At 36.7% G+C, this 57,671-nt stretch carries 40 protein-coding genes, 1 tRNA gene and 12 pseudogenes (2 of these 53 cut by a window edge); 30 read left to right on the top strand and 23 right to left on the bottom strand.

Annotation, left to right across the window (positions count from 1 at the left end):
* On the top strand, positions 1–450 hold the end of the coding sequence (locus WG932_RS28185; protein WP_483086117.1) for a YfcC family protein. It extends 1,050 nt beyond the left edge of the window; only the last 450 of its 1,500 coding nucleotides appear in the window; its start codon lies off the left edge, out of view; the stop codon is at positions 448–450.
* Positions 451–638: 188 nt separating this feature from the next.
* Here WG932_RS28185 and WG932_RS28180 read toward each other — a convergent pair whose 3' ends face one another.
* From WG932_RS28180 to WG932_RS28170, 3 genes are all read right to left on the bottom strand, one after another.
* Positions 639–1,841: an amidohydrolase family protein gene (locus tag WG932_RS28180; RefSeq protein WP_483086116.1), complete on the bottom strand. Its 1,203-nt coding sequence runs from the start codon at positions 1,839–1,841 to the stop codon at positions 639–641.
* Between the two features lie 155 nt (positions 1,842–1,996).
* On the bottom strand, positions 1,997–3,238 hold the full coding sequence (locus WG932_RS28175; protein WP_014020967.1) for an Nramp family divalent metal transporter: 1,242 nt from the start codon (positions 3,236–3,238) through the stop codon (positions 1,997–1,999).
* A 66-nt stretch (positions 3,239–3,304) separates the two neighbouring features.
* Positions 3,305–4,594: a dienelactone hydrolase family protein gene (locus WG932_RS28170; protein WP_483086115.1), complete on the bottom strand. Its 1,290-nt coding sequence runs from the start codon at positions 4,592–4,594 to the stop codon at positions 3,305–3,307.
* 720 nt (positions 4,595–5,314) lie between these two features.
* Between WG932_RS28170 and WG932_RS28165 the strand changes: the two genes are divergently transcribed.
* The 6 genes and pseudogenes from WG932_RS28165 (at position 5,315) to WG932_RS28140 (ending at position 9,599) form a co-directional block, all read left to right on the top strand.
* Positions 5,315–5,713 (top strand): GreA/GreB family elongation factor, encoded by a 399-nt coding sequence (locus WG932_RS28165; protein WP_014020965.1) that lies wholly within the window; start codon positions 5,315–5,317, stop codon positions 5,711–5,713.
* Between the two features lie 387 nt (positions 5,714–6,100).
* A pseudogene (gene rplM / locus WG932_RS28160) lies at positions 6,101–6,543 on the top strand (50S ribosomal protein L13).
* Between the two features lie 12 nt (positions 6,544–6,555).
* The gene (rpsI, locus tag WG932_RS28155; protein ID WP_014020963.1) at positions 6,556–6,942 is read left to right on the top strand and encodes a 30S ribosomal protein S9; all 387 of its coding nucleotides are present in this window, start codon (positions 6,556–6,558) and stop codon (positions 6,940–6,942) included.
* 44 nt (positions 6,943–6,986) lie between these two features.
* Positions 6,987–7,747 (top strand): annotated as a pseudogene (gene rpsB, locus WG932_RS28150) (30S ribosomal protein S2).
* 108 nt (positions 7,748–7,855) lie between these two features.
* Positions 7,856–8,685 (top strand): annotated as a pseudogene (gene tsf, locus WG932_RS28145) (translation elongation factor Ts).
* 275 nt (positions 8,686–8,960) lie between these two features.
* Positions 8,961–9,599 carry a hypothetical protein gene (locus WG932_RS28140; protein ID WP_339677768.1) on the top strand — a complete coding sequence of 213 codons (639 nt, stop codon included), beginning with the start codon at positions 8,961–8,963 and terminating at the stop codon, positions 9,597–9,599.
* A gap of 456 nt (positions 9,600–10,055) precedes the next feature.
* On the opposite strand, the gene WG932_RS28135 is transcribed toward WG932_RS28140, so the two are convergent.
* Both WG932_RS28135 and WG932_RS28130 read right to left on the bottom strand, forming a co-directional pair.
* Complete coding sequence (locus tag WG932_RS28135; protein ID WP_483086114.1) at positions 10,056–10,628, bottom strand: lysylphosphatidylglycerol synthase transmembrane domain-containing protein; 573 nt, start codon at positions 10,626–10,628, stop codon at positions 10,056–10,058.
* Positions 10,609–11,561 (bottom strand): annotated as a pseudogene (locus tag WG932_RS28130) (glycosyltransferase family 2 protein). Before WG932_RS28130 ends, WG932_RS28135 begins: the two are co-directional and overlap by 20 nt.
* A 326-nt stretch (positions 11,562–11,887) precedes the next feature.
* On the opposite strand from WG932_RS28130, the gene WG932_RS28125 reads away from it, so the two are divergent.
* From WG932_RS28125 to WG932_RS28115, 3 genes are all read left to right on the top strand, one after another.
* Entirely contained in the window at positions 11,888–12,982 is a 1,095-nt protein-coding gene (locus WG932_RS28125) for a Gfo/Idh/MocA family protein (RefSeq protein ID WP_483086113.1), read from the top strand.
* A 290-nt stretch (positions 12,983–13,272) separates the two neighbouring features.
* Complete coding sequence (locus tag WG932_RS28120; RefSeq protein WP_483086112.1) at positions 13,273–13,794, top strand: ArnT family glycosyltransferase; 522 nt, start codon at positions 13,273–13,275, stop codon at positions 13,792–13,794.
* Positions 13,779–14,924: a hypothetical protein gene (locus tag WG932_RS28115; protein WP_483086111.1), complete on the top strand. Its 1,146-nt coding sequence runs from the start codon at positions 13,779–13,781 to the stop codon at positions 14,922–14,924. Before WG932_RS28120 ends, WG932_RS28115 begins: the two co-directional genes overlap by 16 nt.
* Positions 14,925–14,982: 58 nt before the next feature.
* Here WG932_RS28115 and hpf read toward each other — a convergent pair whose 3' ends face one another.
* From hpf to rpsU, 3 genes are read right to left on the bottom strand one after another with little or no spacing between them, the layout of a single operon-like run.
* The gene (hpf, locus tag WG932_RS28110; protein ID WP_014020955.1) at positions 14,983–15,288 is read right to left on the bottom strand and encodes a ribosome hibernation-promoting factor, HPF/YfiA family; all 306 of its coding nucleotides are present in this window, start codon (positions 15,286–15,288) and stop codon (positions 14,983–14,985) included.
* Positions 15,289–15,319: 31 nt separating this feature from the next.
* Positions 15,320–16,204, bottom strand: coding sequence for a tyrosine-type recombinase/integrase (locus WG932_RS28105; RefSeq protein ID WP_014020954.1), 885 nt, complete (start codon positions 16,202–16,204; stop codon positions 15,320–15,322).
* A 56-nt stretch (positions 16,205–16,260) separates the two neighbouring features.
* Complete coding sequence (gene rpsU / locus WG932_RS28100; RefSeq protein WP_014020953.1) at positions 16,261–16,455, bottom strand: 30S ribosomal protein S21; 195 nt, start codon at positions 16,453–16,455, stop codon at positions 16,261–16,263.
* 403 nt (positions 16,456–16,858) lie between these two features.
* On the opposite strand from rpsU, the pseudogene galE reads away from it, so the two are divergent.
* The 3 genes and pseudogenes from galE (at position 16,859) to WG932_RS28085 (ending at position 20,166) form a co-directional block, all read left to right on the top strand.
* A pseudogene (gene galE, locus WG932_RS28095) lies at positions 16,859–17,877 on the top strand (UDP-glucose 4-epimerase GalE).
* A gap of 8 nt (positions 17,878–17,885) precedes the next feature.
* The gene (locus WG932_RS28090; RefSeq protein WP_483086110.1) at positions 17,886–18,743 is read left to right on the top strand and encodes a hypothetical protein; all 858 of its coding nucleotides are present in this window, start codon (positions 17,886–17,888) and stop codon (positions 18,741–18,743) included.
* Positions 18,689–20,166 (top strand): annotated as a pseudogene (locus WG932_RS28085) (glycoside hydrolase family 92 protein). Before WG932_RS28090 ends, WG932_RS28085 begins: the two are co-directional and overlap by 55 nt.
* Before the next feature lie 40 nt (positions 20,167–20,206).
* Here the strand turns inward: WG932_RS28085 and WG932_RS28080 are convergent.
* The 7 genes and pseudogenes from WG932_RS28080 to WG932_RS28050 form a co-directional block, all read right to left on the bottom strand.
* The gene (locus WG932_RS28080; RefSeq protein WP_483086109.1) at positions 20,207–21,181 is read right to left on the bottom strand and encodes a hypothetical protein; all 975 of its coding nucleotides are present in this window, start codon (positions 21,179–21,181) and stop codon (positions 20,207–20,209) included.
* Positions 21,178–21,498, bottom strand: coding sequence for a hypothetical protein (locus tag WG932_RS28075; RefSeq protein ID WP_483086108.1), 321 nt, complete (start codon positions 21,496–21,498; stop codon positions 21,178–21,180). Before WG932_RS28075 ends, WG932_RS28080 begins: the two co-directional genes overlap by 4 nt.
* 31 nt (positions 21,499–21,529) lie before the next feature.
* Entirely contained in the window at positions 21,530–22,876 is a 1,347-nt protein-coding gene (locus WG932_RS28070; protein WP_339677775.1) for a DegT/DnrJ/EryC1/StrS family aminotransferase, read from the bottom strand.
* Positions 22,877–23,133: 257 nt separating this feature from the next.
* Positions 23,134–23,958: a hypothetical protein gene (locus WG932_RS28065; protein ID WP_483086107.1), complete on the bottom strand. Its 825-nt coding sequence runs from the start codon at positions 23,956–23,958 to the stop codon at positions 23,134–23,136.
* Positions 23,959–24,199: 241 nt separating this feature from the next.
* Positions 24,200–26,724 (bottom strand): annotated as a pseudogene (locus WG932_RS28060) (ATP-dependent Clp protease ATP-binding subunit).
* 90 nt (positions 26,725–26,814) lie between these two features.
* Complete coding sequence (locus WG932_RS28055; RefSeq protein ID WP_483086106.1) at positions 26,815–27,444, bottom strand: WbqC family protein; 630 nt, start codon at positions 27,442–27,444, stop codon at positions 26,815–26,817.
* 63 nt (positions 27,445–27,507) lie between these two features.
* Positions 27,508–28,135 (bottom strand): annotated as a pseudogene (locus WG932_RS28050) (L-threonylcarbamoyladenylate synthase).
* 220 nt (positions 28,136–28,355) lie between these two features.
* Between WG932_RS28050 and mltG the strand changes: the two are divergent.
* The 4 genes and pseudogenes from mltG to WG932_RS28030 all read left to right on the top strand — a co-directional run bounded on the left by mltG (position 28,356) and on the right by WG932_RS28030 (position 31,018).
* Positions 28,356–29,405: an endolytic transglycosylase MltG gene (mltG, locus tag WG932_RS28045; RefSeq protein WP_483086105.1), complete on the top strand. Its 1,050-nt coding sequence runs from the start codon at positions 28,356–28,358 to the stop codon at positions 29,403–29,405.
* Positions 29,406–29,821 (top strand): annotated as a pseudogene (locus WG932_RS28040) (acyl-CoA thioesterase).
* Positions 29,822–29,976: 155 nt separating this feature from the next.
* Positions 29,977–30,812, top strand: a pseudogene (locus tag WG932_RS28035) (YihY/virulence factor BrkB family protein).
* A 122-nt stretch (positions 30,813–30,934) separates the two neighbouring features.
* Positions 30,935–31,018: transfer RNA gene (locus WG932_RS28030), tRNA-Ser, on the top strand.
* Between the two features lie 405 nt (positions 31,019–31,423).
* On the opposite strand, the pseudogene WG932_RS28025 reads toward WG932_RS28030, so the two are convergent.
* A pseudogene (locus tag WG932_RS28025) lies at positions 31,424–31,703 on the bottom strand (IS1634 family transposase); the annotation flags it as partial.
* 182 nt (positions 31,704–31,885) lie between these two features.
* On the bottom strand, positions 31,886–32,053 hold the full coding sequence (locus tag WG932_RS28020; RefSeq protein ID WP_339677780.1) for a hypothetical protein: 168 nt from the start codon (positions 32,051–32,053) through the stop codon (positions 31,886–31,888).
* Between the two features lie 436 nt (positions 32,054–32,489).
* Here WG932_RS28020 and WG932_RS28015 point away from each other — a divergent pair, with 436 nt between their 5' ends.
* From WG932_RS28015 to WG932_RS27960, 12 genes are all read left to right on the top strand, one after another.
* Positions 32,490–32,699, top strand: coding sequence for a hypothetical protein (locus tag WG932_RS28015; protein WP_483086104.1), 210 nt, complete (start codon positions 32,490–32,492; stop codon positions 32,697–32,699).
* A gap of 1,579 nt (positions 32,700–34,278) precedes the next feature.
* Positions 34,279–36,090: a sensor histidine kinase gene (locus tag WG932_RS28010; protein ID WP_483086103.1), complete on the top strand. Its 1,812-nt coding sequence runs from the start codon at positions 34,279–34,281 to the stop codon at positions 36,088–36,090.
* 84 nt (positions 36,091–36,174) lie between these two features.
* Positions 36,175–36,828, top strand: coding sequence for a LuxR C-terminal-related transcriptional regulator (locus tag WG932_RS28005; protein WP_483086102.1), 654 nt, complete (start codon positions 36,175–36,177; stop codon positions 36,826–36,828).
* 554 nt (positions 36,829–37,382) lie between these two features.
* Positions 37,383–38,276 carry a hypothetical protein gene (locus WG932_RS28000; RefSeq protein WP_483086101.1) on the top strand — a complete coding sequence of 298 codons (894 nt, stop codon included), beginning with the start codon at positions 37,383–37,385 and terminating at the stop codon, positions 38,274–38,276.
* Between the two features lie 418 nt (positions 38,277–38,694).
* The gene (locus WG932_RS27995) at positions 38,695–39,864 is read left to right on the top strand and encodes a hypothetical protein (protein WP_483086100.1); all 1,170 of its coding nucleotides are present in this window, start codon (positions 38,695–38,697) and stop codon (positions 39,862–39,864) included.
* 53 nt (positions 39,865–39,917) lie between these two features.
* Positions 39,918–41,021 carry a hypothetical protein gene (locus WG932_RS27990; RefSeq protein ID WP_483086099.1) on the top strand — a complete coding sequence of 368 codons (1,104 nt, stop codon included), beginning with the start codon at positions 39,918–39,920 and terminating at the stop codon, positions 41,019–41,021.
* Positions 41,018–41,848, top strand: a complete 831-nt coding sequence (locus WG932_RS27985; protein WP_483086098.1) for a hypothetical protein — start codon at positions 41,018–41,020, stop codon at positions 41,846–41,848. Before WG932_RS27990 ends, WG932_RS27985 begins: the two co-directional genes overlap by 4 nt.
* Positions 41,849–41,913: 65 nt before the next feature.
* Entirely contained in the window at positions 41,914–43,860 is a 1,947-nt protein-coding gene (locus tag WG932_RS27980; RefSeq protein WP_483086097.1) for a hypothetical protein, read from the top strand.
* Positions 43,861–44,060: 200 nt separating this feature from the next.
* A complete protein-coding gene (locus WG932_RS27975) occupies positions 44,061–48,161 on the top strand; it encodes a hypothetical protein (RefSeq protein WP_483086096.1) in 4,101 nt (1,366 codons plus the stop codon).
* Positions 48,162–48,364: 203 nt separating this feature from the next.
* Positions 48,365–49,204, top strand: a complete 840-nt coding sequence (locus tag WG932_RS27970; protein WP_483086095.1) for a M35 family metalloendopeptidase — start codon at positions 48,365–48,367, stop codon at positions 49,202–49,204.
* 3 nt (positions 49,205–49,207) lie between these two features.
* Positions 49,208–49,660 (top strand): hypothetical protein, encoded by a 453-nt coding sequence (locus WG932_RS27965; RefSeq protein WP_483086094.1) that lies wholly within the window; start codon positions 49,208–49,210, stop codon positions 49,658–49,660.
* 220 nt (positions 49,661–49,880) lie between these two features.
* Positions 49,881–50,141 (top strand): hypothetical protein, encoded by a 261-nt coding sequence (locus WG932_RS27960; protein ID WP_483086093.1) that lies wholly within the window; start codon positions 49,881–49,883, stop codon positions 50,139–50,141.
* Positions 50,142–50,476: 335 nt separating this feature from the next.
* Here WG932_RS27960 and WG932_RS27955 read toward each other — a convergent pair whose 3' ends face one another.
* Both WG932_RS27955 and WG932_RS27950 read right to left on the bottom strand, forming a co-directional pair.
* Positions 50,477–50,677, bottom strand: a complete 201-nt coding sequence (locus WG932_RS27955; RefSeq protein WP_483086092.1) for a hypothetical protein — start codon at positions 50,675–50,677, stop codon at positions 50,477–50,479.
* A 276-nt stretch (positions 50,678–50,953) separates the two neighbouring features.
* Positions 50,954–51,448 (bottom strand): hypothetical protein, encoded by a 495-nt coding sequence (locus WG932_RS27950; RefSeq protein WP_483086091.1) that lies wholly within the window; start codon positions 51,446–51,448, stop codon positions 50,954–50,956.
* Positions 51,449–51,960: 512 nt separating this feature from the next.
* Between WG932_RS27950 and WG932_RS27945 the strand changes: the two genes are divergently transcribed.
* Positions 51,961–52,515, top strand: coding sequence for a hypothetical protein (locus tag WG932_RS27945; protein ID WP_483086090.1), 555 nt, complete (start codon positions 51,961–51,963; stop codon positions 52,513–52,515).
* 435 nt (positions 52,516–52,950) lie between these two features.
* Here WG932_RS27945 and WG932_RS27940 read toward each other — a convergent pair whose 3' ends face one another.
* From WG932_RS27940 to WG932_RS27925, 4 genes and pseudogenes are all read right to left on the bottom strand, one after another.
* Positions 52,951–53,328, bottom strand: a complete 378-nt coding sequence (locus tag WG932_RS27940) for a hypothetical protein (RefSeq protein WP_483086089.1) — start codon at positions 53,326–53,328, stop codon at positions 52,951–52,953.
* 713 nt (positions 53,329–54,041) lie between these two features.
* The gene (locus WG932_RS27935) at positions 54,042–54,815 is read right to left on the bottom strand and encodes a TIGR03915 family putative DNA repair protein (RefSeq protein ID WP_483086088.1); all 774 of its coding nucleotides are present in this window, start codon (positions 54,813–54,815) and stop codon (positions 54,042–54,044) included.
* Positions 54,816–56,077, bottom strand: a pseudogene (locus WG932_RS27930) (putative DNA modification/repair radical SAM protein). It lies immediately after the preceding gene.
* A 647-nt stretch (positions 56,078–56,724) separates the two neighbouring features.
* Positions 56,725–57,671, bottom strand: the 3' portion of a protein-coding gene (locus WG932_RS27925; protein WP_483086087.1) for a right-handed parallel beta-helix repeat-containing protein. Its footprint extends 217 nt past the window's final position; 947 of the gene's 1,164 nt are visible here — the last part of the coding sequence; the start codon falls outside the window, past its right edge; the stop codon is at positions 56,725–56,727.

The following is a 57,671-nucleotide window of genomic DNA, read 5'->3' as shown; positions in this document are numbered from 1 at the left end:
GCTTCCACTTTGCTTGGGGTTGCATTCCTTGTTGGCATAGCTCGGGGGATCACCATATTAATGGAAGATGGACTTATTAGCGATACCATTCTGTTTCATGCGAGCAATGTCACAGCGGGCATGAATAAAGGTATATTTACTAACTTTATGTTATTAGTATATGGAGGACTGTCCTTTTTCATGCCTTCATCTTCTGGAATGGCTGTACTTACGATGCCCATTATGGCTCCTTTGGCAGATTCTGTGAGCATAGGAAGGGAAACAATAGTTGACGCTTACCTGTTAGGGATGGGACTATTTAACCTTATCAATCCTACAAGTCTTATTTTACCTGCCTTAGCTATGGTACATATTGGGTTTGACAAATGGATAAAATTTATCAGCCCGTTATTGTTAATATTATTGATAACAAGTATGGTGTTTTTAACCTTATCTGTATACTTTGTTTGACACCAAGAATAATAAAAATTTGGGTTTTAAGTCGAATTGATAAATAGGTTTTCTATTACTTAACAGGGGTTAACAACAAATTATTTTTTGGTGGCGTTATTGCAATTAAAGCAAAACACCACCAAAATAACATTCTTTAAACCTTCCTATCTTAGAAAAAGCATCAAGGAAAAAAATCCCTATCCCGTTCAGGTCCAGTTAAGCACTTTCTCCGCATTGGTTCGATAAATTTTTTCCAATACGTCTTCAGGAAGGTCAAGACCATAATATCTCCACCACACTCTCCCCGGCATGTGCTCATCCGCACTTTCCAATAAGCGCCACCAAGCTTGGTACATTTGTTTGTCCAACCCCATATCTGTTCCAAATAACACCCTATTGCTGTATTTGGTAATAAACTTAGCTGCAGACCTTGGTTGCCTTCCAATTTCATAATCCCTAGCAGAAATATCCAAGTAAAGGTTATCAAAATCATCTAACATTTGAGAGAGTCGCTTTAAATCATTGCCCAGGTTGGCCATATGGCAAGCAATAAAAGTAGTTTCCGGATGCTTGACCAATAACTTTGGCAAATAAGTCACCAGCTGATTATAAGTTAATCCATCTGTATTGTATTTATTAAACTGCTGGAAAATAGGGGTTCTTTCTTGGTATACATCCGGAGGGGTCCATGCTGAGGGATGATCTGCTTGGTGTACGTTCACAGGTATATTCAATTCTCCGCATTTTGCCCAGAAAGGATCCAATCTATCATCATCAATATGCATTCTTTCTTCAGGGGATAAGGACTGATTGCGGGTAATCCCAAACCCTTTGTCGGTTACCTCTCCAACACCTCTGGCCCCTAATTGATAACAACGTTCCAGTTCCTTTACCGCTCTCTCCGGATAATCCGGCTTGTCAATTCCTTCCATCTCAATTCCGCAAAAAAGTTGAAACCTGTCTGCATAATCACTGAGATAAAAATCAACCATCTTGTCAAATTCCTTTCCTGTAGCTACAGTAAGCACCACGGATTTTTCTATCCCCACTTCATCCATTGTTTTCACCCAGTCTTTCAACACCTGTTTAGGATTTCCTCCTGCTTCAATTTCGCTATAGTGGTGAACGTGTGCATCGATTACAGAAAACTTCGCTTTGGGAATGAAGGTTTCTTCAGCGATAATAGTAGATTTTGGCGCATAATCTTTAACCAACACATCATCCATAGGACCGGGACCTACTGGTACTCCAGGACCACTCCATGCACCATATTTTACTTTTAACCACTCCGGGTCAGAAGCCCATTCCTTAGCTAAGGGTGTTTCGATAACTTCTTGTTTCTTAGGCCCACAACCTTGAACATATGTCATTCCGGAAGCTCCAAGACCTAGTAAACTCGCCTTTTTCAAAAACCTCTTCTGTTATTTTTCATCTTCATTTCTTATTTAGTATACATCTTGTGACCAACACCTTACCCTTCTAATGAATTAAATTAGGGGTAACTAGGAAACAATTCAATTTCAAACGATAGCTAAGGTATGCCGAACAATCTGTTAGGCTTCATTTATATAAATTCTGCGACAGCAAAATAAGCAGTCAGCAAGCTAAAGAGAATTACCGCTACCAGTCCTATATTTTCTTTTAATCCTGCAACATTGGTTTTCATCAGGTCTTTGTTATTGATAAGAAGAAAAACAGGAATGGCTACTGCAGGTAGAATAAAGGCCTGAAAGGCTTGAGAAAAGACCATGATTAATGGTGGCCTAGCCTCCATAAACTGCATGCCAAAACCAAACAGAATGCCTATAAAAGCCAATAATCTATACATTGGAGACTTGATATCCCTAGGCTTTCCGGTAAAATCACTGATTAACCAGGGTGCTATTAAAATTATGGGAAAGACTGTGGAGATACCTGCCCCTACAATTCCAAGAATTAATATAAACGCAGCAAATTCACCACCTATGGGTTCAAATAATTTGATCATTTCTACCGTGTTTTCCAGCTTTAGCCCCATTACATGCAGGGTTCCTGCAGCAACAGCCATGATGATCACACTAAGGATAAACATCATGGTAGCAGAGACCATTGAGTCCTTTTTTTCATGCTTTAGGTCCTTTATGGTCCAGCCTTTTTCTGCCACCACGGTGCTTCTGATAATAAAAACTGCAGCAGAGCAAGTGGTACCGGCAATGGCTGCTATAAGCCGTAATACTCCCGGTTCATCAGGAATAGAAGGCGCCATACCCGAAACGATGGTGGTGAAATCCGGCTTTAATAAAATAAAAACAACAATAAAGGAAAGCACCATTAAAGCCACGAAAAAAACCAACACTTTTTCAAAAATCAGGTAATTACCAAACCAAAAAAGAGAATACAAAGCCAACACCAACACCAAGGTAATCCAAAATGTACTGAAACCTTCACCACCCAATATAAGTCGGGAACCTTCTTGGATTAAATCGGCAATAATACCAAAAATCCCCATCAGCGCCATTATCTCACCAATGACCAAAGCGATAATAATGTAAACCGCCAATACACTCCCGTATTTCAACTTATTTTTAATATTAAACAAAGCAGTATTTCCGGTGACCAGCGTGGTTTTGCCATAGGCCACCATCAGCACATAGGTAAATATACAGGACAACAGCAATGCCCAAGTTAGCATCATTCCATATTCAGCGCCAACCTTAGCCATGGTAGTTATGCTTCCTGTTCCAATATTATATCCTATCAGAAATAAGCCCGGGCCTATCAAGCTGATGGCAAAAATAATCTTCTTAAAGATAGCGTTGTCTTTCATAAATTAATTAAAGTAGGGTGGATTGTCAATTAAATATTTTAAAACCTTAAGATAATAAAAGCATTTTTACTTTAGCCATTTGTCAAACCAATCAAATGCATCTCCTTGCATTTTTTTGTTGAATTGATGACCTCCGGGATAAAAAGCGCATCTGTACTCTTCGATGGCCTCGGCTTTTTTATATACTTCAGACAATATTTCATCTGCTTTGTGCATTTCCTCCAAAGTATACAATCCATCTTCAATGGAATTGAGCACCATGGTAGGTAGAGGAACACGAAGACCTAGAATTTCAGGAAAGTCTAATTCCTGAGGAAGGCCGGGTGCAAATGTCATCCAGGTGTGAGTGAACGACTTGTGCAAAACCAAATCCTTCCAAGTTGTCATAAATCCCACGCAGACCGCACATTTTATTCTTGGATCAAGGCCTCCCATGAATACCGTTCGCATGCCTCCTCCTGAAAGCCCACCGCAACCTATTTTATCCGGATCCACATCTTCACGATTGCACAATATGTCAAGCGCTTTCCGATCTTCGGCAAGAAACACTCCCGGCCAGCTGGTTCCGGCACTGAAAAGGGATTTGGCCATGGTGTCTTCATTGTAAGCAGCCCATTTATTATAAGCCTTGGCATTTTCCGGCAATTCCGGATTATCATCATTTAAGCCTTGCCTCAAATTCTCCGGTACATCTTTTAACAACACCCTCCTGCTGGCAAAAGTAAAAGCATCTGGTACCATTACAACATATCCCCTCTTGGCCACTTCATTGGCCCAAGCCAAGTCCTCATAATACATTTTCTGATGATCTACCATCATGATGTGTCTTTCCTCACTTGTTTGGGTTATTTTCCTTTTCCCAAAATACTTCCAGCCCCCATGATCGTGAAAAGCCATGATGCCTGGTAGTTTGCCTTTCGAATTCGCAGGCTTCAAAACAATTCCTTGGGACCTTCCACCTGTAGGAAGCTTCCAACTGATCTCTTCAATTGAAAGACCGTCATATACGTAATGATTGTCAACCCTGACCTTGGGCACTCCTCCCAAGTCAGGTGCTGCTAACTTCTCTTGAGTGATTTTTATTGCCTCACTCCTCCACTTATCAATATTTGTCCAATTGCAATTTCGAAAAGAGTGACGGGGTAATTGGCCTTCAAGTAAGCCTCCTGCCCATTTCCCATACCCTCCTATGACGCTTTTTCCTTTTTCTTCCAAACCGGAAGCATAAGACCTGTCTAAAAGCCCTTCACTATTTGTAACCTTACTCTTGTTAGTATTTAACGCATTCAGCTTATTAAATATCCCAAGACTGAGTATACCTGATAATTTTATAAATAACCTTCTGGTATTTTTCATCTCATGCTATTTAAATAGAATCAAACGGTACCGAACCAATTTCAAAGGATTTTGAAAACCTAAAGATCTTAATTCCAATTTACGGTTAAAACCGATAGGGTTTTTACCCTTCATCACAAATCGTAAACATGAAGACTAAAACACAAATGGCAATTGAATCCACTCATTAGGTCAACAGAAGACTATTTATCCAATCTAGACTTCAAAAAAAGCATCAAGAAGAAAATAATAACGGAAACGTTCTCGAACGCTCAAATCTAAAGCGGACCAGCCCTAGGTTTAGCACCTTGCTGCACCAATATTATTATAAGCCGAATAAATTAATGGGTAAAAAGTAACCTTGAAAGTTTACTTTTCGTAATCAAACCAAAATAGGAAACCAAGCTGAATTAAGACCAACTAAAATTAAAGGAAATTAGACAATATAAATATTTTTTAATATCTTGGAAGTAATTATTTCATGAATATTACCTGCAACCATATCGCCATTATCAGCAACACTTCACCTCAAGTATTGAAGGCGAATTGGATTGTACTTGCTCATAATAAAGCCTTTATCAAATCACCCTCTACCATATAGACCGCGGTAGAGGGCTTTCTTCTAGCCATTTTAGGCTACAAAAACAATCTTACAATTTAATACACTAAGAGCATTGATTCACCACTGGTAAATACATCCTTGGTTTAATGCTATTTCTCAAAAAAATCAACATAAGAGCTATGAAACCTATAGTTAAAGAATCTGACTACAGAACAATTAAGAACATCATCAACAATCTAAGTCCTTCTCAGAAAACAAGAGAAGTCGGTCAATTAATGGATGAATTAAATTTGGCAAAGAAAGTACCGGACACCAAGATTGCCAAAAACATTATTCAGCTTAACTCCTATTTTGAAGTCGAATTGGGACAACCTTCACAAACGATTAAAATGAAAATGGTAATCCCTAAAGACGCCAATTTGGCAGAGAATAAAATCTCAGTGTTTTCACCCTTATCAGTTGCACTAATCGGTTTCCGTGAAGGGGCTTCTGTGGACTGGGTTTTACCTGGAGGCCTGAGAAAAATTAAAATTTTAAAAGTTACCAATCAAGACCAAAAAGAATTGGTGACCAAATAAGCTTTCCCTTAAAAAAATCAGGAAAGAAAACAAAAGAGAAGTGTTTTGGAAATAGCCGGTAAAACATGAGGCACCAAGCAAACCTATTGTCCTCATTTATCTAAATACTTCACCAATAATAACTAGAGGTTGAAAAATAGGAGTATTTCAATTATAAAAGCATTACTTTTGTTTTTCAGATCAAGCATTTCAAGGTAGGCCAAAGTTATTTAGTTCTGATAAGAGGGTAATGCAGTCGCTTTATTAAGTAGACTGCAATAGCTATTCTTGTGAAAATAAGGCAGTAAACTTTGCTTTCTATTGGAATTGAAGGAATTAACTTCTATCTTTGTGTCCCTTTTTGAGGGTGAAATGTATTTAACAAGCTAATTATTAAACATTTACACAGTGAATACTTTAAGCTATAAGACCATATCAGCGAATGATGCTACGGTGGAGAAGGAGTGGGTAGTAGTGGATGCCCAATCCCAGGTACTCGGCAGATTTTCAAGCGAAGTGGCAAAAATGTTGAGAGGGAAGCACAAGCCAAACTTTACCCCTCATGTTGATTGCGGAGACAACGTTATTGTAATTAACGCAGAGAAAGTAAGACTTACCGGAAGGAAGTGGACAGAGAAGGTATATGTACGTCACACGGGATTTCCCGGGGGTCAACGTATAGCTACTCCAAAGATCCTTTTGGAAAAATCGCCACGTACTCTGGTAGAGAAAGCAGTAAAAGGAATGCTTCCAAAAACAGACTTGGTAGAAAACTATACACTAACCTGTATGTATACGCCGGCTCGGAGCATCCGCACAGCGCACAAAAACCTAAAGAAGTAAAACTTTAATGCTACCCGTCAATGGAAGTAATTAACAAAATTGGAAGAAGAAAGGAATCCGTAGCCAGGATTTACGTAAAATCCGGGAACGGTAATATCACGGTAAACAAAAGGGCCTTGGACAAGTATTTCCCTTTTGAGCTGCACCAGATTGTGGTGAAGCAACCTTTGGTATTGGTCAATGAGGACGGTGCCTATGACATTAACATCAATGTTGATGGTGGTGGGATCAGTGGTCAAGCAGAAGCCATTAGAATGGCGATATCTAGAGCCCTTTGTGAAATCAACGAAGACCACAGAAGTCCGTTGAAAAAAGAAGGATTCTTAACGCGTGATTCCAGAATGGTTGAACGTAAGAAACCAGGAAGAAGAAAAGCAAGAAGAAGATTCCAGTTCTCTAAGAGATAATTGGGTATATTCTTTTCTTAATATTATAAACAACAATTTATTAAATGGCCAATATAGAATATAAAGACTTACTGGATGCTGGTGTTCACTTCGGACACTTAACAAGAAAGTGGGATCCTAAAATGGCACCCTATATCTTCATGGAGAAGAATGGGATCCATATTATTGATCTAAACAAAACGCTCGTTTGCCTTGATGAAGCATCCAACGCAATCAAGCAGATCGTACGCTCAGGCAAAAAAATCATGTTTGTAGCTACGAAAAAACAAGCCAAAGATTTGGTAGCAGAAGAAGCCAGAAGGCTTAAGATGCCCTACATTACTGAAAGATGGCTTGGTGGTATGATGACAAACTTTGCTACCATCCGTAAATCTTTGAAGAAGATGTCGACCATAGACAAAATGTCTAAAGACGACGCTTACAAAAACCTAGCGAAGAAAGAAAGGCTGATGATCAGCCGTCAAAGAGAAAAGCTGGAAAATGTATTGGGAGGTATTTCTGACCTTACACGTCTTCCTGCAGCCCTCTTTATTGTAGATATTAAACGGGAGCATATTGCCTTGGCGGAAGCTAAGAAGCTTGGTATTCCTGTGTTTGCATTGGTAGATACAAACTCTAACCCTAATGAGGTTGATTTCCCTATCCCTGCAAATGATGATGCTTTTAAATCCATTTCACTATTGGTGAAAGCATTCGGTGCTGCTATTGAAGAAGGATTGTCTGAACGTAAGAAAGACAAAGACGAAGCTAAACTTTCTGAAGAGGAAGAAGCAAAAAAGCAGCCGACGCTGAAACCAAAGAATAATCCACTTTGACATTTTAATTACAAAAATTGGACACTTGCGACAGCTTGCTGTTCAATTTTTGTTTTATTGTCAACACCTAATTTAATTCAACAAAAAAATATAAACCAATGGCTATTACTGCACAAGAGGTAAATAAACTGAGACAAAAAACCGGGGCCGGTATGATGGACTGTAAGAAAGCCCTTACCGAAGCTGAAGGAGATTTTGAAAAAGCTATTGATATCCTTAGAAAAAAGGACAAAAAGTTTCAGCTTCCAGAGCAGACCGTGAAACCAAAGAAGGCGTTGTGGTTACTAGTGTAAGCGAAGATGGTAAAACCGGAACAATCCTTTCACTTACTTGTGAAACAGACTTTGTTGCCAAAAATGATGAGTTTTCTGCCTTTGCTAACGCCATCTTGGCTGAAGCAGTAAAAGCAGATGCTGATAGCATTGAAGCTGTTTTGGCATTGCCTTATGAAGGCATCACCATCGGTGAGAAAATCACTGAAATGACCGGTAAAATCGGTGAAAAAATTGGTGTTTCTTACCTTGAAAAAATAACTGCAGAAGTTGTTGAACCTTATATACACTCCAATGGTAAGTTAGGTGTATTGGTAGGACTAACCAACACCCAAGGTGCTGATGTTTCTGATGCAGGTAAAGATGTTGCCATGCAAATTGCTGCCATGAATCCGGTAGCACTTGACAAAGATGGTGTAGATTCTTCTGTTGTTGAAAGAGAAATCGAAGTTGGTAAAGACCAAGCTAGGCAAGACGGAAAACCGGAAGCAATGCTTGAGAAAATTGCCATGGGTAAATTAAACAAGTTCTACAAAGAGAACACTTTGCTTAGCCAGTCTTTCGTGAAAGACACTAGCAAAACCATCGCTCAATACCTTGACAGCGTAAGTAAAGGTTTGACCGTATCTAGTTTCAAAAGAGTTTCTATAGGTTAATCCTTAAAGAAATCAACATATATTTAAACCTGACCAATATTTTGGTCAGGTTTTTTTTATATCGCAATTGTAAGTCCCTTCCCATTTTCAATCCCTACCTCTACCAGCTTAAGAAAAAAAGAACAAACAGTGTCTAATTTAAGGTTAAGCAATGAAAGGGCCTTCCAATAAAAATCGTTTTAATTGAATCCCTGATCCCACTTTATCGTTCTTAATGTTATGGCACCAAATTTTGTACGATCACTATTTTTACTTTTTTTATTCCTTTTAGCGGAATGTCTCAAGATATAATATTTGGTATTGAAACCAAATACAGCTTCCCTATTAATGATTTCAAAGAAAAACTCCAAGCCAACAGCTTCCCGGAAATTGCTGGTTCTGTATATTATGAATTCCCTAGATTTCCGGTTGCTGCAGGGCTGAGCGTTGGCTATGGCCTCTATGGCTCCTTATTGGAAAAAAGAGACGACTTATATGACGGAGATCCAGAGGTGTTGAGACTACGCAGAAACAGCAATGTCCTACATATAAAAGCCCATTATAAGCATTACCTTCCATGGGTTAAAATGGATAGGCTCTTTATTGATGCACAGATAGGGGCCAGCAATTTGTATACCCGTTATATGATTAGGGAAACGATTTTATCCGAAACATTAGAGGAAGGTTTCGATCACTCGGCCTTTACCATGGCTTATGGATTAGCTTTGGGTTATAAATTACCCATTGAATTTAAAGGAAGTGATACACAACTGGAGTTGAAAGTCAGCTATAACAATAGTGCTCCTTTCCGATTTTTGCCCAAAGGAGGGGTAGAAACAACCAAAAATCCGGGAGAAAATGCTGTATTTCACTACAACACCCAAAGGTCCAATATAGAAATGGTTCAAATTGCAATTGCAGTGGTGGGCATATAGTATGTTTTTAAAACCCATTACACATTAGCCCCCACTATTTAGGATTGATTACTAATAGGCTCTGGTAAGTTACTTCAAGTGCAAAGCTATGAAATCAATAATGGCTAGTAATTCCCCGCAAGTGATTAGTCGAATATTGCCGGAAAATTAAGTTCCAATAATAGCTCATTTTTTTTGAAGAACTTAGCCTTCATGTTTGAAAAAAGCCCAAATAAGGAGGTTAACATGGAAATAAGGAAGAATAGCAAACTAAATGCTACTGCTACATTTTGATCTATCCCCACATAATCATGGGCCAAAACAAAGACAAGTTCTCTTGCCCCTACCCCCCTATGGTGAGAGGCAAGACAGAAACTGTACTCGAAACGAGAAACACAAAAAGGTAAGGAATATACTGATCTCCTACCCCCATACTAATTAGAATAAAGTAGGCACTACACAATTGCAGCAGTTGGTTTAGAAAAGAAAACCCGGTGGTGGATGGCACAGACCCCATAAATTGCTTAAAAAAAGAAGCATCACCAAATAAAATCCGATTGGAATAAACACAATTCCTAAAATCCCCAGCCAATACATTGAGATGGGAAAATCCCAGGGTAGATTCAGAAACAACATCAGACAAAACATCAGCCAGAGCAATACTGCCAAGCCATTTCCCCTATCTAGTAAGGCCGCATTAATCAATTGCTTTACGGGTGTTTTATGTACCTTATTAAGCAAATACACCTTATAACCATCTCCTCCAATGCCGCCGGGAAGGAAAAGATTATAAAACATTCCAATCAAATACAATTTGATATTTTTAATTTCAGGTAAGCGAAGCCCTATGTCCCTAAAATAAATATTCAGGCGTATAGCACTGAACAACTTTGAAGCTACAAAAAATATCCATGCCAAGAATATCCAACCTATATCAGAGGTTTGAATCACCTTCCACGTGGTCTTCGTATCTATTTTACTAAAAACAAGATACAGTGCCAGACTGGTAAGAAGGATTTTAAGAAAAAATTTAAGCCTCTTTTTTATCACCTTGAAAAATTGCTTTCACTGTATATGTCTTTTTATCTTGAGATTCATAATAGGTCCTTACGATTATTTCCGCCACTATCCCTGTAGTGATCAATTGCACTCCACCAAGCACCAAAATAAACCCTACCAAAAGTATGGGCCGTCCCCAAATATCTTCTCCCATTAACTTTAGTACAAGCAAATAAATATTTACCAGTACCCCCCTGTAAAAGCAAAAAGCCCTAGGGTGCCAAATATATGAATAGGTCGCTGAAAATATTTCTGAAAGAAGAGCATTAAAATAAGGTCAGCGATTACCTTAAACGTTCTACTTAGTCCATACTTAGACTCTCCATGAATTCTGGGGTGATGTTTTACATCTACCTCTGTCATCCGTGCTCCTTCTTGTTTTGCTAATACGGGTATAAACCTGTGAAGTTCTCCATAAAGCCCCATATTCTGTGCAATATGTGCTTTGTATATTCTCAGACTACAGCCATAGTCAGAAAGGAATACTTTGGTCGTGTGTCTGATTAACCAATTGGCCATTTTGCTGGGCAATTTTCGAAGCACAAAGCCATCTTTCCTTTTGGCTCTTTTTCCGGCCACCACGTCCCAATCCTCCTCTCGGACCATGTTTAAGAGCATAGGGATATCACTGGGATCATTCTGGAGATCACCATCCATGGTTACAATGTACTTTCCGTTGGAATGATCTATTCCACCTGCCAAGGCTGTGGTTTGTCCATAATTCTTGTTAAACACCAATACCCTGGTTCTATCATTGGCCAAAGCCTTCATTTTCTCTACTGAGTGATCTGTAGATCCATCATCTACTAATATCAGCTCATAATCAATGGCTGATAATGATTCATATACGGCATCTAATAAGGGCGCAATATTACCTTCTTCATTAAAAATGGTAATGACAACGGAAATCTCAGGCTGAGTCATGATTTAAAATTTGGACGAAATTAAGGCTTTTTAAAAGCTATGACAAATGGAAGACCTAAAACCTAATATTAAAATTTCTTTATTTTTAATATTAACAACTTAGGGTTCTTTTTGAGGGAAGGGCAAATTTGCCTATATTTAATCCAAAACGAGTGCATGGTGACTAAAAACTAACAAAATTTAGTGGGATCGGTTTCTTTGATGAAGATTCAATATTTTCAACAACAAGTGCATGTTTCGTTTTTTATTCTAAAAGAAAATCGCAGTAAAGTCAAGCTGCCTTTTCATTTCACCTAGATTTTAACCCTTACAAAATACCAAACCCAATGAATTTGAAATCCAGAAGAAACGCCCTTAAATCACTTGCATTAGGAAGTGGTTTAGCCTTGATGAATCCTTACCATCTGCTGGCTTCCGAAAAGAAAAGAAAACTCGGCGTGGCACTTGTCGGCCTAGGCTACTATAGCACTGACTTATTGGCTCCTGCTTTACAGCAGACAGAACATTGTTATTTGGCAGGGATTGTCACAGGGACACCTTCAAAGGCTGTCGCCTGGAAAGAAAAATACCAGATACCCGAAAACAACATATACAATTATGAAAATTTTGATTCTATAGCCGACAACCCAGAAATAGACGTTGTTTATGTGGTGTTACCACCATCTATGCATGAGGAATATGTGGTGAGGGCCAGCAATGCCGGCAAACATGTTTGGTGCGAGAAACCAATGGCGGTAACAAGCAAAGAATGCCAAAACATGATCAATTCTTGTAAAAAGAATAATGTACAACTAACCATTGGCTATCGCTTGCATCACGAACCAAATACACAAGAATATCGCTCAATTATAAAAAATGAGAAGCTTGGTAAAGTAAAATATGTCAACTGCGAAGCAGGCTACAGAGAAAACCGGACCGATCATTGGAAACAGAAAAAAGAAATGGGTGGGGGCGTAATTTATGACATGGGCGTATATGCTATTCAAGGTGCACGATTGGGCACAAATATGGAGCCCATAGCTGTACATTCAGCCAAAGCAATCTCTACCAGACCGGAAATCTATAAAAACGGGCTAGCTGACGAGGTTACAGCAAAATTAGAGTTTCCCGGTGGAGTATTTGCTGACATCCGAACTACATTTACCGAAAGTACCAATTTTATGATAGTGGAATGTGAAAAAGGAGATATCAACTTGAAACCCTACTCTAGTTACGGGGGAGCTAAAGGAGAGAGTCCATTGGGTAAAATTAATCATAGTTATGAGGTCCCTTGGCAGCAAACCAAACAAATGGATGATGACGCCCTGGCTATTCTAGCAAACAAGGCTCCTATGGTGCCCGGTGAAGAAGGGCTTCGCGATATCAAAATAGTAGAGGCCATTTTGGAATCCGCGGAAAAGGGAAAGCGGGTCAAAATATAGCCCTCCTACTCAAGCTAACCATTTTCGCGCTACAATTCTTGATGGATTCTTCAAATTTCATTCGTTTAAAATATTTTCAACAAGAAACCAATAAAACTCAGCAGTATTGAGACTAAAGTAAGTCACAATACTGCTTTTTACTGCCTCATAGATCTCCTAATAAATTACCAAACTTTACCCTCACCAATAGGATTCTTCATGCCTTCAAAAATTTTCAAAGTACTTTTGATTGGAATACCCATTACAAGCATTTTATTTTTTATAATTTTACCTCTTATCAATTTTTAGCTATGAATAAAACTCCCGAATGGATTAATTCCTACGGCTTTCCCATGGTTGCCTTTCTGGTTTTGGTTGGCCCATTCGCTTTAGATTTTCACCTGCACTATCCGGATGAGATGTATTATACAGATGCTGCCATACGTATGATGCAAAATGGAGACTTTCTTACGACCTACCTTGGAAATGGCGAATTACGGTTTAAGAAACCCATTTTAACCTACTGGTTCGTTCTTGCCGGTTTCAAAACGCTAGGTGTTGCCGCCTATTCTTCAAGAATACTGTTTTTAATATGCGGGGCCGGCATCATCCCTTTGGTGTACCATATTGCAAAAATAATTGGTAAAACCCCCAAACTCCCTACTTGGTCTGCATGGATCATTGCCACGCATCCTATAATCATTTTTAGTAGTACCCGGTCTATTCCTGATATTTTGCTGGCCTTTTTCATGACACTAGCAGCCTTAGGAGTTACCGGATTATTGAAATATGGTAACAATAGTCCCAAGAAATACCTTTGGTTTTTTACTTAGGATTGGCTTTTGCCTTTGAAACCAAAGGATTACCGGCAGCAGCCCTAGGACTTGTAGCCATTGCTTATATGCTATTTAATCCATGGAACCGTATTAAAATAACCAAATTATTGTACCTCCCTGCCATTTTCATCGGCTTATTTATTGCCTTATTTTGGTTTGTTGCCATGTATTTAAAATTTGGCCCTGTTTACCTCGATTCATTTATTGAAGATCAGGTGGGCATGCGTGTTGGGAATAGGCTATTAATGATTGGTAAACATTTTGTCTTTGCAGTCCTTTTAATGGTACTTCTATTTATTCCTTGGGTGGGCTTGCGACTAAAAGGAATCGTATCCGGATTCAAAGCCACTTTTATTCAAGACAAAGCAATTTATGGCTTTGCAATATTATGGATATTTTCCATTATTGGCATGACGGCCATGGTATCCACCTTTTACGAACGCTATCTGCTTCCCGTAACCCCTATGGCTTCCATTTTATTGGCGGGAATATTGATCGCACAAGACCCACCGTCAAATAAGGGAATGAAAATATGGGCCAGAATATTTTTGGCCATTAATTGGCTGATATTGGCAGTAGCACTTTTTGCCCATATAGGTTTGGGAGGCCCTTATTGGATTTATTTTCAATGGCTTATTGCGATTATTTTAAGTATTTATTTATGGAGGAAATCAAGTAAGCTTACCACCCTCCCACACACACTGGGACTGCCCCTATTAATGCTATTTTTATCGATTTCCATTGTTACTCATCCCTTGTCTATCCCAAATCAAGGTAGGCAGGTTCAGTCCTATTTTACCAACCAACCAATCCCTAAAAACAGCAATATTGCCTTTTTGGGGAACCTTCATTATGCCAGTAAAATAAGAATTGGATTAGGACCGGAATATAGGATGAAGACATTTGCTTCCATAGATGAGGTTCCTGATGATTATGCCTACATCATCTGTGACGAACCCAACCTTAAAAAACTGGAAGGCAGGTTTCAGAAAAGCGAAATAATTAGTGTAAACTGGGACCCAAAATATATCAACGAAATGATTATGGCTATCATTAATGGCAACACAACTGAAGAAAAAATAAAATGGGGGAAAAAGTATTACTGGATAGATCGATCTCCTCTATAAATAAAGAAAGGGTTGCCACAAGCAACCCTTTCTTTATTTATAATAAATGACTGATTAATTATTGTTTGGCCAGAACAAGCTTTTCCTTGTGCTTTTTAATTTGTCTTCGAAGGGCTTCTATTGAGTCGTCGGCAGCTGCTTCAAAAGAGTCGTTTTGACTTTTAGCAAAAAATTGTTTACCGGGTACATTCAGTTTGATTTCAACGATTTTATTTTCACTTTTATCATTTTTATCCAACCTCATAAACACTTCTCCATCTATGATTTGATCAAAATAGGTGTCAAGTTTATCCGCTTTTCTTTGGATAAAATCGATCAATTTCTGATCAGCGACGAAATGAATTGAATGCATTTGTAATTTCATAATAATAAACGTTTAAAAGTTAAACTTTAATTTAAGCTTTAGGATGTGCTTGTTCGTACACAGCCTTAAGTTTCTCAATAGAATTATGAGTATAAACCTGGGTCGCGGCAAGACTTGCATGACCCAGAAGATCTTTGACGGCGTTTAAGTCTGCACCTTTATTAAGCAAATGGGTAGCAAAGGTATGTCTCATAAGGTGAGGGCTACTTTTGGTATTTCGGACAAAAAGATTTAAATATTTCTTTACAATTCGATAAATCATCATTGGGTAAACTTGCTCTCTATTTGATTTAACGATAAAGAAATCATTTTCGTTTTGAATAGAAAAACTATCTTCAAAAACTTTTCTATACTGTAGAATGGCGCTCTTTAGGCTACCGGAAATTGGTATTATTCTAAATTTTTTACCTTTCCCCAAGACTTTTATCTGTAACTGCCTAAGGTCCACAGAAGACCATTTCAAACCTATCAATTCAGACAACCTTATCCCGGTAAGATACAGGGTTTGCATGACCATGCGATCCCGCTGCCCTTCAAAATCCTGAGCAAAATTATTTTCTTCTAATAAAGTCAGCATTTCCTTTTCCTGAATAAATGCGGGTAGGGTTCTTCCCTTTTTTAAGGAGCGGATTTTAAAAGTAGGGTCTTTGCTGATAACTTCAGACCGCAATAAAAATTTATAAAAAGACCTCAAAGTGGCTATTTTTCTATTGACTGTAGCGACTTCTAAACCATCTTCAATAAGGTCAACCATCCAAGCCCTAATTTCTGCATGACCTGCTTCTTCGGGATTAGCCATTCCAAAAGCCGTGTTTATGAATTCCATAAACTGGTCCAGGTCTTTTTTGTATGCCAAACTTGTGTGCCGGCTTACTCTTTTCTCGTGTTCTAGATAGCTGATAAATGAAAAAAGCATATTGATGTTTTATTAGACATCAATATGCTCAATATTTTCTAAAAAGAAAGGTTTTCTTATTTACCTTCTTCTTCTTGCATACGTTGCTTGTAAGCTGCTTTAATTACTTCTGTTCTTCTAGTGATAGAAGGTTTTTCAAAAGCCTGTCTGCTTCTCAATTCACGGATGACTCCAGTTTTGTCAAACTTCTTCTTGAAACGCTTTAGCGCTTTTTCGATAGATTCGTTCTCTTTTACGTTTACTACGATCATATAATTACACCTCCTTTCAGCCTGCAAAGGTAGAGAAACTTATTGAGACCCCAAAACAAACACCACAACCATTCATGAATTCCCTCAATTAATCTCCATAAATGATGACCAAGAATTTACTAAATTCATTCTCCCCTTCAATCAGCCATTTTAACCCCCACTGCTTGCCCTTTATTAAGTAAATTGTTTCTCTTGCTCAAATTAGCTTACCACCTTATTAAATGTACAAGGATGAATATCGCTATTCATATTCCTGGATGCCTACCTAGTAACAAACCTTTTCTACCTCAAATCATCTTTCAGGCCTACGCTGCGTTCGTGTTTAAGAATAATTGACCTTCCTAGCAGGAATATATTAAGTTTGATTTCTTTCTATGAATAGGATAAAACTTTATATTTGAGAATGGAAAATATTTTAATAACTGGTGGGGCCGGATATATAGGTTCCCATACGGCGGTGGCTCTTTTGGAAGCCGGCTACCAGCCCATCATCATCGATGATTTTTCAAACTCAGAAAAAAGTGCTTTAGAGGGATTAAAAAAAATCACGGGTCAGGACATCGCTTGCTACGAAGGAGACTGCAATGATGCGACATTAATGGAGCGCATTTTCACTGAAAACAAACTTTCAGGTGTGATACATTTTGCTGCCTTCAAGGCTGTAGGTGAGAGCTCAATGCTTCCTTTAAAATATTATCACAACAACATCAGTAGTTTGGTGGTATTATTAGAAACCATGAATAAACACAATGTAGAGAACCTCGTTTTCTCTTCATCTTGTACGGTATATGGTCAGCCCGACAAACTTCCGGTCAAGGAATCTACACCAAGAAAAAAAGCGGAAAGCCCTTATGGAAACACCAAAAAAATCTGTGAAGACATTTTGGTAGATCAAGTAAATAGTAAGGTTGCCTTATCGGCAATTGCCCTGAGGTATTTCAACCCGATTGGGGCGCATACTTCTTCAGAAATAGGTGAATTACCTTTAGGTGTACCATCCAATCTTGTTCCTTTTGTAACCCAAACAGGTGTAGGGATAAGAGAAGAATTGACTGTTTTTGGAGATGATTATGACACGCCTGACGGTACTTGTGTTAGGGATTATATTCATGTGATGGATTTGGCAGAAGCTCATGTAAAAGCCATTTCACACCTCAAAGAAAAAAGGCACCATTCTATGACATTTTCAATGTGGGAACCGGTAATGGGAACACAGTAATGGATGTTATCAAGGCCTTTGAAAAAGTAAGCGGTAAACCGCTAAACTATAAAATCGGACCCAGAAGACCTGGGGACGTGGTAAAAGTTTGGGCTGATACAGCAAAGATCAACGATGAATTAAACTGGAAAGCCCGATTCAATTTAGAGGAAGCGCTAAGAGACAGCTGGAACTGGCAATTGGCTCTTTCTAAAAAACAATAGCTATCAATATGCTAAAACTCCTAGTCAATTTACTAACATTCGTATTGGTAATCCCTTCCATGGGATTCCAATTAAACCCAGATCCTAAACCTATTGATAAAGTCTATCCTCTTTTGGATGCTGCAAACTCGAGATGGTTTTATTTTAGTGCCGCCACCAGACCTTTTGGAATGGTAAACCTCAGCCCCGACCATGAAATTGATGGTGCTTGGGGGAGTGGTTACAGGTATAATTCCGATACTGTAAAAGGTTTCAGTCATATTCATGCTTGGCAAATGTCCGGCGTTTCAGTAATGCCTGTCAGCTATGACACAGCTCCAGAGGTGCTTTTGACAGACTATTATTCTACTTATGACAGAGACTTGGAAACCATCAAACCCGGGTATCACAAAGTTTTTCTAAAACGATATGGTATAACTGCAGAATTGACAGCTACTCATCGTGTAGGCTTACATAAATACACCTTCCCCGAGGCTAGAAATCAGGCAGTTTTATTTCATTTAGAAGGCGTTTTGGGGCCCAGTAAAATGATAGATGGAAGTTTAAAACAAATTTCACCCTATATACTGGAAGGGCAAGTCACCAACTCGCCCACATCAAGAAGGCCAAACACTTTGACAGTTTATTTCCAAGTGGAGTTTGATCAACCCATCGTGGATTGGGTGGCGTCTGAAAATTCTCCCCATAAAATAGTGAGTTTTGGAAAAAGTAAGGGAAAACCCTTACAAATGAAGGTGGCCCTTTCTTATACAACAGCTGAAAATGCGGCCCTAAACAAAAAGAAGAACTCCCACATTGGAATTTTGACAAAGTGGTCAAAGAAACCCAAGAGATTTGGAACGAACTTCTTGGCCGGATTGAGGTAGAAGGCAATACTGAAACCCAACAAAGGCGATTTTATACAGATCTTTGGAAATCCCTTCAGGGAAGAAGGACCATTAGTGATGTCAACGGTGCTTACCCGGACAATACCGGTAATTCATTTAGGGTTGGTCAATTGCCTTTGGATAACAATGGGAAACCTCTTTTCAGGCACTTCAACTCCGATTCTTTTTGGGGTGCTCAATGGACCATTAATGTTTTGTGGGGCTTGGTATATCCGGAAATAGCGGAAGAATTTGCAAATAGTTTGCTTCAATACTATCAAGATGGAGGTTTGATCCCGCGTGGCCCATCAGGAGGAAATTACACCTATGTCATGACAGGCGCATCCAGCACTCCATTGTTTGTTGGACTGTATCAAAAAGGAATCAGAGGATTTGATATTGACATGGCCTATGAGGGGCTTCGAAAAAATCATATGCCCGGCGGAATGATGAGTAGGTCTGGTTATGAACATAAAACAGCCAAAGGAGGCAATGTGGAAGACTATATAACAATGGGATATGTTCCTTATCCTAACCCTAGAGGTCGTTTTGGAGGTCATGAACAAGGTGCGGGACAAACTTTAGAGTACAGTTATCAGGATTGGACCCTTGCACAACTTGCACTTGCTTTGGGCAAAAAAGAGGATGCTAATATTTTCTTGGCACGATCAAAAAATTACAAAAACCTCTATGATGCACAAAGTGGCTGGATCAGACCCAAAAATGTAGATGGTGAGTGGGCCAACCCATTTGACCCTTACAATTATGCCAAAGGATACGTAGAGGCCAATGGTGCGCAATTTACATGGTTTGTTCCGCATGATATTGGAGGTTTGGCTGCCTTAATGGGTGGAAAAGAAAAAGCTGCTGCACGATTGAACGAACAGTTTGAACAGGCGGAAAAACTAGGTTTTACTTCAGGAACCTCACATTCAGTAGAAACTCATCCTGAGTACCGAAGGATTCCTATAAATTATGGCAATCAACCTTCCATTCAAACCGCCTATATATTCAATTATTTAGACCGACCTGATCTCACTCAGTATTGGTCAAGAAAAGTATTGGATGCTGCTTTTTCTGGGTTATCCCCAGAAAGCGGGTTCAATGGGGATGAAGACCAAGGACTTATGGGTTCTTTGGCAGTATTGATGAAACTTGGATTATTTCAAATGAATGCCGGAACCGAAGAAAACCCTATCTATGAACTGGGAGTCCCATTTTTGACAAAGCAGTCATTCACTTAAACGAAGAGTACTATCCCGGTAAATCAATAACCATAGATGCGGAAAACAATGGACCGACAAATTATTATCTTTCTCAGAAAAGCTTTAATGGTCAAACGATCAAAGGTATCGGGGTGAGGCATGAAGACCTCATCAAAGGAGGCCTGATAAAACTACAAATGAGTTCAAAAAGTAAATAATTAAAAAGGAGCCCAAAATTGGGCTCCTTTTTAATTATTTTTATAATTCAGGATAATGAATTTTCACCAAATCCTGAATTTCACCAAATGGCATCTGCATTCTTGCCATGGTATAAACATTTTTATTTTTATCGATGGCTATGGCATTTACATAAGTGGGGATGCCACCATCCTCATAAAAAGCCGGACCATGGTCTTTGTAAGTACCTGTAGGCAGATGGTAGGTTACCAAATGCAAATTTTCAAGCTCTTTTGCAGCCCCTTTTGCAATTTTCTTTGTTCCATCAATTGGAGGCCTATCACTTATTGGCCCACCTGTGAGGTAGTACAAAGTTTCATTATCAGGCCCCAAGTCAAAGCCCAGGTATCCATAGCTGAACTGATCAAACATACCCATTTTTTTAGATGGTAACGAGGACAACCTATCAATTAATTCAATTTTTGCACTTTTCGGATCGAATTTAAAAAGGTAGTTTGAATTACCATGAATCCCGTACGCCACATTATCTTCCGCATGCCAGAAAATTCTTCTCCAATTGTAGCCCATATTTCCGGGAACTTTGGGATCATAAGCTCCAAAGTAATCTCTTCTCATATGTACGTCTTGCAACTTTGACGGGCCCTCTCCATTCTCTGGGTTATAGCAGAAAATATCCCCGTTGGAAGTAGTATAAAACAAATCCCCTGTATCGGGAACAACCAATAAAGACCTGCATAAAACCCTATAGTCATCACCTACAATTCCTGCTTCACCTTTCTCTGAAATTGGACCGAAATCCTTCATCTTTGAAGTATTCAAATCAAAATGCAAAAAATTACCAGTTGGCCAGGTGAGTGCATAAATCTGGTTTCGCTTGGTATCCATGGTCATGGTCAAAACCCCTTCTCCATCGGGAACAATTCCAAGATCTTCTACTTCTTTGCTTTTTATATCAAAACTCAAGAAATGACCTCCCAAATAGGGTTCAACACCATTCATTGGATTGACAGGGAGCCGTTCCATATCATCGATCATTTCATAAACTCCAATATGCGTTCAAAAAACAATTTTCCGTCTTTTTCAAAGAAAGGAACGTGACTTTTTCCTTGCGGTAAAGTATTGCTAGTTTCTTCTCCACAAGCCTCTGAAAGATCAGCCAACCATTCAATTTTCTCAGTCTCCGGATCAAAGCTATACAACTGACCGGCTTTAGTTACAGATTCTGAAGACAATACATAATAAATTTTCCCGTCTGAGGCACAACTCATCGCCTGATAAGTATCATGGGCCAATTCAAAGCCTGAATAGTAGGCTTGAGCCAAAAGCCCTTCCTTTTTATTTTCTGATTTCAATGGTTTATTCAATTTTAATTATGGTATTTATTTATCCTTTATAGTTAAGTAATTCTTCAACATTTTCATGGATCTTTTTAATTGCATTGGCAATATCATCCATATCTGTTTGACTCCCTAATAACATGCTTTGCGAAAGCCAGATGGCCTCTTCATTACACAGTTTATCAGTTATAGGACATTGATTTTCAGCCACAAATTTTTCAAAATCCAATTCCTCAGGCTGATACATTCGCTTGTAGTTTTTAGAGCTAAATGCATCTTTTAAGTACAATTTATCATTCAAAGGTGTATAACCACTGCTACAGGGTATGCCCTCTGCTCGCAAAGCTTTGATAAAAACGTCTCTGGAAAGCCCTTTAAACCCTTCAGAATGAAATCGAAAAGGGAATAGGTGAAATACTGCGCGGTTTACTTTTGGGTACAACACATATGTACTAATTCCGGGAATACCTTGCAATTGTTCTTTGAGGTAACTTGCATTGGTCTCTCTCAATCTGGTTTCCTCATCCAGTCGTTTTAATTGACTCAACCCAATGGCCGCTTGGTATTCCGTAAGCCTGATTTTCGTTCCAGCCATTACTGCCCCCTGATTAACTGCCCCAACCAAAGACCCATAAGGGTACCCATAGTTATGATAAGAAAAGCATTTGTCCATGAACTCATCATTGTCACTTACGATGGCTCCCCCTTCTCCCATCGGTAAATTTTTGGAGTTCTGAAAGCTGAAACATCCGGCGAGACCAAAAGTCCCAACCTTTTTATGGTCATATTCTGCCAACCAACCCTGGCATGCATCTTCCACAACAATCAAATTATTCTGCTTGGCTATGGCCATGATACTGTCCATATCTGCCGGTAAACCTAAAATATGTACCGGCAAAATCGCTCTGGTCCGGTTATTTATTTTCTTCTTTATTTCCTTGGGGTCAAGTTGAAAGGTTTCAGGATCTGAATCTACAAATACCGGCATGGCTCCTGTCTGTAATATGGCAGCTACACTCGCAATAAAGGTATAAGAAGACACCAACACTTCATCTCCACCCCCAATGCCCGCCTGGGTTAATGAGGCTATAAGCGCATTGGTACCGTTAACGACAGTAACACATCTTTTTGATCCTGTAGTTTTTGCCCATTTATTTTCAAACTCTTTCACTACTTCGGACCTAGACCAAACCCCACTTCTAAGGACTTCTAAAACTCTGGGCTCATCTGTCTCGGGATTCCACTTAGGCCATTTTGGCCAAGAAGCAGTACGAACTGGCTTGCCACCCGTGAGCGCAGGTTTTACATTTGGTACTGCAAAATTGAAACCCATCATAGCTCCAGTACCTACAATGGCATTGGTTTTAACAAAATCTCTTCTGGTGTACTTCATATTTGATGATTTATTAGTGGAAATTATACAAAAAGGAGGAGAAAACCTGATGATCTACTTTAAAGGTTTCAAAAATACATCTTTTCTCCATAAATAGCCCGTTTTAGAAACCCATTTGATAGACTAATAATCAAAAAAAATATTCCAACACCCCATTCTATAAAATAAAGAATTATTCAAATTCCCTTACAATTAGTCACCGCCTGTAGTTTTATCGTATCTGTATAAAACCGGGTTTATCCGCAACTTTTTTTCACTCAATGTAAAATAGGTTTCCCCTTCCGGCTCAAAGGCAATGGCTTCCCCTGTGGTTCAGGCTCATAAGGCAACAAAACAGCTTTTCCGGAAAGAGTTTCTTCCAAGGTTTCTCCTTCTTTCCTTGTCCAATAATAAATTACCCAATAATTTTTTATCAGCACTTGGGAACCATCGGCAGAAATATCCCCTCCGACTGAGAGGGTGATAGGCAACTGCAATACCTTTTCAAGATCCACTGAATTCCCATCCAACAATAAATCCTTAGCTGCCTTATAAAGTGTATTTTTGAACTCCCTTTTGGTCAATACAAATAGATCGCCACTAATTGGATCCACAAGCAAGGTCTCTGAATCTTTGGGACCATCCGGATACTTTAGCTTAATTATTTCAGGTTTGGCACTCATCTCACTTTCAAGTTGATCGGGTTCCTGAATTCGGTAAATGATCAACTCCTCAGCTCTGCCAAAATTATCTCCTATATCACCTATATAAAGGTAATTCTCTCCTTCGATTGGACCCGGCCCCATGGCTAAATCTTCCCAATCCCGATTATTTACCCCTTCAATTTTTAAGGTACCTAGGTAAGTCCCTAAGGTGTCAATAATATAAAGCTCAGGTTCTCCTCCACTGTCATTGTGAACGTATATCCAGGATGGGTTTTTTCTTGAAACTACCATACCACTGGTTTCTTCAATAAATTTCTCTCCAACCAATGCCACTTTCTTCGGTCCCGAAAACAAGGTGTACTCTATTTGTGCATTGATTTTCATGTCATACTTTTTCTGAAGTTTTTCAGAAAGTAAAAAGGGTATGATTGAAAGCAAAAAAATAATTTCAGTAGCATTTCAATAAAAAACTCATCGGGGCACTTTTTTAACTCATGGTTCAAATTTTTCAAACTTTATCTTGGTATTCACTGCTCATCTGACAATTGTATTAAAGAATAACTATGTGCTCCATAAAAAGGTTCAAGTAAAATCATCCATTAATTTCTATTTATCAGGCATAACATCAAAAAGGACAGTGAAATTCACTGTCCTTTTTTATCGAAATAGATAACCAATTTTAATCAGCTTTCTCTTTATTATTTACTCTAATTTCCAGCTCATCTCCTTCTCCGGAATAATCTGCTAGAATAACATCTCCTTCAGATAATTCTCCTTTGAGTATTTCTTCAGCAAGCGCATCTTCCAAGTATTTCTGGATGGCTCTATTCAAAGGCCTGGCACCATATTGCTTGTCATATCCTTTTTCGGAAAGAAAGTCTTTAGCTTTCTCTGACAGTTCAATGGTATAGCCCAAGTCAGTAATTCTGGCAAACAATTTCTTCAAATTGATATCAATGATTTTATGGATATGTTCTTTATTTAAAGAGTTGAATATCACTACATCATCTAACCTATTCAAGAATTCAGGACTAAATGCCTTTTTGAGCGCATTTTGGATGGTGGACTTCATTACCTCGTCCATATTCTCCTCTTTCGCCTTGGAGGCAAAACCTATGCCTGCACCAAAATCCTTTAAGTCTCTAACTCCAATATTGGAAGTCATAATGATAATGGTATTTCTAAAATCTACCCTTCTTCCTAGACCATCTGTCAAAACTCCATCGTCCAATACTTGCAATAAGATATTGAATACATCGGGATGCGCTTTTTCAATCTCATCCAGTAAGACTACAGAATAAGGTTTTCTTCTGACTTTTTCTGTCAATTGCCCACCTTCCTCGTAGCCTACATAGCCCGGAGGTGCTCCAACCAGTCGAGAAACACTGAATTTTTCCATGTATTCCGACATATCAATTCTCACAAGAGCGTCTTCCTTGTCAAACAGATAAGTAGCAAGCATTTTTGCCAATTCCGTCTTTCCTACACCTGTAGGCCCTAGGAATACAAAGGAACCTATCGGTTTTTTAGGGTCTTTCAAACCTACTCTTGTCCGCTGTATGGCTTTGGTCAATTTCTTGATGGCATCATCTTGCCCCACAACCTTACCTTTCAACTCTTCACCCATATTCAGAAGCTTGGCCCCTTCATTTTGGGCAATTCTTCGGGTAGGTATACCTGTCATCATGGCAATTACCTCAGCGACATTGTCCTCTTCTACTGCATAACGCTTGGTTTTGCTTTCTTCTTCCCACTTGGCTTTGGCATTCTCCAATTGCTCCAAAAGCTTTTTCTCCTTATCTCTAAGTTGAGCCGCTTCTTCATATTTTTGGCTTTTTACAACCCTGTTTTTCTCAATTTTAATTTTTTCAACCTCTTCCTCGAGTTTAAGAATATTTTCAGGAACATGAATATTGTTGATATGCACCCTAGCTCCGGCTTCATCTAATATATCAATGGCCTTATCAGGAAGGAATCGATCAGAGATGTATCTATCAGAAAGATTGACACATGCCTGAATAGCTTCGGGTGTATAGGTTACATTGTGATGGTCTTCGTATTTATCTTTGATATTCTCAAGGATTTGAACCGTTTCTTCAGGAGAGGTGGCGTCAACCATCACCATCTGAAACCTTCTCGCCAAAGCGCCATCTTTTTCAATATATTGTCTGTATTCGTCCAAAGTAGTGGCACCTATACATTGTATCTCACCCCTTGCAAGTGCAGGCTTGAACATATTGGAAGCATCCAGAGATCCACTGGCCCCACCGGCACCAACGATTGTATGTAACTCATCGATAAATAAGATCACATTTGGAGACTTTTCCAACTCATTCATCACAGCTTTCATTCGCTCCTCAAACTGTCCCCTATATTTAGTCCCTGCAACAAGTGATGCCAGATCCAAGGTTACCACTCTTTTGTTGAACAAAACTCTGGAAACTTTTTCTGGATAATTCGAAGTGCCAAACCTTCAGCAATGGCTGTTTTACCCACACCAGGTTCCCCAATTAAAATCGGATTGTTTTTCTTTCTTCTGGAAAGAATTTGGGCCACTCTTTCAATTTCTTTTTCCCTGCCGATGATTGGGTCAAGCTTGTCCTCCTCGGCCATACGGGTTAGGTCCCTTCCGAAATTATCCAAAACAGGTGTCCTGGATTTTTCTGCAGCGCCTTTCGATCCTCCGGATGAACCTCCTGAAGCACCAAATAATTTAGAACCTTCTTCATCGGGATCATCGGCCTCGGTACCTGATCTAGGCGTTTGGTCGGTTTGAAATTCTAACATTTCCTTAACTGTATCATAGGTAGCATCAAACTTTTGAAGGATCTGCGTGGCAATATTGTCCTCGTCCCTTAAAATTGACAACAATAAATGTTCTGTCCCTATCAACTGGCTTTTGAAAATCTTAGCTTCCAAATAAGTTATTTTCAGTACTTTTTCTGATTGCCTGGTCAGGGGAATATTGGCAAGATTTTTTACGTTGTGATTGGCCGTACCTTTCACTGCACGCTCCACCGCGTTTCTCAACTCGTCCAATGGTACACCTAACTTCTTTAGAATGGAAACAGCTACACCTTCACCCTCACGAATCATTCCTAACAAGAGGTGTTCTGTACCGATGTAATCATGACCCAAGCGCAAAGCTTCTTCGCGGCTAAGAGAGATCACCTCTTTTACTCTGTTTGAAAATTTTGCTTCCATTATATCTTTCCTTTATTATGGTAATATTTCAATCTCAATTTAATACAAATGAACTTGTTTATAAACACAATTTTTTCACTTAATGTTCAATTATTTTCGGGAAAGGTTCAAAACTTCATTAGCCGCCGGACCTTCACAAAACAACAAATCCACAATGGAGAGGTTAGGAACAAAGTCTGCGCCAAAAATTTGCACGTAGGGAGATGGTTTATAAAATTTCCCCTTGTCTATCAGAGACTTAGGGTGAATTAAGCCCCTCAAATCGTTTTCTTGGCTACTACGCTCTTCTTCCTCCTTTACTACCAAACTGACATTCCATCGTAAAAATTTAAGACAAAGTGTCAGTAATTCCAAGTTTAAATCTATTAAAAATTCAGGCTTTCGCAAATATATTTGTTCCAAGTCATCATAAAAATACTCAAAAAATGGTGATTTTCCATAAGCACTTTTTATTCCTCTCAGGTGAACATTCAACCATTTCTGATGGTAGTCTATTTTCACATTTTTTATTGCAAGCCTCTTTCTTAAACCATGTACCGGCACAGTTAGGGTTTCCCTTTTATTGGCCAGAAGTACCTCTGCCTTGTTTGCATAGGATTGCCTATTCAGTTTTGCATTGGTATACACATGTATTTCACTGGCTCCATTTATTGCAACAAAATATGCCAGAGGAGGCAAATACAATAAATCGGTCGTCAATACCTTACTTTCCTTGGTCATCTTATTCGGTTTCCCGAAAGTTAATCTCAAGAAATGCCACCGGCAAAAGAAACGAAGAAATTATCACATTATTTCCGAAATTTCCCCCAATCCTTCCCTTATTACTTCAATTTGATCCGAGGAACAATCCACTACTGTGGAGGCAACATTGTTTCCATAACCGCCATCAATAACTACATCCACTAGGTCCTTGTACTTTTCATAAATAAGCTCCGGATCAGTGCTGTACTCAATGACATCATCCTCATCTCTGATAGAAGTGGTTAAAATGGGCTGGCCCAACTCTTTTACAAGCAGGCGTGGTATGCTGTGGTCAGGAACTCTTATCCCAACAGTTTTTTCTTGCTATTTAGCAATTTAGGCACTTTATTATTCGCCGCCAAAATAAATGTAAATGGCCCGGGAAGTGCCTTTTTCATTAATTTAAAAACGGGCGTACTCAAAGATCTTGTATACTCTGAGATATTACTTAAGTCATAGCAAATAAAAGAAAAATGTTCTTTTTTTGGTTTTACTCCCTTAATTAAGCCTATCCGCTCAATGGCTTTTTGATTGAATATATCACAGCCCATGCCATAGACTGTATCGGTTGGATAAATGATCACCCCCCTTTTTGCAAAACATCAATTACCTGACTGATCTTTCTCGGATCAGGGTTTTCAGGATACAATTTGATAAATACCGCCGCCATATTTTATTCAACTTAGCTTTGGACAGGCCAATACACTGCTTTTAATTATGCTTAAATTAAACTAATTAAACCACAAAATAAAAGCCAAGTATCAATTTTAAATATAAATTATTTTTCATAAAAAGCATCTAGCTGATTAAATAGTATATTTGTAACTTCAAACAAACCATAAGCCGAGTCAATTAATGGCCTTTGATTGGCCGGAAAGTCAATAGATACAATGCTAACAGACAAAAAAAGAAAATACATTTTAGTGGGACTAGTTGCATTCTCTGTACTACTCACTTCTTTAAGTTTTTATTTTTACCAAGCCTTTTTCTCACCCAATGTATTAATAGACAGTGACGAACCTGCGGTACTAAACATTCCAAAAGGCAGCACTTTTTCTCAAGTGAGGCAGGAGCTTCTCGATCGAGAAATTGTAAACGAGGTGGTTACTTTTAGCTTTGTGGCCAAGGTCATGAATTATTCTGAAGGAGGGGTAAAACCGGGGCATTACGTTATTGAGCCAAAGCTTTCCAACAAAGAATTGATCACCATACTGCGATCCGGTAGACAGACTCCCGTCAATATTACCTTTAATAACATCAGGTTAAAGGAAGAGTTGGCAGAGAAAATCACCAGCACATTGGAAATGGGAAAAGATGATTTTTTATCCGTTATTCAAGATGAAGCTTTTGTAGAAAAATACGGTTTCAATAGTCAGACAATAATGGCCATGTTTATACCCAATACCTATGAAGTTTATTGGACCATTAGCCCCCTAGAATTGTTTGAACGCATGTATAAGGAGTACGAGAGGTACTGGACAGAAGAGCGACTTGCCAAAGCAGAAGCCATACAAATGACACCTCTGGAGGTAGCCACCTTAGCCTCCATCGTTCAATCAGAAACAAATAAAGCAGATGAACGCCCCATAGTGGCAGGAGTTTATATCAATAGATTGGAGCGAGGAATCCCTTTACAGGCAGATCCAACATTATTGTTTGCCCTTAAGGATTTCACCATTAAAAGGGTGCTCAATGTACACAAGGAAGTAGAAAGTCCTTATAATACCTACAAATATGCCGGTCTGCCTCCGGGACCTATTGTGCTACCTGAAATCAGCTCTTTGAATGCCGTACTGAATTTCCAAACACATAACTACCTGTATTTCTGTGCCAAAGAAGATTTTTCGGGTTACCATTCATTTGCCACCAATTTAAGGGATCATATGATCAATGCCCGACGCTATCAAAATGCATTAAACGCAGCAAAAATTTTCAAATAGATGTTTATAAAAGAGCACAAGCTAAGAGTAAGGTATGCAGAAACGGACCAAATGGGTTATGTATATTACGGCAATTATGCCACCTATTATGAAGTTGGAAGGGTGGAAGCACTTCGCAGTGTTGGATATTCCTACCGTGAGATGGAAGAAAGTGGCGTAATGATGCCTGTGTTAGAAAATCACAGCAAGTTTTTTTACCCGGCAGGTACGATGAACATTTGACCATCAGAACCAGCATCAAAGAAATGCCGGGTGTGCGCATCCGCTTTCATTATGAAATATTCAATGAGAAAGAGGAGCTTATTCATGTAGGCGAAACTTTGCTTACCTTTTTGAAAACAGATACTCATAGGCCATGTAGGCCCCCTGCGAGGTTTATAGATCTTCTCAAACCCTATTTCGATTCAAAGGAGTGAAAGAAAAACTCAACAGCATATTGGAGCGATTAAGCGATAAGGCGCTTCTTCTCAAGCCTATTCATTTTGGCAATCCTGCCCAAAACTTATATGATGTAGGCAAAATTTTCTTGCATCACTTGCAGAAAGATGATGTATTTGAACGAGCCAGCGCCATGGCATTCAGTTTTACTGTTGCCCTATTTCCTATGTTGTTATTTTTATTGAACATGATTCCCTATATCCAGTATTTTTTACATGACGTCACCATGTCAAATATTCTGGTATTTGTAAGTGATATCTTACCGGAAAGCATATATAATGAGGCAGCGCCCACCATTATGGATATTGTCAGCAAACCACGTCAGGGCATGTTATCACTGGGTTTTTTCTTTGCACTTTATTTGTCCACAAACGGGGTAATCTCCTTGATGAATGCATTCAATGCTGTCTACCGTACAAAAGAATCCAGAGGCTTTTTTCAAACCAGAATGATAGCTGTTAGCATCGTATTGGTATTGGTGCTTAGCATATGTGGGGCTGTTATTATCATGATTTTAGGAAGTGAATTGCTCTTCAAAATCTCAGAATTTGAATTTGTATCCAACAATATTTATTACTATTCTCTAGCCTTTTTCAGGTTTTTTGTATTGTTGCTACTATTCGTCATCACCAATGCCTACATTTTCAGGGTGGCTCCTGCTGTTAGCAAGAAGTGGAATTTTTCTCCGCAGGAGCAGTAGTGTCAGGCTTACTTATCACTTTGGGATTTTTCTTATTCTCCTATTACCTAACCAATTTTGCGAGCTACAATAAATTGTATGGATCTATCGGCACCATGTTGGCACTTATGCTTTGGCTTTGGATAACCTCCATTTTAGTTTTAGTCGGTTATGAGATCAATGTAAGCCTACAAAAGGCATTGCACGCCAAGCCACCCAAAAAACAAGTCCTTCACTTTCAAAAATTAGCATTTTTTACAAAAATTTTACCCCTTAAGGATTTGCATTAATTAGAATTAGGGCTACCTTTGCCTTCCGATTCACATCAAAAGCGAAGTGATCGAAAATTATAAAACAAAGACTTGTAAGATCAGAAGATTTTTCGAGTCAAAATTAAGCATCAGACCCAACTAGAGGAGTGGCAGAGTGGTCGAATGCGGCGGTCTTGAAAACCGTTGTACCGCGAGGTACCGGGGTTCGAATCCCTCCTCCTCTGCATCGAAAAGCCAGGTTTTATACCTGGCTTTTCTCGTTTAGAGTCGTCGGGAGCCACCCTACAAGCCGGCCCCTCGATAAATTAGTCCACTGGACTGGTTTTAACGCTCGATCCTCTCCTTCTCTGCTAAACAAAACCATAACTACCTAAAGTCGCTATAGTTACTTTTTTTCTTGTTTAGTGCGATGGGACACCCAAGCTAAATTTTCATGATAGATTTGATATGTTTTTGGTGTTTACCAGTTGGTTTTAAAAGTAACGTGGTGTAGGTTTTAGATTTTGGCAATACACTCCTACCTGATAAATCTTTATTATTAGTTCTAAAGCCTTATTTGCTGAAAATGAAAGTTTCTTCATTTTAAAATCTTGCCAGATAATTGAAGTTTTCAACTTAAATTCCAGATTGACATGCCCAAGGATTTTAAAAGGGATGACCAATTCTTTCAAAATGTTGAAAATTGTGGGCAGATTTGGGGTAAGGCTAATGTTCTTTACTCTGGTAAAAAATGGTTGCCTGCCCTCTAAGCCGATCAATTTCTGATCTAGCTTCTCGTTCCATAGTATCCAACTCACTTCCATCCGAAGAACAACCTATAGTCTTAACAACTTTGTTGATCCTACCTACTTTTTGAATAATTTGTACACTAAAACTACCACTAGCATTTCTTTTTCGCCTGATAAACATAGGTTAAAAATATACTGAGACACCCATTATCGCAAATTTTCGATACTGAAAAACAGAATTAAAATTTTAAACTAAAAAGCACCCGCACAAACCAGAAAAAAGGAAAGGTTTCATACAAATCCTGGGAACCATTGATCTTGATTTTTTTATCCGGTTGCTCAAACATCCTTCTTCTACCCAATTCAAATGAAGTTACCATAGCCGGCATATCCAATCCCTTCTATTTTCAGCCATCTTTCCATGTCCCACTTGGCCAATTCCGATAGTCTATTGCTTGCCATGGCAAGGATCTCCCGAGCTTTGTAAACTTGAATATTGGCGATAGCTGCGATGATATGGTAGTCTGTCATGGCTGATTTCCCCTGGTTATAAAGAAAGTTCGGATAATAGATTAAAACGTTTCATAATGTGCTTACCGTGGGCACTGGCGGGCTAAATAAATGATAGGCGGGATAGTTTTTCACTAAGCAACGGATAAAAAACCTCAGTCAATCACCTCCTATTATGCCGTAGTTCCTTGGTATATTTCAGACAGTCAAACCGGATGCATTTGAAGAAATAGCCCATACCTTTGGTGAGTCATTGGTTTGACTAGTATTTTCAGATTTTCGTTTGCAAATGAGGATTTGAAGGAATTTCTGGTTTATGTTCTTCTTCTAAATTCAACCAATTAGTCATTAATTAGTAAAACGTGTGAAAAGAGGATGTTAAAATCGAGTTGATTCTAATATCCTTCCTCCGAGTTGTTTCAGTTACTTTCCCAAAGTTGTTTTTTGTTGTCATTTTATGATTCCGCAATATCCTTTTGCTTATCTGGAACAAAGGGCGGTAAAACTCCTTCCTACATTAGAAGAACCTTACCTAAACAGTGATAAACAGTTTGTGTGGTTCAAATTTGAAGAAATTCTGAATGTCGCCGGGTACATGGTAATTCCCCGCATGGAGGCTGACATGGACGGCACAGAATTTATTGGGAATGGAAAAAACGAAAACTAAAACCTGAAAATATATGGGTTTGGGAAAATACTAAAGATGACGTAAGTGGCGCGTGTAAGGGACGTTAAAATCCTAAAAGGTTATCCCTCATCTACACTCCATTGATTCAGTTAGTGGTGAAAAAGAAAAGTTGGAAATCACTCAAACGCAAGGTCATGCAGATCATTAAGAAGACCAAACCATAGTTTCGAGGAGAGTCTCCGAATTCTGACCGAGGTATGGAAGGAATGGATAAACAATTAACGTCCCTGACTATTTCAGGACAGGCTTGCCAGTATTAACGCCAATCTAAAATTCATGGATGAATGGCTGAGAAACCGACTTAAATACTGAATCTGGTACCAGTCGACTGGGAGAAGAAGCCGGAGGGGAAATTTAAAAACCTCCTTTAATAATGTGGGGACCAAGACCATGCATATGCATGTAACAGGACCAGAAAAGAAGGATGGGCACCTCTTTATCTATATGCATTAGACGAAAGTGCAATAAAAGTGTTTACAAGTTCGTTGACTTAGTTATTCAAATTTTTAATGTCCTTTTCAGTTTCCGTCAACTCCTCTCTAATTAATTCCTTTTCCGCTTTTCTTTCTCTTTTCCAAAATAGTTTCGAAAGAAAGTTCCCAAGATGTTTAAGTCTCTCCGGAGATTTACTCAACTGTCCCTTTTTTTAAATGACATAATATTAATTACAATATGACAACCAAGGTAAAGTGTTTTAAACGCAATCTAATAAAAAAAACAATTAGTGATTTAAGGATTTCAAGAGTGCGGTTAAAATATTGTTGAACAAAGCCCGGCAAACTTTTACAGTGGCAAATAATTGCAAACTGTCAAAGAACGATGTCAGGTTCGATATCCTGATCAGCAATAAAATTTAAAAATTTTCAACCATTTCGTCATAAAGGAAAGGTTTCATACAATTGTAAACATCCTGGGAACAATTGATTTTGATTTTTTATCAGCGATGATACGGTAGTCCGTCATGGCAGATTTCCCCTGGTTATAAAGCATCTCTGTGGGTTCTGATAATAGATTAAAACGTTTCATAATGTGCTTACCGAGGTCGCTGGAGGGCTAAATGAATGATAAGCCCATGCCATGGGGAGTTTTTCACTAAGCACAAGGAGGAACGGAATAAAAAAATCTCTGTCAGTCACCTCCTATTATGCCGTAGTTTCATGGAACATCTCAGACAATCAACCCGGATGCATGTGAAGAAATAGCCCATAACTTTGGTGGGTCATTGGTTTGGCATATCTCCCCAATTCAAATTTTCGGTTGGAATTAATATATTACCGACTATCAAAGACCATAATGGAAGTAAATAACTATTGATATCACTCCTCTGTTAAAAGATAAATTTTATTAATAGATTTAACAAACATAAAAATGTGGAATAATATAATTAAATTGTAGTTGATATAATATTTATTTTAACTTCAATTTTTATTAAAACCGATCGAACGTTTTTTAAATTCGTGCCCCAGATTTTGCTCATTGTAGGGCTTCTAGGTATTGGTAGCTGGTGGTTATTAAGCCAGCGAAGGGGAAAAACAGCATTACCATTAAATCTCCTGTGATGGTAAAACAAATTTTTCAATTTTATGATGCCAATTCTCTATATACCTTTCCAGATATCCTTACGTTACCCAAACATGAATGGAAAGAAGTTACAGCTATCAATTTCGGCAACAATGGAGGTTCAGGCTGGGCTAACATCAAGGTGAACAGTGAAACAGCCCAACCCATATTTATGGAGTTGCAGACTCCTTTTATTGATACTTTAAAAATATGGCTAATTGACAATACCGGTAAGATTCATAAGTTTACACCCACTGGATTCTCCCATTTGTCAAAAATAAATTATAATCCGCTGAAGCACCGCTATTTTCTGACAGCGCTTCCTATGAATTATCAAAACTTTGATGTGATTATCCATGGGGATAATTATGCAGGTTATCCTATGAAATACTTTGTGAAATTTTGGAATCAGCCAGAATTTATCCATTATTCAAATGAATCCAATTGGAGGTGGGCGTTTTATATTGGAATGATTTTAACAGTTCTTTTTGTCTCCCTAGCTGCCTATTTTATCCAACAAAAGCGCATCTATTATTATTTCGCAGCCTATATCACTTGTTTTTCAGTATATGCGTTGTTATTAGATGGATGGGGAATATATCTTGCACCATCTTTGTACAAGTATTACAACCCCATCCAAAACCCATATTTTCTTAATCTGGGCATATGTTTTTTCTTATTGTTTAGTCGAAAATTTCTGGTCATTCCCAGCCTATCGCCAAAATGGTGGCTTCGGATAAGTCCCTGGTGGTTTTTCGCTGCCGTATCCGGTTGTATCTTTCTAACCAATTACGGCTACAGTAATTCCAATGACATTCTTTATAGTACTGGTTATTGGTTCGGAATACTCATGCTAATTTCCATAACCGTTCTTTGGGGTAGTTATTTAGAAGATGCAATCCAACGCAAATTCCAACCTGTTTGGCTTTTGCTGGCTTCTGAGGTATTTGTAATTGTGTTTTTCACCGCTAATTTTATCTTGGTCAACATAAATTCTGCTAACCTTCACTTTCCGGATATGCTGTTTTTAAGGATAGCGCTTACAGCTCAAATTCTGCTGATTGCGATTGGATGGATCGTTCGTCAACAGGTAATAAGAGACGCTCAGGAGAAACTAACCATGTTACATATGGAGCAGCAAAAAGCTTTTTGGGATGCTGAGCGTGAATTGCAGGATTTAAAAATTTCCTCGCTAAGTATAAACAACGAACTCCATGGACAACGAGAACATCTCGCTAGAGACTTGCACGATGGCATAGGTTCTCAACTTACCCATATTATTTCAAGGTTAGATATCCTTTCTTTAGCAGACAATTCACAGCAAAAACAACTTCAACAGTTACGTGATTTCACTAGGGATACCAACCAATACCTTCGGGAAACCATCTGGATTTTAAATAAGAAAGAAGTTACTTGTTGCCAATTCGCATTGAGGCTACATGGGTTTCTACAGAACCTATGGGAAGGTCAGAAATATCCCCAGTTAAAATGGCACTGTTCAAATCCATCTGAAAATATCATCCTTTCACCAGAGGCAGCCGTGCACCTGATGCGACTAACTCAGGAAGCAATCGCGAATATCATTAAACATGCTCAAGCCGATGTAATAGTGGTTGAACTGAGAATTAATCCACCTCAACTAAACCTGGTGATTAAAGACAATGGCATCGGTTTCGATCCAGAGAAATCCTCATATGGATTCGGACTTGAGAATATGCGCCAGAGGGCTACAGAAATGGAAGGTTCTCTAGATTTAAGATCCGGAAATTCAGGAACAGAAATACAAATTATCATACCTATAACTACCTAATAATTACGTCATTTGACGTATTGACAGCGGTAATTCTATTCTTTATATTTGATAATATCAATTTATCTCTACCCCTTCAAAAAAATGATAAAAATCGGACTCGTTGAAGACAATGCCCAACTTGGTCAAGATATCCGAGACAAGTTAGCAATGGGGGAGGGTTTGACTTTACTATGGGAAGAGCGGAATGGAATACTAGCCTTGAAAGCATTGGATAGAGAACCCTTTCCAGATGTGGTGTTAATGGATGTATCGATGCCGGAAATGGATGGGATAGAGGCTACGAGGCTAGCTAAAGAAAAATATCCCGATCTAAAGATTTTAATGCTAACAGTGATGGATGATGAAAAGAAACTATTTGAAGCTTTAAAGGCAGGGGCATCCGGTTATTTGCTCAAAGAAATAAGGCCACATCTATTAATAAACGCTATCGATGAAGTGCTTGAGGGTGGTCTACCTCTTTCCCCTTCATTAGCAAGCATGGCATTGAATTATCTAAAGACTAAACCAAAAATTCAAGAAGGCTTACCTATTGAAATCGAAAAATTAAGCAAAAGGGAGCAGGAGGTGCTTCAATGGTTAAAGAAAGGAATGTCGGTGCGGCAGATTGGAGAACAGTTGTTTATTTCTGATAAGACGGTAAGGAAGCATCTGGAGCATATTTATCAGAAGTTGCAGGTACATTCTGGGAGGGAGGCGATTGTGAAGGGTTTTAATACGAACAGATATTCATTATGAATATTTCATTTAGTTGAAATTTTAAATGCTCGATATTAGGTATTTCGCTCAGATGAACCATAAATTTTGAATAATTTAGTATTGGAAGTGTCATATAAAATTGATGGTTCCATAGAAACATAGAATATGTATTCAAAATAGAAAATAACCAAATTAGTAAAAATAAATGAAGCTGTTATACTACGTTTTTATCATTCTTTACCTATTACTTTTTATACAATGTAATAGTGCATACAGAATAAGAGAAATTTCCGGAAATAAAGGTGATTTCATACTTCCACCAAATATACATTTGCGATTACAATCAATATTTAATCATAAAGCGCTTCTCAAGAATGGAACTAGATATCACTATGTCCATATGAATAATCTAAAAAGTGACTATTATAATGTTATTCAATCAATCAGAAAAGCCACTTACACTCCCTACGCATTAGGAATAGGTCAGGTTTGTTTTGACACAGAATGCTTCGGATGTGATGAAAGCAAAAAATAAACAAAGAAGTTCCTATTAAAAAAAAATCTAATAAAAAAATAGAAAAATCGACTGTGATTTGGAATATGATAAAATTCTTGATTTGGCAATTGTAAAATACAGTGAAGATGGAAATATGTTTTTACTACAAATAGATTACGAAAACATGTTAAAAGGTAATCCTGATGAAATTAAAAGTAATTTTCAATTATTAGCTATGGAGTTATTGATAAAGTTTTCAGAAAAGGAGAAAATGGGGGTATATAATTGGCCATCAAGTATTTCTCAAAATATAGTCGAAAAAATTTATGAAATGATACCCATACCCCAAGAAGCTTCATTGGCAAGATATGGTCTAATACAAGAAAATTCTTTTTCACTTATACCTTTAAGTCCTAAAATCCATTTACGAGTAGATCATTCTATACTTTATGATTCAAGAACCTCAGATGATGTTACAAACACACATCTATATTTAAATTATATCAAAGCAGTATTGGATAGTAATGATCCTGACCCTGAAAAGAAATCTGCGATTGTTCAAGTTCCACTTGAAAGAGATAAAATAGAAAATGCTTTACAAAATAATACATGGAGATTTCAATTTACAGGTCAATCTATTATAAGTAACACAAAATACCAAACGAAAAATGGAAACGTTTATTTTAAGTTTGATCCATTTTTTGGTCCAAGCTATCCGAAAGATAGAGTTCAAAATAATCGTTATAAAGACAATAATAGAATTAAGTATTTATCTTCAAGTATAGATATTGAATTCACGGAAACGTTGAACAGCTCACCTTACCTATTCTTGTTTCAAAAGTATTTAATAGGAACTAATAGCAATAGTACAAGTCCTTCTGGTCATGTGGACAGATGTTGCACCTCAAATCCTGAAAGGTGCAATAGTCTGATTTTTATAAACAGGATTTATCGTTGCTTGATTTTAACTTCAATAATTGTAACCAAATAGATGAGTATGCAATTTTTGGAGAAAGAAGCCCAATCGTCCCACTAATTTTAATTGAAATTAATTCGAACAAGATTTTTGTACCACTTGGATATACGGTTTTTGATTTAATATCTAACAGCTATATCAAACCCCAATATCTTATTAAAAGAGAATTTTCAGGAACAGTAATAAATCTCAAAAAATCAGATTATAAAACCTATATTCTGCCAGGGGATAACTTTAAAAGTAAATAAAAAATGAAATTCAATCGTATATTATCAACCAATTTTTTGAGCAAGAATTTACAAATGATAGTCTGGTGAAGCTATTCATTTATTCACTGTCAGAAACGAACTCTCAACTTATTTTTGACAATACGTTTATTAAATCTAGTAACAAATGGATATTATGTTTCATAAAAGGTATCGGCGATGTTACAATGATTGATACAAAATATCTTAATGAAATTTTATATCATATCACAATTACAGGTTATTTCTTATGGTTAGATGATTACACTTCCTTAAATGGTGAATTTGGAAATAATTATTTCAGTAGACGAAAATATTTAAAACTTGATAAAAACAAAATTTCAGATTATAAATTGGTTACAACACCAGTTCCAGGTAATACTACTAAACATAGATTTGATATATATTGGGATGAAGATGTTGATATGGAAATTGTTGTTGAAAATCAAAAAATATTATTCATTCATCCAGAAAACATCAACTTTTTAATAAATAGGTCGGGGACTATCTTAAATAAATTAGTTTTAGATCTTAATGTTACCTCAGAGTCAAAAGGCTCTTTAATGTTAGCATCGCAATTTAGTAAGACTAAAGCTTCATTCATAAATGGGAAAATTGGCTTTATATCTGAAAGTAGGCTTCTAGGTTCTTCCAACGAAGAATCTCTACTTACAATGGATTTATTTGACAAAGACGATCTAGATAATGCACAGTTTTCTGGAACCTATTATCCATTTGAACAGGTTTATGATTCATTAAATAACAAATACCTAAGCAATTTCAAAATATCAAAGCCAAATCTTAAAACTAATTTCATTGATAGTTTAGGAAGGAAATATTATTCCGACTTTGATAACAGCGATTTGTCTTTTTGTTTTTCAAGAGTAGTTGACAATAGCGTATCAGGAGGTAATGACCCACAATGGGATAAGTATATCCTTAGACCTTTAGGTAAATTGAAATTAAAGACGATAAATAATTCAGAAATTTTATTAGGTTCCTCGGGAACTGAAACTTTTAAAAATGTAGGAAAGGAGGTAGAAATAGAATTTAAAGATTCAGAAAATATTGTTGTTGATGAAAAGAATGTCTTGCTTAAAAAGCATAACGAAAAAACGAGAACATCTCTTTTAAAAATTACTCCACTAAACTATAAACTTGATTCTGAAAAATCCCCTATTTTTAAAAATCTTGTAACCGGTAATTTAGCCGAACTACCGTATGAATCTATAACCTTTAATGATAATAAAGACAAGCCAGTAATTGTTAAAGAAGCATTTCCTATAATTCCAACTCTTTCATTTAAAGACAATCCCGAACTGTTTGATTTGGAAGAAGTATTTAAAAAATTAGGTTAAAGGCACATCAGCAAGTTAATTTGTTGAGCAAATCAACAAATGAAGTTGAGTATTTGAAAAGTACTGAGGATTATATTACACCTCAAGGATTTGAGAAAAAGCAAACTGGTTATAAGTTTATTGCAGAAGAACAAAACAAAGACGGCAAATTTCAATTTTCACTAGAAGGCATTGATAAAAACTTAGACCTATCACTTAGAAAAGACCAAGTATTTTTTGTTTTAACTCCTGCACTTTTCAAGAATTATTGTGACACCGTAAAAAATGCAAAGCTTTTTGCACGATTTGCAATCAACAAAGATTCATCATCAGGAGACAAGAAAATAGAATTCGTTGTTGATTTAACAAGTTCTTACTATCCGAAGGATAACCATGGAGTTCCTCATCCTGAACGGACAACAAATTCAGAATCTATTGTTCTTTTTAAGTTTCACCGTGAAAAATTATCAAAGTTAATTGGTGACTTAAAGCTTTGGACAAACGAAGGATTGTTAAATGATGATTTAAATGCAATTCAAAGAGCAATTGTAGAAAGTAAAAATTTTACAGACGACTATTTCACATCAATTCTAGATGATGAAAATTGGAATGGAGTTTTAGTTCTTAATATCCCTATTTCTAATTCAGAAAATCTACCACCAATATTTAAGGGACTATCTTCCTCACAGAAATTTTTTAACAGCGAACAGCCCGATAATTCTGATATAATTAAACTGGAAACTCCGATTAAATTTCAATATGTGGCCTTCCCTGTAAATAAAACGAAAATTGAAAATGGCAAAATAGAGATTAAATCAACTTCTTTTTATGGTTTGATAGATTATGACCCATTAAAAAGCACTAATGATAAAGTTAAGATTCTAAACCATTTAGGTAAAGATCAATATCGATTTGTTCTTTCCAAATTATATATAAAATTTTCAAACTCAAGTATTACTGATTTTGACACTAAAGCATTTTTGAAAGTTTCAGAACTTTTTGATGATACAATAAAGATAGGGCTTCAGTGTATTGACAATTCTGATACCTTGGTAAAACCTGACGGACAAGGAAAATGCAAAGATGGTAATGAAGCTGTTAGTAATTTAATCAAGTTGAAAGGAAGTTATCAAAAAACTCAACAGGAGAAGGCGAAATATCCTTTGCAGGGTATATGAATGGAAATATTGATTTCAATGGTGCAATAATCAAATATCTTGAATTAAAGAAAGTCGGGTTCAGTATTGCTGGTAAAGACAAATATAGATTTGATATAGATGCCAAAGTTGAATTTTCTGATACGCTTGCTGATGTTAAAGACATATTCTCATTTGATGGACTAGTTTTTCAAAATATTGGGTTACAATTCAGTTTATCAGGAGGTAAAATCCCATTACCAAAATTTGATTTATCAAAAATTATTGTTCTCCCAACAATCAACTTTGAAGGCAATGGTTTTCTAAGCAGCTTTCCAATTCGACTCAGTCATTTCCAAAATTTTCGACTTCCAGTGATACAGAGTGGAAGTATGTTCAATTTTGGGAAACCAGAATTTGACTTCTTCCCCGTAAAAGTTCCTTCTATCACTTTTGACTGGCCTGATTGGAAACCAAATACTTTTGGCAATCTATTCTCTTTTGTTTTTGATTTCGATTTAGGAACATTAGGAAACCTAGGTGGATTAAAAGATTTAAAAGGACAACTACTTCTTGGTTGGACTTTCAATGGAGGATTTGCTATTGGCTTTAAATTAAATGGACCAAGCACTAACGGTTTACATTTAGATTTATTTGGTGCTCTAAAGTTGGATGTTGAAGAATTGACTATTGGTAAGTTCAATCCCAAGAACACCGGGAATGATGCAGATTGCAAGGCATATTTCCTACGATTGAATAATGCCAAACTTACAATATTTGGAACCCAAATACCAAAGAAGAATACAAGATTTGATGGGGTTATTATTTCTGATTTCCGAAATTCTGGTTCTAAAAAATTGCTTGGTTAATTAACCTCAGTGATAATGATTCAAGCAAACTTCATTTAGGTGTAGGACAACGGTCAGGGCCTGAGGTGACAATTAATACATCAACAACTAGAAAAGCTATTGAGGAATCAAGAAAAGCATTTATAGCAAAATTAGAAGACTGCAAAATAAAGCCTGATGATATTGGCTATCAACCTGAAAGAGATTGGTTTATAGCTTCGGAAGATGTTATGTCTCTAATATCCGAGGAATGGGCAAAAACACTAGATATAAAATTCATTTTCAATGATCCAAAGCTTTACGGTATATATATTGGCTTTAAAGGAGAATTTCTAAAAGGCTTTTTCATCGACATTCTTTACAAAAAATTATCAGACAGCTTAGGTGTTTACTCTACTGAAATTCAACTTCCGGATGCTATACGTAATCAAAATATAGGAGGAGCAATACTTCGTCTTCCAAACATTGGAATAGAGATTTATACAAACGGAGACTGGAAAGGAGATGTTGGATTCCCCAAAAATGGTAATGATTGGTCAAGGTCTGGTTTTATTCAGTTAAACACGGTGCCACCTTTCGTTGGTTGGTTTGGCTTTTATTTGACGAAGTCCAAAATAGCTTCTTTAACCTTATTCAAGGACTACATTTCAGATGATTATTCTGAAGAAAACTTAAGCATTATTCAGGCAGGATTTGCCATGAGGGTTGGGTTAGGAGCTTACCTCAATGAAGGTGTTTTATTTATTGGGGCATCAATAAGCGTTTATGGAGTTCTTGAAGGTGCTTTCGCATTTAAGAAAGAAGGTGGGTTGGCTGAATTATTTCCTGACCATTTTGCTGTATTGGGAAGGGTTGGGGCAATAGCCGAACTGGTAGGATATGTAGATTTTGTTATTATAAAAGCGTCAATCTATCTTTCACTAAGAGCAGAATTTGGCTTGCTACTTGTTTATTTAGGAGAGCCTATAGAAGGAAAAGGCGAGGGCATTCAACCTGTAAAAGTTTATATTGAAGGAGAAGTAATAGTAGCAATTAGTGTTACACTTTTCTGCGTCAAATTTTTTAGAAAAAGGTGGTGTCTAATAATTCATCTAGGATTCAGGGCTTATATAAGATTTGAATATAGTATTGGAGGAAGTCGTTCATCAAACAAAATTGCATCAAAACAACTATTTAAATTTAAAGAAGCAAGTAATTTAAATCCATTCGAATGGATATTAGAATCATTGAGGGAAGTACCAATGGTTTTAATTCCTACTTTCACTCGAAGAAAAGAATCAGAAACAGAAAAGGAAGAAACTTTGCTGGTATGTAACTTCTATATTCCATTTTTTGGAGTTAATATGAAGGATGGAAAGCTAGTTTCATCTAAGAATAATATTTTCAAGGATAAAATAATTCAACCATTTATCAATGACCTTATTCTAAAGGTTGAAGAAGTAGTAGGAACAGGTAAAGTTACATATGAAAACCTAAGAGAAATACTATTAACGAGCAAGTTAAATGGTGATGAGGTTTATATTACAGTACCAAACTATCGTCCTAAGTTTATTGATGGAACTAATGAAAATGATTGGAATAAACTAAAAATCATCCTTGAAAAAGATTTTTTATTTAAAAAATATGATGATATTGATGAGTTTGAAGAATTTAAAAAATCGATAGAGATTGAAGATTGTAAAGAATTTAACTCAACCCTGAAAAACATTAAATGTCCTTATCAGGCAATACCTGCTCCAATATCAAGCAAAATCATTGTTAATGGCAATGAAATAAAAGATGGATTTGAAATTAAGATCGAGGAACTTGTTTCGGATTTGGAAGATGGGAAGAATGAAGTTAAAGTTCAAATAAATGCTATTAATAATATTAATGGTAAAGAGATAGGTGAAGAGTATCTCAATAAACTGCAAGCTTTTTTTGATTCTTATAAAACGCAATTCATAGAGAGGACTGAAAAGAAAAAAAATTACTTGACTTTCCAAAAGTTGATTTACGAGAAAACTTTACTATTCCTGAATTTTTTAAATTAGTTGCTTTACTCACACTTGAAAAATCATATAGCAAAGCTAATCCAAAAGAAAAGAAAGGTGAATCATATGATCCTTTTATAAAAGTTTCAAACGGAAATATTTCTTTCAGCATTGATAATTCTACCTGGGGTAAACCGGTAGAAACAAATGAAAGTATCGAGGAACTGATTGGTCAACTAAATTATTTCTACAATAGCGGATTGAGATTACCAATAGATGAGAATCTTGCTAATCAAGAAACGATTTCAATAAACTCTTTATTTGAACAAACTAAAACAACTAAGCCAATTATTAAAGGTAACAGAGATTGGAGTAAGACGAAAATTTCAATTGAAGGGCAAGATATTACAAGCAATATTTACGGAAGTGGAAATGATAAAAAAGAATCAGTTGAAGGTATTTGGAAATTCGTAGATGGATTCGAAAATTCTAATGGGTTTAATTTAGTTAGATTGAAAAACGAGTTTGAGCCAATAAAGTTTATACGACCTTACAAACTAATTAATGTAACATTAGGTATTCAATCAAATCACAAAAAGGTTTTAAATCCTGACAATTCAGAAAACGGCAGGTTCTATGAAATTCCGAAAAAATTATTCAAGCATGGATCATTAATCCGAAATCAAAAAGCTGCTGGTTCAATATTTTCATTTGAATTAACAGCAGCGAAGTATGAAAACTCTAAAGGGAATTCAATTAAAGATGAAATGTTTGCATCTTCTATTTCACCTAATAACTATGAAATTGAATTGAGTAAGTGTTTGAATATTCAAATTCAGGTAAAACATTTTCAAAATATAGATGAACAAGGAAGGATGGGTAAAGTTGTTCTCGAATTGAATAATGTTCTTGCAGATGATTTAACGCTAATTACCCTACTCAAAGAAGAGCGGTTTGATATTGAAAACATTTCATTTTATGGCAAAATTGAGAATAATGGGCAAACTAATCTGATTAAGTTGACATCTATAGGTTCAACAATTGTCAAAACAAATTTATCGCCTAGAACAGCACCTCCAATATTTGACACACTTAATTCTAAGAAAGAGATTGAATCTACTCTAAATCAATTTATAGAGGATTCAAACAATCCTTTAGACACAGGGAAAAGGAATTTTACAAGATTGGTTTGGGAGGCACTTACAACAAATAGTGGCGGTTACTATTTAGCTTTTAACAACTCAACCGAATTTCCAAAAGACCTTAAAGAGATTATAGTTTCATTTGAATCTGGGCAGAAAGAAGTTCCATATTTCTTCAATACCTTAAATGTAAAACAGAATACAGTAGTTTTTGATGAATTAGACAAGAACGAATTGTATCTGTATATTGAACAATTAAATCAGGATAAAGAACCAGTGTTGGAATATCATCCCACAATTCCAACACATGATTTTGGATTTGAAGTAATAAAATCAACTTCTAACAATGAAAACTATCAGCAATACCTCCCTCTTGAGTTTGGCTTAAAACTAAAAGGAGCATCAAAGGATATTCTTAGTAAGGATAAAATCCTTCCCATCATGCCAACAAGTCCAACTAAAGATATAAATGGTGAAAAGGAGTTGGTTAATAATGGAACTATGGTTTACTCACATATTTCACCGCTAATTAAGAATACGGACAACAACATTTACAACATCAACCGATATTCTACAGTTGGTAAGGAATACAAATTAAAACTCGGCCTTCGTGATATTTATGGATTTAGAACCAGCATTGATTTTGATGAAAAGGAATATAAACATTTATACTTTGACAAACTCATTCCAGTTGATGCTTGGCCTCTAATTAAGTTTTCATATTGGTTTAAGGATTTTGATAAAGACTCAAATTCTTTAAACTGGACAATGAAAGGTGATTATGATATTAGAGAAATATTAGACCTTGCTGGTATCTCTAAGGATGCGAGTAACAATTATAAATATGATTTCGGTAAATCAATAAATGATTATGATTTACAATTAATCAGTAATGTCGCAGAAGGGGTTTTCAATTCACTTTATACAATCTTAGCACAACTAGTTGATACTGGAATTTCGGTATCCATAAGCAACTACAGCGGAACAGAGGCGCAAACTCAAATCAAGGATAAGATTCAGTCTTTAATTACAGACATTGATTCGATATTTAAGGATAAAAAAATGCCTTCAAAAGATTCTAAGAAACCAATTGAGTTTACATTGACTACGAATGGATTGAAAGCTAATGAGATTGAAAGTGAAATTAGTTTTACAATTAGTTTGGGTAGAAATAAAAATACAATTCAAGATGCTTTAGATAGCGATTATACATCTTCTGATATTGCTCACTTTTTCAAAGACTTAAAATCAAAGGTGTCAATATGGGAGTATGAAGCGGTAGAAAAAGTTACTTCTAGAATTCAAGCATCAAATGGTGATGATGGAACTTCTAATCTCAAATCTTTAAATGGAGTAATAAAGAAGAAAACACAAGAGTCAGATGAAATTAAGTCAAACCGATATTCTTTGGCTATCTCCGTCAATAGAAATCTTGACAAAGTAGTTTATTTGATAAATGACAAGATATTAAAACAAGTAAAGGTTAAATCTGATTATTTAGTAGGAAATAAATTCAAAGCTGATATGTCCCACTTAGGTATTAAACCAATAAGCAATAAACTTTGGTTTGGAAGGTACAAGTTTAATGGCAAGTCTTCTGAATTCAATAACATTGACTTAGATAAAAGATTAAGAATTGTTTTAGAAAAAATTGATTCTCTTTTGGACAAGGATTCTATTTCATCAAAACTAAAAGCCAACAATCCGACAGAAGAAACAAATCACAAATTTCTCATAGAAAAACTTATTTCTGTAAAAAAAGCTATAGCTACATCAGACGATTATTTATTAGAAAAAGTTGATTGGGTAATGAAAGAAATAGAAGTAAACAAGACAAACGCAAAGAATGAATTCAAGGAAATTAATCTTAATAAACTAACTAATTTTTATGCTTATGATGGCATTATAAGTTCAAAAATTGAGAACCCCTCAATACTAAAATATCAAGAAAATAAGAAACATGGTTACAGACTAAGTGTCAGTCTTGATTCTCAAAAAAACTACAATCTTATTTCTTCAAAAATCACAGAATTGGCGAATTGGAATATATTCTTTGATCAAGCGGAATCCATAGATGAGCCCATCAATTTTACAATCCAACCAAAAATAACTCATGTCGAGTTAGGAGATTTTAGGCAGCCAGATGTGGAAATAAAAAATTCTCAATGGCTTCAATTAATTGATCCAATTGATCCAGAATTATCATCTTACGATATTACCAAGTGGAATAAGATTGTCAGAGAATTTCCTTCAAAGCCTGTAATAAATAAACATGAAGCCATTCAATCAAATCTTGAGGCTGATATGAAAAATATATGGAAAATTAATAGTAAAGCATTGCCATCTGCTGGTGAATGGGAATATTGCCTAAACATTGATGATAATTATAAAAATGGTGATAGGATTTATGTAAAATTAATTCTTCAAAGTAGATTAAATAAATCAAAAGAGTCTAATGCCACTTTTGAAGGATTAATTACATATTGGTCAACTGAAATATCAAAATCCAGTCAAGAAGGAAATAATTTCAGATGGGAGGATTTTGTAAATGATCTACATTCCTTTTTTATTGCTAATAAAAAACCATTAAGGTTATCAGATTTTAAAGAGGACACCCTTCGTGACTTTACATTAAAAAAGGAAAGCAACAAGTGGTTAGTTTTTGAATCACATCTTGATTCTGATCTGCTTGTAGAACTGCCTGACCAATCAAAATTAGAGATTGTTGTCAGTGGTTTTAATGCTTTCAATCGAAGACAAAATGGATTCTCAATCTTACCCATTATAACAGCTCAAAGAAATTTCGATGTAAATAACCCCGAATTTAGGTATATAACTGATTCAGTACAACCCTCAACTCCTGCTACACCATTGATTAAATATTATACAGCACTATCAATTAAAAATACTGATTCATTTTTGAAACAGGTTTTTAATTTCAACAGTAAAACAGAGGCTCTACCGTTTAAAGCTACCGCAAAATATCTTGTTGATATTGACACAAACTTTCCAAAAGTTAATTCTAAGCCGCTTCCTATTATTCCAATTAAGCAAATAGAAAGTGATGGAGTTTTGCCAAAGGAAATTGATGAAATATTTTCTGCCTTTGACAAGACTAATGGGTATTCAGCATTTTCTTACACCATTTATAGTCAAGATGATGCTAACAGTAACTTGCCAATATTTTATGCGGATACAATTTTCAAACTTAAAAAATAAATAAGATGGAAAAATTAAAGACCAAGTTTACCGTTCTCAGTAGCTATATTTCTAGTGAAAACGTAATTGTAGATTTTAAAATTAAAAATAATACGGGGAAGGATTTGTTTCTATTGACTTGGAACACTCCATTAGAAGGCTTATTCAGCGACTGCATTAAAATCATTGGAAAAAGGAATGACAAAATTGAATATGATGGAATTATGAAAAAGAGAGGAGAACCAACCTCTGAGGATTTCATTTTGATTAAAAATGGTGAATCAAAAAAAAAAGAAATCAATTTAAGTCAGGCTTATGATTTATCCAATCAAGATGTATATACTTTAGAATTTAATCCCGAAAATTTAATTGTTCTTCCCGCATCTACGAATATCAATAAAGGGTTCCTTGCTCTTGAAAAGTCCATTAGCACTATTGATTTTGTTTCAAATAAAATTACTGAATTCAAGGTTAATGAAAGTGTTGGTAAGAAATTAACCATTGGACAACAAAACAGAATTAAAAAAAATAATGAAATAGCTGAAGAATTTACTGTATCAACCCTAAAAGATCCAAAGTTTATCGGTGGAACAGACGCACAGAAAAATAAGGTGAAATTAGCCCATTTAAATGGCTATTCTTACACAAAAAAATCAATACAAAACTTGAGCAATGACACTTCCTATAAAACTTGGTATGGAGCACATACAAACGATAGGTTAAATAGAGTAAAGTCGACATACTCAAAAATTAAAGTAGGAATGGAATCTACGGAGTTTACTTATCATTTTAATGGACCCTTATGTAGTCCCAATGATTTTGCATATACAACCAAAGGAGGTTCTAAAATTTGGCTGTGTAGCCAATTTGAATCTGCACCAGATACTGGGGTAGATTCCAAAGCAGGAACAATAATACATGAACATAGCCATGCATCTGCTGACACAGACGACATAGTTTATGGACAGATTAAAGCAAAGCAATTGGCAAAAGACGATCCTGACAAAGCAATTAAAAATGCAGATAATTTTGAATACTATGTGGAAAACGAAACGACAATTTAATTTATGGAAACTCTAAATATCATCTCAGTTATTCTTGCAATTTTAATCTTCGGAATCTGTGTGACCGTGGCATTAGTAACTACTCTTCTTAGAGAGACTAACTCTAATACTTCAATGTATAGTTTTTCAAGATTTCAATTGTGGCTATGGACATTAATTATTGGCCCAGCTTTCTCTTTAAATTGGGGATTTAATCCGGATAACATTCCTTGGATTAATGAGACATCATTAATCCTATTAGGAATTTCTTTATCGACTACGCTAACAGCTGGAATTATTGCAGCAACCCAAAAGGCTTCCGCAAAAGATACAACTAAATTAAAATCAAATTCTACATCAATGGGGTTTTGGATTGATATTTTAGTGGATGATAATGGTCAGTTTTCAATTGGAAGATTACAAGATTTACTTTTTACTATTGTATATATAGTAGTTTATGTTTCCATTTTTTCTTAGAGAATAGAATGGAATATCCCCAGTTTGAAACTACCGCATATATTTTAATGGGTATTACTTCAAGTGGGTACCTATTTGGAAAAGGAATGAATAAATAGTCGGCAACAAATAATAATCTTATTCATGATAATATTACTTCTAAATTTAAATCTTATATTATAGCCTTCCCTATTTGTAGCCTTCCCTATGTAGCCTACAAATTTATGATGTCAAAATTAAAATGGAAATTGAACTTTATTATCCAAGTCTGCTAAATGACTTAGATATCCATAGTAAACTTACTCCTACTTTAAATTCTATTTTTGGAGAGAATAATATTTTCAAAGCAAACCCCATTTTAGGAGGTGAAGATTTTGCTTTTTATTCGAGAAAAGTCCCCTCCTTCTTTTATTTTCTTGGTGCAAGAGACAACTCTAATCAAGTTTTTCCTTGCACCATCCAAAAGTGGTATTTAATGAAGATTGCATTCATTATGGAGTAAATTTGCTTTCTAAGTGTGCTTTAAAATTACTTGAGTAAACGAATGTTAATTTGATAATTGCTTTAAAAACTATAAACATCGGACTCCAATTTTACCAATTCTAATGGGTTTTCAAATGCAGTGGCTTTGACAAATTCTTTACCCGCTAGTGTAATTAATTCTATTAAAGTTTAATATTGATGTTGCTTAACACTGACGTTGGACAGAATCGTTAGGTTGTAATTATCAAAAAAATAAAAAAACTCCCCTGTAATAAACGAAGAGAGTTTTAGTCGGTGATAAATACCTATTCTAAAAATGTAGGTAATTCAGCGTAATTCTACCATTTGTCCACCTTAAAACCTCACCGTCTTACTCAAAGCCTCCGAAGCCTCCCCTACCGGTCTAGCGGTATATTGGAATGTCTGAACTTCGGCATTGTCTCCGTAAACCTTAATAGTAGCACTTAAATCCTCAAAATCCTCATCTGGTATGTCCCCAGTGTGGACTACATTAAAAATAAAGCCGAAGGTATGAACAGGCTCTTCTGATTCCACGATAAGTTCAGAAAAGGTGGCCGAGGTGGAAAGGTTAAAGGTATTGGCTTGATCAATGACTTGGGTCCATTCCAGGTTTCCAGGCTGAATGATGGTTGCACTGACAAAACCATTTTGGCCTTGGTAGAGGGAGTGGACTCCGAAATTAACGAGGTACTGTTCAATATTTCCTTCAAAGGCAATTTCTATTCGGGCTGTTTTTTCTACTAAGGGGGTCCCATCAGGCTCATTGTTGCAAGTGATTGCTAAAAAATGCTGGTGTTACCCTAAAAAAGCTTAATAGGCATTTATCAAATGTTCAAAAAGATGTTGATGAATTGCCAATCTATCTTCTAACCTCATTTTGCCTAAATTAAGCTGACCATGGATTCTCAAAAAATCATTAAAGTGATCTTCTTTTTCTACGATTAGTGCCATGTTTTTACCTTCTTCATTTAGTGGACTGAAAGCATAATCGTAACATATGAAATAAACAAGTTTAGAGGGTGCAGACGACCGATAAATTCCTGAAAAAAACCGGTAATTATACTCCATGGAATCAAGCAGCTCTTTGCTTACTGTTGCCTTACCAGCCGGACATAGTGTTTTCAATATCCGACGGTTTTTTCTAATAATGCTGTTTACCTCTTGGATCTGCTTGTCACCTGCACGTTTGGTCTGATTGTTATAGCTATTGCGACAATAGTCATTACAATACTTTTTGTCCAATCTTCCAGTAATTGGCTTGGCACAGTGCAAGCATTTTTTGGTTTCGGGTTTTTCTGTTTTCATTTTGCTCAAAATCACTTCTCTGTAAATCTAATCAATATTATCCATTTATTTAAACGTTTATAAACGACTAAATCTGATTTTGAAATGATTTAGAGTAATAATAGTACATTTATTGCCATTTTATATTTCAGACTTTTCAGTGCGTATTTCGAGGTAGCCATACAGATTTACACCTAAGTTTCAAATAAAATTAAGTGAAATTAGATTGGATATTTCTCCGAAACACTTAATTTAACAATGCGTAACATAAGAAGCTTTTACTTTATTCTTAATGCCACATGATGCCGATAAAAGAAGTCTCCAGTCTTGATGAAATTCGAACTAAATGAGCCCTAAAGGACAATAGACAAACTATTGCCTGATGGGAAAACTTCCTTTGAAAAAAAATCAGGGCAGGCTAAGAAAATTCAGGAAACGCTATTGAAATACTGGGGTAAAGTAAAATGACAGGATCAAATAAAAGTTTGAAGGATTGATTTTTATACAAAGCTAAAACCATAAATAATTAATAAATGAATTTTTCAAAAATCATCCTTTGCTGTTTTTTATTGCTTTTTAGTCCAGTGCTTTTTGCTCAAGAGTCCATAGACAAGGTGAAAAGTATTAATGGTCTTGAACTTGGCGCTACACTTGAAAGCCTTCAAGATCAACTTCAATTAATAACTGGAAAAGAAACAGTCTATCAAAACCACCCATTTCTGGCAGAAAGTTTTAAAAGAAATTTAGAAGCCGGAATACAGGAAGGAATTTATCAAGGCCATCCCTTGAGAATTATTAATGGCGTAGAAGCCCATGACCTGAGGTTGATTTATTTATCCGGTCTGTTATATAAATGTAGATGGACATTTAACAAACGTGACCTACCCAATATAGACAGTGGGTTCAAAGACTTCATCAATTTCTTTAGTAAAAAATTCGGCCCCCCTACCGAAAAAATCTTTAATGATACCTTTATCTGGGAGGGAGATATCAATAGGCTCACCATAAGTTTTCTTGATGGAAGCATACAAGTTGAATGGAGGGACAATCTTTCTGATAAAAAAGCAATACAACTCACTCAGGATTAATCAGACATCATATAAACTGCGAGATTTAAAAAATAAAAGACAAGAACAATAGCGGACCAATTATTAGCAGATAGCTGTTAATCATCACCACAAAACTTCTTTATAACACATTCCGGATTGGATTATAAAACAAAAGACATAAAAAATCCTTTATCAATCTTAATTGATAAAGGCGGTTTAAAGAAGGCAGGATCAATTTAGCAACCTGCCTTCTTTAAATTAGTTTCGGAATTTATCGAAAACCGAAAGTGTAGAAAGCACCAATGCCTGCTACATTTCCTCCTTCTTCCATGTTTAATAAATAAGAAAGTCTAAATCCTACTGGGACACCATTAATTAAGGCACGAACACCTCCGTTAAGAACAGGTCCTGAAGCTTTATTGGTAGAGACGCCTTCAAAATTACTCCCACCACCTAACCTATTAATACCATAACCTACGCCAGCATACCCCCTACTGAAGACCTGGTATCAGCATGGGCTCCGTGGCCAAAGTTAATTTCGGCAACGACGGGAAGATCCATTGCGAAGGATGCACTCCCTGAATTTGTATCAAGCATAAATCCCAATCCCAAGTGTGTACCTACTGAAACAGTCATTTCTCTACCTAATTCAACCATATTAATCCTAGGAGAGTACAAAATAGCAGGAGAACCAATGGTAGAAGTGGATTCATAATTCTCAGTTATGACAGTAGATGTACTAACATAATAAGCTGCTCCTAAAGAATGGGAGAAAGAGGCTTGTCCTAAAGAAACTTTAGGAAGTGCAATAAAAACGAGGGCTATAGCAGCCAAAAGTAATGTTCTTTTCATTTTGAAAACGATTAAATAATTTGATTAAAAATTTACTTTTAAATAATTAGTCAAAGGTAATCAATAAATATTACTAAACTACACAAAAATGTATTTTAAATATAAATAAAGGTTTTTTGAATATAAAAAAGATGCAAAAACCACTATTGAAACGCACTAACCATATTATTGTAGTCAAACAATTTCCTGAAAAATCATTTAAATTAATAAGTAAAAGCGTGACCAAAATGATCAACAATCATAATGAATTGAATGTTTAGTCCAAAACCAAAGACTTAACTCTTTTTCTGTAATTATTGAATTTCGTAGAATGGATTAAAAAGAAGGGTAGTTTCCACACAAGAACAAATTCAGGGAAATATTTCAACATAATCGCAAAGAAAAACTGAATTAGGATTTTAAATCCAATACCACGGACCATCGATCTTTTAATACGAGTGGTGTTTTCCAGTGGAACCACTCTTAGACGATACCCTCAAGCATTTAAGTCACGTAATAATAGATTTGTCCGAATTAAAATTAGGCAAACGATCTTCCTTTGAATAAATCTAAAGCTGGTCATCAGCTGCAATAAGGTCCTTGCCCATGATAAAAGCGGAAATAGGCATATGCGGAAGCTACCTTTTTAACCTTATCTTATTCCTTGGATTATTAGTAAGTTGGTAATTAAAAAGCTTCAATTCTTTAATCATACCATCAAGTATTTTTCACCTCTATTTTTCACTTAGGTATTTCCAGTATCGTTTAGGCACATGACGAATATGTAATTGTAGGTTTTTCCTCGAAGAGATATTCGTGCTATCGAAATAGTCCTTCCATAAGGTTTGAAATTCAATTTCTTCGACAGCAAAATAATCAGGAGAAGTTTTGCTGGCATCAAATCCCTCGGGTAAGGTCAAGTTGATAATTTCCACCTTATCCAAATCATAATAGAGGCCATAATTTCGCTTAAGGTCATAAATCACCCACTTTTGATCGGCATATCTACTTTTGAAATGTTTGGAAATAAGTGGGAGTACATCAAAATCGGGTTCAATGGTAGCAAAGTACAACCCGTCTTTAGTCAATCGAAATCTAACAAAAGCCTCCATGCGGTGTTTTTCACGCCCAACGCTTTTAGCAACCTTACTCAATTCCAAAACATCAGGATTAGAAAAATCTGAATCAACCGGTAGCCTACTCTCAAAAATATATTGAATATAACGTAACAATAGATTTTCAATCCCCTGTTTTTCACTCAAAAAGCCATAATAGATACGCAGTCTTCCCGCATTTGATGTTTTCTTCCCTAAGCCTTTCCACACCCGATCTGCTTTAACCGGATCTGCAACCACTACATTTTGCTTGCCAAATAAGGAGGCTTGAGATTCACTATCTTTTTGGATAAGGACGCGTTTTAATTTCAAATCATAGACCTGAAATACACAGGTCAAAAAACCATCAAAACTACCATCATAAATGAGTATGGAATCCTGAATATTTAGCATTTATTCAAATAAATTCAATTGAGTGCTTAGTGTTTTTTGATATTTACTGGTGGTGTTTTGAAGAATAAGAGACTTCAGTTGTGGGCCAGTCAAATCCCTCCGTTCAAAATCCTGTGAGGCACAGACAAGGAAATATTTGGCTCTGTTCATGGCTATACCTATGCGCTGTAAATGCTCCCAATTAAGTCTTCTAAAACGTCTTGCCTGAATGATTTTATGCACGGATTTCATGCCCACTCCCGGTATACGTGCCAACATTTCCCGATCAGCAGTATTCACATCCACTGGAAAGTATTCCAAATTCCTCAGGGCCCAACCCAATTTGGGGTCTACCTCCAAGTCGAGGTTTTTGTGGGACTCATTCAATATTTCATGCACTTCAAAACCATAGAAGCGCATCAACCAATCTGTCTGGTACAGCCTATTTTCTCGTAACATCGGTACTTCGGTGCCAATATGTGGCAAACGCGAATCATAACTGATGGGTATATATCCGGAATAGTAAACCCGCTTTAATTCAAACTTTTTATAAAAATAATTGGAGGTCCACATGATTTGCTGATCACTTTCTCCGCTAGCCCCTATAATCATTTGCGTACTTTGCCCTCCCGGTGCAAATAGTGGGGTGCTTTTTATTAGTTTTTTTCAGATTTGTATTGGATGATCTCATTTTTAACTTTTATCATTGGCTTGATAAAGTCTTCACGATTTTTTTCCGGGGCCAATAGTTTCAACCCTTCCTTGGTAGGAATCTCAATATTTACACTCAACCTATCTGCATAAAGTCCAGCCTCCTTCATCAGTTCATCAGAGGCTCCGGGAATGGATTTGAGGTGAATATAACCATTGAATTTTTCTTCAGTTCTCAATTTCTTGGCTACAGCCACCAACCGTTCCATGGTATAATCTGCACTTTTGAAGATTCCTGAACTCAGAAACAAGCCTTCAATATAATTGCGACGGTAAAAATTTATGGTCAAGTCAACCACTTCCTGCACCTGAAAAGCGGCCCTCTTGATGTCATTGCTTTTTCTTGTTACACAATAGGCACAGTCAAAAATGCAATGATTGGTCAGTAATATTTTTAGCAAAGATACACAGCGACCATCTTCGGTGTAGGAATGGCAAATCCCCATCCCTGTTGCATCACCGAGCCCCTTATTGGTGTTGCTCCGCTTGCTACCACTGGATGCACAGGACACATCATATTTGGCTGCATCTGCAAGTATTTTTAATTTTTCTTGAATACGTGTAAACCCCATATATGGTAATAAAACTTGGACAATTTGCTGAAATTCTTCCCTAAATAATGCCCATCAAGAAGGATAATCTAGCCTTACAAATATCTACCTAACAAATAGAAGAGAACAATAGATTTCTTTTAGAGGACTATTGATTTGCCAGACCAAATTGTATACCAATCTTTCAGAACGGTTTATAATTTGAAAACAAAATCATTAACCAATTGTTTAACCCGGATTATTGTAATAGGATTTCTCCGCCCTGACAAGGTCAGGGGTGAAGCCTGTCCAGTGTTTACGGGAAGTGTTGCAATCGCAAGAAAATCAGGCTGTTTGGAGATTTTAGCATAGCACGGCTATGGTGAAATTGAAAACAGCAATGAAGTGACTGATTTTGAAGCGATTTCAGCACGTAATAGATTGTCTATTGCATATTTCGGGTTTAATCTGAAGCCTTTTACAAACGTTTGAAAGCTCAGGAATGTTACGTCTGGATTTGAACCCGAAAAATGAAATCGGTCATGATGGAAAACTTTGGGAAATGCATGAGAAAATAAACATTTTGGCAGCGATTTAATTCCAAAGGAGTGGATAGCAAAAAAACTTCCAGCTTATTCAGCAATACCATCTGTTGTGTAGCAATTGAATTGATACGATTAAATCAATCCTTAATTCAGTTCATCAACATAGACATTGCCCATGGCTATGGTTTTTCCTGACAGGCCCCTAACAGCCTGTTCGGTTTCCTTATGTTTGGCAAACCAATTGTGATGTATTTCACATTTTTCTTCAGGTACACCCCTAATTACTACGGGTGTTTGGGGTGCATAAAAAGTGTTGTTATAGATCTCCATTGTCGTTCCCGCGATGTCCGTATTGTCTTTCCTGTCCCTGCCTCCGTGCATGTCAAAACAATGACTTAATGATATGCCCAGCTCAATATTATGCCTAGCTATGTATCCACAACCCGACACCCCGGTACCTGCAATAGAATGCCTGTTTTCATTGAATAAATTATATTCGATTAGAGAATCAGCTGCAGCATGGCTTATCCCATAACCGAGGCCATTGTACTGGCATTGATGGATAAAATTATGATGAATATGGTGTCCAGAACCCTTTTTAAGAAAAATGCCGCTACCTGAAAAAGCTGAAACCTCACAATTGTCCACTTTCAATTCAGGATATTCCGTCACTATTCCTCTCGAAACTGGGAATTTGTAATAATAATCACGTCCCAAACCTTCAGGTCCAAAAGCGCGTTTGTGATGTTCCAGATGACGGTCAGGATTTGGCCCTTGAATTCTTAGCCCCGATATTCGTACCCCTGGCCCAATGGCACGAATCAGGAACCGGGTCTCCAAAGCATTGCTTAGCAAAATTCCACCTTTAGAACCTTCATATCCGCGGTTCCCGGCCAAGGTTACCCCTTCAGGAATTTCTAAAACCAACTTTTCAATAAAAACCCTAGTGGTTAGGTCTATATTAATTTCATCGGGAATAAAGACAACTTGTCCCGACTTTGCTTGCGCAAGTGCATCCAACAATTCATCCAAGTTTATCGCCTCAAAATCTCCCTTTACAATTGGAAAGGCATATCCATTCCCTCCACCAA

The organism is Cyclobacterium sp. SOCE241, assembly GCF_056867545.1.
The sequence above is the reverse complement of the archived record's forward strand: the minus strand, read 5'-3'. Positions and strand labels throughout refer to the sequence as shown.

Excerpts from the sequence above, each read along its gene's own strand:
- WG932_RS27995 (WP_483086100.1), top strand. The coding sequence starts at position 38,695 with ATGATTGATACAAAATATCTTAATGAAATTTTATATCATATCACAATT.
- WG932_RS28105 (WP_014020954.1), bottom strand. The coding sequence starts at position 16,204 with ATGCTTTTTTCATTTATCAGCTATCTAGAACACGAGAAAAGAGTAAGC.
- WG932_RS28175 (WP_014020967.1), bottom strand. The coding sequence starts at position 3,238 with ATGAAAGACAACGCTATCTTTAAGAAGATTATTTTTGCCATCAGCTTG.
- WG932_RS28070 (WP_339677775.1), bottom strand. The coding sequence starts at position 22,876 with ATGAAGTACACCAGAAGAGATTTTGTTAAAACCAATGCCATTGTAGGT.
- rpsU (WP_014020953.1), bottom strand. The coding sequence starts at position 16,455 with ATGATCGTAGTAAACGTAAAAGAGAACGAATCTATCGAAAAAGCGCTA.
- WG932_RS28010 (WP_483086103.1), top strand. The coding sequence starts at position 34,279 with ATGGTAAAACAAATTTTTCAATTTTATGATGCCAATTCTCTATATACC.
- WG932_RS27950 (WP_483086091.1), bottom strand. The coding sequence starts at position 51,448 with ATGAAAACAGAAAAACCCGAAACCAAAAAATGCTTGCACTGTGCCAAG.
- WG932_RS28020 (WP_339677780.1), bottom strand. The coding sequence starts at position 32,053 with ATGACAGACTACCATATCATCGCAGCTATCGCCAATATTCAAGTTTAC.
- WG932_RS28140 (WP_339677768.1), top strand. The coding sequence starts at position 8,961 with ATGTCTCAAGATATAATATTTGGTATTGAAACCAAATACAGCTTCCCT.
- WG932_RS28125 (WP_483086113.1), top strand. The coding sequence starts at position 11,888 with ATGAATTTGAAATCCAGAAGAAACGCCCTTAAATCACTTGCATTAGGA.
- WG932_RS28080 (WP_483086109.1), bottom strand. The coding sequence starts at position 21,181 with ATGATCGATGATATGGAACGGCTCCCTGTCAATCCAATGAATGGTGTT.
- WG932_RS27935 (WP_483086088.1), bottom strand. The coding sequence starts at position 54,815 with ATGCTAAATATTCAGGATTCCATACTCATTTATGATGGTAGTTTTGAT.
- mltG (WP_483086105.1), top strand. The coding sequence starts at position 28,356 with ATGCTAACAGACAAAAAAAGAAAATACATTTTAGTGGGACTAGTTGCA.
- WG932_RS27985 (WP_483086098.1), top strand. The coding sequence starts at position 41,018 with ATGAATGGAAATATTGATTTCAATGGTGCAATAATCAAATATCTTGAA.
- WG932_RS27940 (WP_483086089.1), bottom strand. The coding sequence starts at position 53,328 with ATGAAAAGAACATTACTTTTGGCTGCTATAGCCCTCGTTTTTATTGCA.
- WG932_RS28170 (WP_483086115.1), bottom strand. The coding sequence starts at position 4,594 with ATGAAAAATACCAGAAGGTTATTTATAAAATTATCAGGTATACTCAGT.
- WG932_RS28165 (WP_014020965.1), top strand. The coding sequence starts at position 5,315 with ATGAAACCTATAGTTAAAGAATCTGACTACAGAACAATTAAGAACATC.
- WG932_RS27965 (WP_483086094.1), top strand. The coding sequence starts at position 49,208 with ATGGAAACTCTAAATATCATCTCAGTTATTCTTGCAATTTTAATCTTC.
- rpsI (WP_014020963.1), top strand. The coding sequence starts at position 6,556 with ATGGAAGTAATTAACAAAATTGGAAGAAGAAAGGAATCCGTAGCCAGG.
- hpf (WP_014020955.1), bottom strand. The coding sequence starts at position 15,288 with ATGAAATTACAAATGCATTCAATTCATTTCGTCGCTGATCAGAAATTG.
- WG932_RS27960 (WP_483086093.1), top strand. The coding sequence starts at position 49,881 with ATGGAAATTGAACTTTATTATCCAAGTCTGCTAAATGACTTAGATATC.
- WG932_RS28005 (WP_483086102.1), top strand. The coding sequence starts at position 36,175 with ATGATAAAAATCGGACTCGTTGAAGACAATGCCCAACTTGGTCAAGAT.
- WG932_RS28120 (WP_483086112.1), top strand. The coding sequence starts at position 13,273 with ATGAATAAAACTCCCGAATGGATTAATTCCTACGGCTTTCCCATGGTT.
- WG932_RS28090 (WP_483086110.1), top strand. The coding sequence starts at position 17,886 with ATGCTAAAACTCCTAGTCAATTTACTAACATTCGTATTGGTAATCCCT.
- WG932_RS28015 (WP_483086104.1), top strand. The coding sequence starts at position 32,490 with ATGATTCCGCAATATCCTTTTGCTTATCTGGAACAAAGGGCGGTAAAA.
- WG932_RS27970 (WP_483086095.1), top strand. The coding sequence starts at position 48,365 with ATGAAAAAGAGAGGAGAACCAACCTCTGAGGATTTCATTTTGATTAAA.
- WG932_RS27945 (WP_483086090.1), top strand. The coding sequence starts at position 51,961 with ATGAATTTTTCAAAAATCATCCTTTGCTGTTTTTTATTGCTTTTTAGT.
- WG932_RS28055 (WP_483086106.1), bottom strand. The coding sequence starts at position 27,444 with ATGACCAAGGAAAGTAAGGTATTGACGACCGATTTATTGTATTTGCCT.